This window comes from Bacillus sp. FSL K6-3154 (assembly GCF_040869395.1).
GTDB classification, from domain to species: Bacteria; Bacillota; Bacilli; order Bacillales; family Bacillaceae; genus Bacillus; species Bacillus safensis.
In genome coordinates this window covers 572,230-629,900 of the sequence record NZ_CP152033.1, presented here as the reverse complement: position 1 = coordinate 629,900, position 57,671 = coordinate 572,230, and the positions used below count along the sequence as shown (strand labels likewise).

At 41.7% G+C, this 57,671-nt stretch carries 53 protein-coding genes and 1 other annotated feature (2 of these 54 only partly in view); of the genes, 33 read left to right on the top strand and 20 right to left on the bottom strand.

What is annotated here, in order from left to right:
- The 7 genes from MHH61_RS03370 to ccpA all read left to right on the top strand — a co-directional run.
- Positions 1-2,540 carry the 3' portion of a DNA translocase FtsK gene (locus MHH61_RS03370; protein WP_125587168.1) on the top strand. It extends 181 nt beyond the left edge of the window, so only the last 2,540 of its 2,721 coding nucleotides appear in the window; its start codon lies beyond the left edge, outside the window; the stop codon is at positions 2,538-2,540.
- A gap of 303 nt (positions 2,541-2,843) precedes the next feature.
- A complete protein-coding gene (gene murC / locus MHH61_RS03365) occupies positions 2,844-4,142 on the top strand; it encodes a UDP-N-acetylmuramate--L-alanine ligase (protein ID WP_125587167.1) in 1,299 nt (432 codons plus the stop codon).
- A 422-nt stretch (positions 4,143-4,564) separates the two neighbouring features.
- Positions 4,565-4,984, top strand: a complete 420-nt coding sequence (locus MHH61_RS03360) for a DUF948 domain-containing protein (RefSeq protein WP_024424855.1) — start codon at positions 4,565-4,567, stop codon at positions 4,982-4,984.
- Positions 4,985-5,010: 26 nt separating this feature from the next.
- Positions 5,011-5,481, top strand: a complete 471-nt coding sequence (locus tag MHH61_RS03355; protein ID WP_024426178.1) for a YtxH domain-containing protein — start codon at positions 5,011-5,013, stop codon at positions 5,479-5,481.
- A gap of 34 nt (positions 5,482-5,515) precedes the next feature.
- Positions 5,516-5,839, top strand: coding sequence for a bacillithiol system redox-active protein YtxJ (gene ytxJ, locus MHH61_RS03350; RefSeq protein ID WP_024426177.1), 324 nt, complete (start codon positions 5,516-5,518; stop codon positions 5,837-5,839).
- Positions 5,840-6,060: 221 nt separating this feature from the next.
- Entirely contained in the window at positions 6,061-7,137 is a 1,077-nt protein-coding gene (locus tag MHH61_RS03345; protein ID WP_024426176.1) for a bifunctional 3-deoxy-7-phosphoheptulonate synthase/chorismate mutase, read from the top strand.
- Positions 7,138-7,589: 452 nt separating this feature from the next.
- Complete coding sequence (gene ccpA, locus MHH61_RS03340; RefSeq protein WP_024426175.1) at positions 7,590-8,591, top strand: catabolite control protein A; 1,002 nt, start codon at positions 7,590-7,592, stop codon at positions 8,589-8,591.
- A 43-nt stretch (positions 8,592-8,634) separates the two neighbouring features.
- On the opposite strand, the gene MHH61_RS03335 is transcribed toward ccpA, so the two are convergent.
- From MHH61_RS03335 to MHH61_RS03325, 3 genes are read right to left on the bottom strand one after another with little or no spacing between them, the layout of a single operon-like run.
- Entirely contained in the window at positions 8,635-9,795 is a 1,161-nt protein-coding gene (locus MHH61_RS03335; RefSeq protein WP_024424850.1) for an acetoin utilization protein AcuC, read from the bottom strand.
- Positions 9,792-10,433, bottom strand: a complete 642-nt coding sequence (locus tag MHH61_RS03330) for a CBS and ACT domain-containing protein (protein WP_125587166.1) — start codon at positions 10,431-10,433, stop codon at positions 9,792-9,794. Before MHH61_RS03330 ends, MHH61_RS03335 begins: the two co-directional genes overlap by 4 nt.
- A 39-nt stretch (positions 10,434-10,472) precedes the next feature.
- Complete coding sequence (locus MHH61_RS03325) at positions 10,473-11,105, bottom strand: GNAT family N-acetyltransferase (protein ID WP_024424848.1); 633 nt, start codon at positions 11,103-11,105, stop codon at positions 10,473-10,475.
- 155 nt (positions 11,106-11,260) lie between these two features.
- On the opposite strand from MHH61_RS03325, the gene acsA reads away from it, so the two are divergent.
- Positions 11,261-12,985, top strand: a complete 1,725-nt coding sequence (gene acsA / locus MHH61_RS03320; protein WP_368004462.1) for an acetate--CoA ligase — start codon at positions 11,261-11,263, stop codon at positions 12,983-12,985.
- 59 nt (positions 12,986-13,044) lie between these two features.
- Positions 13,045-13,276: a binding site (T-box leader), on the top strand.
- A 52-nt stretch (positions 13,277-13,328) separates the two neighbouring features.
- Positions 13,329-14,597, top strand: coding sequence for a tyrosine--tRNA ligase (gene tyrS, locus MHH61_RS03315; protein WP_025092286.1), 1,269 nt, complete (start codon positions 13,329-13,331; stop codon positions 14,595-14,597).
- A 75-nt stretch (positions 14,598-14,672) separates the two neighbouring features.
- Here tyrS and MHH61_RS03310 read toward each other — a convergent pair whose 3' ends face one another.
- Positions 14,673-15,029, bottom strand: a complete 357-nt coding sequence (locus tag MHH61_RS03310; protein WP_056768222.1) for an antibiotic biosynthesis monooxygenase — start codon at positions 15,027-15,029, stop codon at positions 14,673-14,675.
- A 207-nt stretch (positions 15,030-15,236) separates the two neighbouring features.
- Between MHH61_RS03310 and MHH61_RS03305 the strand changes: the two genes are divergently transcribed.
- Together MHH61_RS03305 and MHH61_RS03300 are read left to right on the top strand one after the other, a co-directional pair.
- Positions 15,237-15,878, top strand: a complete 642-nt coding sequence (locus tag MHH61_RS03305; RefSeq protein ID WP_024424844.1) for a triacylglycerol lipase — start codon at positions 15,237-15,239, stop codon at positions 15,876-15,878.
- Between the two features lie 196 nt (positions 15,879-16,074).
- Positions 16,075-16,641 (top strand): cysteine hydrolase family protein, encoded by a 567-nt coding sequence (locus tag MHH61_RS03300; RefSeq protein ID WP_087978640.1) that lies wholly within the window; start codon positions 16,075-16,077, stop codon positions 16,639-16,641.
- 26 nt (positions 16,642-16,667) lie between these two features.
- On the opposite strand, the gene MHH61_RS03295 is transcribed toward MHH61_RS03300, so the two are convergent.
- From MHH61_RS03295 to MHH61_RS03285, 3 genes are all read right to left on the bottom strand, one after another.
- Entirely contained in the window at positions 16,668-17,228 is a 561-nt protein-coding gene (locus tag MHH61_RS03295) for a hypothetical protein (protein ID WP_024426171.1), read from the bottom strand.
- Between the two features lie 375 nt (positions 17,229-17,603).
- Positions 17,604-18,206, bottom strand: a complete 603-nt coding sequence (gene rpsD, locus MHH61_RS03290; RefSeq protein ID WP_024424838.1) for a 30S ribosomal protein S4 — start codon at positions 18,204-18,206, stop codon at positions 17,604-17,606.
- Positions 18,207-18,509: 303 nt separating this feature from the next.
- Positions 18,510-19,007 (bottom strand): GAF domain-containing protein, encoded by a 498-nt coding sequence (locus MHH61_RS03285; RefSeq protein WP_024426170.1) that lies wholly within the window; start codon positions 19,005-19,007, stop codon positions 18,510-18,512.
- Between the two features lie 126 nt (positions 19,008-19,133).
- On the opposite strand from MHH61_RS03285, the gene refZ reads away from it, so the two are divergent.
- On the top strand, positions 19,134-19,799 hold the full coding sequence (refZ, locus tag MHH61_RS03280) for a forespore capture DNA-binding protein RefZ (protein WP_024426169.1): 666 nt from the start codon (positions 19,134-19,136) through the stop codon (positions 19,797-19,799).
- Here refZ and hisJ read toward each other — a convergent pair.
- Positions 19,769-20,584, bottom strand: coding sequence for a histidinol-phosphatase HisJ (gene hisJ / locus MHH61_RS03275; protein WP_125587164.1), 816 nt, complete (start codon positions 20,582-20,584; stop codon positions 19,769-19,771). The two genes, refZ and hisJ, sit on opposite strands and share 31 nt — an antisense overlap.
- Positions 20,585-20,925: 341 nt before the next feature.
- Between hisJ and ezrA the strand changes: the two genes are divergently transcribed.
- Positions 20,926-22,629, top strand: a complete 1,704-nt coding sequence (ezrA, locus tag MHH61_RS03270; protein WP_025092280.1) for a septation ring formation regulator EzrA — start codon at positions 20,926-20,928, stop codon at positions 22,627-22,629.
- A gap of 41 nt (positions 22,630-22,670) precedes the next feature.
- Here the strand turns inward: ezrA and brnQ (MHH61_RS03265) are convergent, their stop codons facing one another.
- Both brnQ (MHH61_RS03265) and brnQ (MHH61_RS03260) read right to left on the bottom strand, forming a co-directional pair.
- Entirely contained in the window at positions 22,671-24,014 is a 1,344-nt protein-coding gene (gene brnQ, locus MHH61_RS03265) for a branched-chain amino acid transport system II carrier protein (protein ID WP_125587163.1), read from the bottom strand.
- A 214-nt stretch (positions 24,015-24,228) separates the two neighbouring features.
- Positions 24,229-25,569 (bottom strand): branched-chain amino acid transport system II carrier protein, encoded by a 1,341-nt coding sequence (gene brnQ, locus MHH61_RS03260; RefSeq protein ID WP_101676762.1) that lies wholly within the window; start codon positions 25,567-25,569, stop codon positions 24,229-24,231.
- Positions 25,570-25,755: 186 nt separating this feature from the next.
- On the opposite strand from brnQ (MHH61_RS03260), the gene MHH61_RS03255 reads away from it, so the two are divergent.
- The 6 genes from MHH61_RS03255 (at position 25,756) to MHH61_RS03230 (ending at position 32,580) form a co-directional block, all read left to right on the top strand.
- Positions 25,756-26,898 (top strand): cysteine desulfurase family protein, encoded by a 1,143-nt coding sequence (locus MHH61_RS03255; protein ID WP_025092277.1) that lies wholly within the window; start codon positions 25,756-25,758, stop codon positions 26,896-26,898.
- Positions 26,899-26,902: 4 nt separating this feature from the next.
- Entirely contained in the window at positions 26,903-28,108 is a 1,206-nt protein-coding gene (thiI, locus tag MHH61_RS03250; RefSeq protein ID WP_024424830.1) for a tRNA uracil 4-sulfurtransferase ThiI, read from the top strand.
- Positions 28,109-28,197: 89 nt separating this feature from the next.
- Positions 28,198-28,410 (top strand): alpha/beta-type small acid-soluble spore protein, encoded by a 213-nt coding sequence (locus tag MHH61_RS03245; RefSeq protein WP_024424829.1) that lies wholly within the window; start codon positions 28,198-28,200, stop codon positions 28,408-28,410.
- A 226-nt stretch (positions 28,411-28,636) separates the two neighbouring features.
- Positions 28,637-30,217, top strand: a complete 1,581-nt coding sequence (locus MHH61_RS03240) for an acyl--CoA ligase (RefSeq protein ID WP_120208802.1) — start codon at positions 28,637-28,639, stop codon at positions 30,215-30,217.
- A gap of 132 nt (positions 30,218-30,349) precedes the next feature.
- Positions 30,350-30,964 (top strand): LysE/ArgO family amino acid transporter, encoded by a 615-nt coding sequence (locus MHH61_RS03235; RefSeq protein WP_125587162.1) that lies wholly within the window; start codon positions 30,350-30,352, stop codon positions 30,962-30,964.
- Positions 30,965-31,227: 263 nt separating this feature from the next.
- Positions 31,228-32,580: an amidohydrolase family protein gene (locus tag MHH61_RS03230; protein WP_125587161.1), complete on the top strand. Its 1,353-nt coding sequence runs from the start codon at positions 31,228-31,230 to the stop codon at positions 32,578-32,580.
- Positions 32,581-32,618: 38 nt separating this feature from the next.
- Here the strand turns inward: MHH61_RS03230 and MHH61_RS03225 are convergent, their stop codons facing one another.
- The 10 genes from MHH61_RS03225 to MHH61_RS03180 form a co-directional block, all read right to left on the bottom strand.
- The gene (locus MHH61_RS03225; protein ID WP_024424824.1) at positions 32,619-34,556 is read right to left on the bottom strand and encodes an ABC transporter permease; all 1,938 of its coding nucleotides are present in this window, start codon (positions 34,554-34,556) and stop codon (positions 32,619-32,621) included.
- Positions 34,546-35,307, bottom strand: coding sequence for an ABC transporter ATP-binding protein (locus MHH61_RS03220; protein WP_024426158.1), 762 nt, complete (start codon positions 35,305-35,307; stop codon positions 34,546-34,548). The genes MHH61_RS03225 and MHH61_RS03220 overlap by 11 nt, the downstream gene beginning before the upstream one ends.
- A 105-nt stretch (positions 35,308-35,412) precedes the next feature.
- Positions 35,413-36,417, bottom strand: coding sequence for a sensor histidine kinase (locus MHH61_RS03215; RefSeq protein WP_125587160.1), 1,005 nt, complete (start codon positions 36,415-36,417; stop codon positions 35,413-35,415).
- Entirely contained in the window at positions 36,417-37,106 is a 690-nt protein-coding gene (locus tag MHH61_RS03210) for a response regulator transcription factor (RefSeq protein WP_025092270.1), read from the bottom strand. The genes MHH61_RS03215 and MHH61_RS03210 overlap by 1 nt, the downstream gene beginning before the upstream one ends.
- Positions 37,107-37,215: 109 nt before the next feature.
- The gene (locus MHH61_RS03205; protein WP_024424819.1) at positions 37,216-38,136 is read right to left on the bottom strand and encodes an iron-hydroxamate ABC transporter substrate-binding protein; all 921 of its coding nucleotides are present in this window, start codon (positions 38,134-38,136) and stop codon (positions 37,216-37,218) included.
- A 197-nt stretch (positions 38,137-38,333) separates the two neighbouring features.
- Positions 38,334-38,933, bottom strand: a complete 600-nt coding sequence (locus MHH61_RS03200; protein WP_125587159.1) for a response regulator transcription factor — start codon at positions 38,931-38,933, stop codon at positions 38,334-38,336.
- A complete protein-coding gene (locus MHH61_RS03195; protein WP_024424817.1) occupies positions 38,930-40,066 on the bottom strand; it encodes a sensor histidine kinase in 1,137 nt (378 codons plus the stop codon). Before MHH61_RS03195 ends, MHH61_RS03200 begins: the two co-directional genes overlap by 4 nt.
- A 118-nt stretch (positions 40,067-40,184) precedes the next feature.
- Positions 40,185-41,240, bottom strand: a complete 1,056-nt coding sequence (locus MHH61_RS03190) for a fatty acid desaturase (RefSeq protein WP_024424816.1) — start codon at positions 41,238-41,240, stop codon at positions 40,185-40,187.
- Positions 41,241-41,429: 189 nt separating this feature from the next.
- Entirely contained in the window at positions 41,430-42,872 is a 1,443-nt protein-coding gene (locus tag MHH61_RS03185; RefSeq protein ID WP_125587158.1) for a DEAD/DEAH box helicase, read from the bottom strand.
- A 113-nt stretch (positions 42,873-42,985) separates the two neighbouring features.
- On the bottom strand, positions 42,986-43,789 hold the full coding sequence (locus MHH61_RS03180; protein ID WP_024424814.1) for an NAD kinase: 804 nt from the start codon (positions 43,787-43,789) through the stop codon (positions 42,986-42,988).
- A gap of 445 nt (positions 43,790-44,234) precedes the next feature.
- Here MHH61_RS03180 and sppA point away from each other — a divergent pair, with 445 nt between their 5' ends.
- The 14 genes from sppA to MHH61_RS03110 form a co-directional block, all read left to right on the top strand.
- Positions 44,235-45,236: a signal peptide peptidase SppA gene (gene sppA, locus MHH61_RS03175; protein WP_024424813.1), complete on the top strand. Its 1,002-nt coding sequence runs from the start codon at positions 44,235-44,237 to the stop codon at positions 45,234-45,236.
- Between the two features lie 14 nt (positions 45,237-45,250).
- Entirely contained in the window at positions 45,251-45,775 is a 525-nt protein-coding gene (locus tag MHH61_RS03170; protein ID WP_024424812.1) for an RDD family protein, read from the top strand.
- 98 nt (positions 45,776-45,873) lie between these two features.
- Positions 45,874-46,581: a DUF2953 domain-containing protein gene (locus MHH61_RS03165; RefSeq protein WP_073206972.1), complete on the top strand. Its 708-nt coding sequence runs from the start codon at positions 45,874-45,876 to the stop codon at positions 46,579-46,581.
- A 14-nt stretch (positions 46,582-46,595) separates the two neighbouring features.
- Entirely contained in the window at positions 46,596-47,048 is a 453-nt protein-coding gene (gene ytfJ, locus MHH61_RS03160; protein ID WP_007501733.1) for a GerW family sporulation protein, read from the top strand.
- Positions 47,049-47,160: 112 nt separating this feature from the next.
- Entirely contained in the window at positions 47,161-47,661 is a 501-nt protein-coding gene (tpx, locus tag MHH61_RS03155; RefSeq protein WP_024424810.1) for a thiol peroxidase, read from the top strand.
- An 88-nt stretch (positions 47,662-47,749) separates the two neighbouring features.
- A complete protein-coding gene (locus MHH61_RS03150; protein ID WP_025092266.1) occupies positions 47,750-48,724 on the top strand; it encodes a class I SAM-dependent methyltransferase in 975 nt (324 codons plus the stop codon).
- Between the two features lie 412 nt (positions 48,725-49,136).
- On the top strand, positions 49,137-50,321 hold the full coding sequence (locus MHH61_RS03145; protein ID WP_024424808.1) for an acetate kinase: 1,185 nt from the start codon (positions 49,137-49,139) through the stop codon (positions 50,319-50,321).
- Between the two features lie 105 nt (positions 50,322-50,426).
- Positions 50,427-50,942, top strand: a complete 516-nt coding sequence (locus MHH61_RS03140) for a molybdenum cofactor biosynthesis protein B (protein WP_024426150.1) — start codon at positions 50,427-50,429, stop codon at positions 50,940-50,942.
- A gap of 173 nt (positions 50,943-51,115) precedes the next feature.
- Positions 51,116-52,327, top strand: coding sequence for an argininosuccinate synthase (locus MHH61_RS03135; protein ID WP_024424806.1), 1,212 nt, complete (start codon positions 51,116-51,118; stop codon positions 52,325-52,327).
- The gene (gene argH / locus MHH61_RS03130) at positions 52,324-53,697 is read left to right on the top strand and encodes an argininosuccinate lyase (RefSeq protein WP_034624205.1); all 1,374 of its coding nucleotides are present in this window, start codon (positions 52,324-52,326) and stop codon (positions 53,695-53,697) included. Before MHH61_RS03135 ends, argH begins: the two co-directional genes overlap by 4 nt.
- A 118-nt stretch (positions 53,698-53,815) precedes the next feature.
- Entirely contained in the window at positions 53,816-54,721 is a 906-nt protein-coding gene (locus MHH61_RS03125) for an aminoglycoside phosphotransferase family protein (RefSeq protein WP_125587157.1), read from the top strand.
- 95 nt (positions 54,722-54,816) lie between these two features.
- Positions 54,817-55,572, top strand: coding sequence for an SDR family oxidoreductase (locus MHH61_RS03120; protein ID WP_034624202.1), 756 nt, complete (start codon positions 54,817-54,819; stop codon positions 55,570-55,572).
- Between the two features lie 65 nt (positions 55,573-55,637).
- The gene (locus MHH61_RS03115; RefSeq protein WP_025092262.1) at positions 55,638-56,321 is read left to right on the top strand and encodes a metal-dependent hydrolase; all 684 of its coding nucleotides are present in this window, start codon (positions 55,638-55,640) and stop codon (positions 56,319-56,321) included.
- A gap of 148 nt (positions 56,322-56,469) precedes the next feature.
- Positions 56,470-57,671 carry the 5' portion of a CBS domain-containing protein gene (locus MHH61_RS03110; RefSeq protein ID WP_024424801.1) on the top strand. It continues 121 nt past the right edge of the window, so 1,202 of the gene's 1,323 nt are visible here — the first part of the coding sequence; its start codon is at positions 56,470-56,472; the stop codon falls past the right edge of the window.

Below are 57,671 nucleotides of genomic sequence, written 5' to 3'. Positions count from 1 at the left end.
GCTTTCCGCTCGTTCCAGATGAACCTCAGCGCGATGGAGTGAAGCCGGAGAGAAGACGCGCCAAACCAAGCCAGTCAAAGACCAGACAGACAACCTATCAGCCCAAACAAACGCTTCAGCCTGATATGAATAAAAAGCCATTCAAGCCAGAGCAAATTCCATCACCGATCTATGGCTATCATCAGGATATGCGTCCAAAACGGGCAGATGCAAAAGAAGAAACAGCTTCAGTTCAAAGGAAAGCAGCAGAAGAAACGGCGCAGCGTGTCACACTGTTATCAGAAGAGGCAGAGCGTGAACGGAATGTCAGACAGCAAATGAACATCCCGTCAATACAGAAAGAAAAACGTATCGAGGAAATGGTTTCAGCGTCAGCAGAAGAGAGAGCAGATAAGGATCCAGCAGTAACCCCGCATACATTGCAAGAGGAACTCGCTTATCAAGATCATGTTCAATCGACGATGGAACGTTTAACTGACGAGCCTTTCATCGAGCCAGAAGGTCATCATGAAGCTGATTTACATAAGCAGCAAACCGAAGTCTATCAGAAGCAGCCGGCAGAGTCTGAGCCGGAACAGGCTGTTTTTTCCAGTGATGAAGAAGAAATAAAGGACGAGCCTGTCCATCAGTTTGAAGAGCATACTGAGGAAATAGAGATGTTGACCTTCGAAACACCGGAACCTTCGCAGCCAGCGATTGAAATGGAAGTAGACATTCCAGCAGAAGAAGCGGCGTTAACAGAAAACATTTCAGCAGAACCGGTGGAAGAAGTAGAAGCTGATCCAATAGAAAACAAACAAGAAGAAGCGCCAGCGGCAGCATTTGAAGAAGCTGAGCCAGTCAAACATGACCTGCAGGAAGTACAGCTGGGCCAAGAAGCTGAAATTGAAGAAGATCAAGCGATGCCATTAGAACAAGTAAGAGAAGAACAAACTGCATCTGAACCGGCAGAAACGGTTATAGAGCAGACAGAGCAACAAGAACAAACGCAGGAAGTCAAGAAAGAAGAACCAAAACAGACATCTCCGCAGCCACAACGCACAAGCGGGCAAACCTCTACGGTTCCGTTTAATGTCATGATGTTAAAAAGCGACCAGCGCGTGCAAGGGCAAAAGAAAGCAGCCGATACACAAGGGTATGTTTTTCCAAGTCTCGCCCTTTTAGACGTACCGCCAGCTCAAAAAGAAGAGGACGGGACATGGGTGAAAGAGCGGGCTGAGCTGCTTAATGCGACACTTAAAAATTTCAACGTAAGAGCAAGTGTGGTTCATGTCACACAGGGCCCTTCTGTGACAAGGTTTGAAGTACATCCAGAACCAGGTGTCAAAGTGAACAAAATCACGAACCTGTCAGATGATATTAAACTTAGTTTGTCCGCAAAGGATATTCGAATTGAAGCCCCGATTCCAGGAAAGAACACAATCGGGATCGAAGTGCCAAACCTGCACAGTAAAATGGTGTTCTTAAGAGAAATGATCAGAAGCAGTGCGTTTAGAGACAATCCATCTCCTTTAACAGCGGCACTCGGATTAGATATTTCAGGCCAGCCTGTCGTGGTTGATCTGCAAAAAATGCCCCATGGCTTAATTGCCGGAGCCACTGGTTCAGGAAAAAGCGTCTGCATTAATACGATTTTAGTGAGCTTAATGTTTAAAGCATCACCAGATGAAGTGAAAATGCTCTTAATTGACCCTAAAATGGTTGAATTAGCGCCGTATAATCACATTCCGCATCTTGTGAGTCCCGTCATTACCGATGCTAAGACAGCAACAGCTGCTCTGAAATGGGTAGTGGATGAAATGGAAAGACGCTATGAACTATTTGCACACTCTGGCGTGAGAGAAATTAAACGATTCAATGAGCTTGTGAAAGAAAAACAAATGGGTGAAAAACTGCCTTATCTCGTCGTGGTGATTGATGAGCTGGCTGATTTAATGATGGTCGCACCAAATGAAGTCGAAGAAAGCATCTGCCGAATTGCACAGAAAGCAAGAGCATGCGGCATTCACTTATTGATTGCGACACAAAGACCTTCTGTTGATGTCATTACAGGTCTCATTAAAGCCAATATCCCAACAAGAATTGCGTTTTCTGTTTCAAGTCAGGTGGATTCAAGAACGATCATTGACATGGCAGGTGCAGAAAAGCTTCTCGGAAAAGGAGACATGCTCTTCTTAGAAAATGGCTCCGGCAAGCCGACAAGGCTGCAAGGGAACTTTGTATCAGACCGTGAGATTGATCAAGTGGTGGCACATGTGAGAAAGCAGCGTAAGCCCGTGTTCCTTTTTGAACAGGAGGAACTAATGCTGCAAGGCTCTGCGATTACAGACGAAGATGAATTGTTTATGGATGCCTGCCGTTTTGCCATCGAGCAGAATAGCGCTAGTACATCAAGTTTGCAGCGAAGATTTAGAATTGGCTACAATCGTGCAGCCAGGTTGATTGACATGATGGAACGCGAGGGCATGATATCTGGTGCGAAAGGCAGTAAGCCAAGAGAAGTACTCATGACACTGAGTGACTTAGAACAGTTGATCTAAACAAACCACTTCATTTTTTTCGTAAACATGGTATGATAGCACATAGGTGCAATTTTGTAATTGGACACTTTTCGCATGTCTGCCAGAACGCTTTTTAATGTAAAATAAGCGGAAACAGGTGTTAGAAATGGGAAAGTTGTCGGATACTAATCATAGTTAATATTGATTAGAATAGGAAGATCGGAAAAAAATCTTTATTTGGAGCTGCGATCTGTGATCAGCTAGAGGCAAAAATCACAAGTTGCAAATTGAAATGAGCGTCATATACTGTAAGTCAGATAGACGTTTGTTGGAGGTACAATTATGACTGTTTATCATTTTGTTGGAATAAAAGGGACAGGTATGAGTCCACTGGCCCAAATTCTTCATGATACTGGGTATACTGTCCAAGGATCGGATATCGAAAAACATATCTTTACACAAAAAGCATTAGAAGAACGAAATATTAAAATTCTACCATTTGACCCAGACAATATTCAGCCAGGGATGACGGTCATCGCAGGAAATGCATTCCCTGATACACACCCTGAGATTGAACGTGCCCTTTCTGAAGGGATTCCTGTCATTCGCTACCATAAATTCCTTGGAGAATACATGGATTCATTCACAAACGTTGCGATTACTGGTGCTCATGGAAAAACATCGACAACAGGACTGCTTGCTCACGTCATGCAGGCAGCCAAACCTACTTCGTACTTAATCGGTGATGGATCTGGAATGGGGAAAGAAAACAGCGAGTATTTTGTATTTGAAGCATGCGAATACCGCAGACACTTCCTCAGCTATCATCCAGACTATGCGATCATGACCAATATTGATTTTGATCACCCTGATTATTTCTCGGATATTGATGACGTGTTTGATGCATTTCAAAACATGGCGCTTCAAGTGAAAAAAGCCATTATTGCCTGTGGTGATGATGAGCACTTGCCAAAAATTCAAGCGAAGGTACCTGTTGTGTACTACGGTTTCAACGAAGAAAATGATTTCCAAGCTCGCAATGTTGTGAAAAATACGGAAGGCACTACATTTGATGTATTTGTACGCAATACGTTTTATGATACCTTCTACATTCCTGCCTACGGAAATCATAATGTCCTCAACTCGTTAGCTGTCATCGCATTATGTCACTATGAGTCCATTGATGTAGAACTTATCAAAGGCGCATTAACGACATTTGGCGGTGTGAAACGACGCTTTAATGAAAAAGTGGTCGGTGAGCAGGTCTTAATTGACGATTATGCACATCATCCAACTGAAATTGAAGTCACGATTGAAGCAGCCCGCCAAAAATATCCGGACCGTGATATTGTGGCTGTCTTCCAGCCGCATACGTTCACACGTACACAGCAATTCTTAAGTGAATTTGCTGACAGTCTAAAGAAAGCCGACTATGTCTACCTTTGTGATATTTTCGGTTCAGCCCGCGAAAACATTGGGAAGCTGAGCATTGAAGATTTACGAGAAAAAATCCCGCAGGCCCAATTGATTGAAGAAGAAGACACATCTGTGCTGAAAGCGCATGAAGATGCGATTCTGATCTTTATGGGAGCAGGAGACATTCAAAAATATTTGCGTGCTTATGAAAAAGTCGCTGTATAAATGCTTAAACGAAAAGTGCCGTGTAGAACGGCACTTCAGCGTGTAGACATACCCTCGCATTCGTTGTCAGGCCTCTGCGCCGGTACTCACGAATGTCAAATTCGCTCCGTTCCGGTGCTCGTCCTTCCTAGACTGCAAAGGTTTTCTATCATGCTGAAAGAAGACAAAAGGCTAAAATAAAGATCATTTTAGCCTTTTGTCCATAAATCTAAAGTGCCGTGTTGAACGGCACTTTTTTATTTTGAATAAAATGTGACAAAAGAGCTAAATGTGACAACATGTGCCGCTTTTTTTCGTTCGCTGTGGACAGGAATTAGCGAATAAGTGTAGAATTATTATTCAATCGGTCATTCTAGGCGATGTTTGAATGATACAACGAGAGGGTAATGAATTGAATATGCCCGCAGCAAAGGAGGTATCAGATGATTATTATTCTATATCTAAGCGTTGCACTGATCGCAATTGCTTTCCTCATTCTTGTCATCTATTTGTCCAAAACATTAAAATCCTTACAGCTGACATTAAAGAATGTTGCATCAACTTTAGAAGGTCTTGAAGGTCAGATGCAAGGCATCACCACAGAGACAGCACAGTTGCTACATAAGACGAATCAGCTTGCTGAAGATATTCAAGACAAATCAGCAAAACTCAATACAGTTGTGGATGCGGTGCAGGGAATTGGCGGCTCGATCAACCAATTTAATACAAGCATAAAGCAGGCAGCTGGTGCGGTTTCTTCATCCGTTGAAAGAAATCAAGAAAAAGTGACGGATGTGGTTAGCTGGAGTAACGCAGCACTTGAAATTTATAAAAAATGGAAACAGCGTAAACACCAAAAATAAACCATATTCGCATAGGAGGAATAATCATGAGCAAAGACGGAATCAATAGCAAAGACTTTTTGATCGGAACACTTATTGGTGGAATTGTTGGTGCAACAACAGCATTATTTTTAGCACCGAAGTCAGGGAAAGAGCTTCGCGATGATTTGAACACCCAAGCGAATGCGTTAAAAGAAAAAACAGACCGGCTCACAACAGATGCAAAAGAAAGAGGCACTGAATATGTGACGATTGCGAAAGATAAAACGTCTGAATTGTCTCAGCTTGTAGCAGAGCAGTCAAACCAGATTTTAGACAAAGTGAAAGACATAAAAGAGCGAGCAGCTGGAAAAGCTAATAAAGTGAAAAGTGAAGCAGAAGATGCGGCAGCGGATTTGGCAAGCGAAGCATCTGATGTAGCAGATGAAGCAAAAGTACGAGCACAAGAAGCAAAGTCAGAAATTGAAGACGGCATCAAAGATGTCAAAGAAAAAGTAGAACAATCTACTAAAGGCTAACGCTCACTGCTAAGAAGTGAAGAAGGAGAACATCATGTCAAAACAACTCATTGAAACAGAAGAACAGTTTGATCAACTAACGAATCAAGATGGGACCTTTGTCTTTTTTAAGCACAGTTTGACATGTCCGATCAGCCAAGCGGCTTTTCAAGAGTTTGAAGCATTTGCGTCTGCACATGAAGATGTACCTGCGTATTTCTTACAAATTCAAAACACGAGAGAGCTTTCATCCTATGTGACGGAAAAGTCTGGAGTAAAGCATGAAAGTCCGCAGGCACTCATCTTTAGCGGTGGAAAAGTAAAATGGCATGCTTCTCACTCAAGCATTACAAAAGAAGCGCTTGAACATAATCTGTAAAAGAAAGAAACGTCAGCAGCGGCTGACGTTTTTTTTATAAAAAAGGTTTACTTGAACAAAAAGTATGCTATAATCTTACATACGATACTTTACCGCTTAAAAGCGTTTGGGTAATAAAGAAAATTTTCGTGACAATTCCGAAATCTTTGTTTATAATAAACCCTATCATGCAAGAATGAAAAAATAAAAAGCGAGAGCAGGCAGAGGAAAGGATGACAAAAATGAGCAACAATGAATTAGAAAAATTGAGGCAGCAAGCAGATGAACTAAATCTTCAAATCTTAAAACTGATCAATGACAGAGGAAACATTGTCAAAGAAATTGGAAAAGCGAAAGAAGCGCAAGGTGTCAACCGTTATGATCCTGTCAGAGAGCGCACAATGCTGAACCAAATTCTTGAAGAAAATGATGGGCCATTTGAAAATTCAACGATTCAACATATTTTCAAAGAGATTTTCAAAGCAGGTCTAGAGCTTCAAGAAGATGACCACAGCAAAGCACTTCTTGTTTCTCGTAAGAAAAAACCAGAAAACACAATCGTGAATATCAATGGGGAAGCGATCGGTGATGGAAAGCAGCGTTTCATCGTTGGACCATGTGCCGTTGAAAGCTACGAGCAAGTCGCAGAAGTAGCGGCAGCAGCGAAACAGCAGGGATTAAAACTACTTCGCGGTGGCGCATTTAAACCTCGCACAAGTCCATATGATTTCCAAGGACTTGGTGTAGATGGTCTAAAGATTCTAAAGCGTGTAGCGGATGAATACGGTCTTGCTGTCATTAGTGAAATTGTCAATCCTGCTCATATTGAAGAAGCGATTGAGCATATCGATGTCATCCAAATTGGGGCACGTAACATGCAAAACTTCGAGCTATTAAAAGAAGCCGGTTCCGTGAATAAACCAGTTCTTTTAAAACGCGGTCTTGCAGCGACCATCTCAGAATTCATCAATGCAGCTGAATACATCATCGCCCAAGGAAATGATCAAATCATCCTTTGCGAGCGCGGTATCCGCACATACGAAACAGCGACAAGAAATACACTAGATATCTCGGCAGTGCCAATCTTGAAACAAGAGACACATTTACCAGTCTTCGTTGATGTGACGCATTCAACTGGACGTAGAGATCTTCTCCTTCCAACAGCAAAAGCAGCTCTTGCGATTGGAGCAGACGGTGTCATGGCAGAAGTACATCCAGATCCATCTGTTGCTCTATCTGATTCAGCGCAGCAAATGGACATTCCACAATTCGAAAAATGGTTAGATGCGTTAAGACCACTTGTCAACATTCACGCGTAATCATAGATAGAAATAGCCGCCGGATGACTGCCCGGCGGTTTTTTTTTGGAAAAAATACCATGAGGTTTGGGAATGAAAGGAAGAAAGCACATTGCAAGCCCAAAAAGTGCTTGTTCACAATGTTTTCATTTTTAAAATTCGATAGAATCTGCTAAGATCATTGTCATAGCTGGCGTTCTCGATGATTTTTTATGAAATATGATTCAAATTACAGGTAACAAGCTGATTAAAGTTTGTTTAATTTAGTTATAAAAAGAAAGGGAACGTTTTCATATGACAAAAAAACGTGTATAATTTCATAAAAGAATGTCATTTTGATGTAGATTGAAAAATTATGTGTCTCTTTTCATCGTTTTAATGACAAATAGGATATTATTTTCCTCGTATCTGACATGTCTCTATCCAATTGGTGAATGCTATAGATATGAAGTGTATTTGAAGGAGTGATTTATGTGAATAATGTTACAATATATGATGTAGCAAGAGAAGCAAATGTAAGTATGGCAACGGTATCACGCGTAGTAAATGGTAATCCAAACGTAAAACCAACAACAAGAAAAAAGGTGCTTGAAGCGATTGATCGCCTTGGCTATCGTCCAAATGCAGTGGCACGAGGCCTTGCAAGTAAAAAAACAACGACAGTTGGGGTCATCATCCCTGATATTTCTAGTATCTTCTATTCAGAATTAGCACGCGGTATTGAAGATATCGCCACGATGTATAAATACAACATCATTTTAAGTAACTCAGATCAAAATACGGATAAAGAGCTTCATTTGTTAAATACGATGCTGGGCAAACAAGTAGACGGAATTGTCTTTATGGGCGGAAACATCACAGATGTGCATGTGGAAGAATTTAAGCGCTCTCCTGTACCGATTGTGCTTGCAGCATCTGTTGAAGAACAGGCTCAAACACCATCTGTTAACATCAACTATGAGCAGGCGATTTATGATTCCGTTCAGCTGTTAGTTGAAAAAGGACATAAACGAATTGCGTTTGTTTCTGGTCCAATGTCAGAGCCAATTAATTCCGTGAGAAAGCTTGCAGGTTATAAGCGTGCGCTTGAAGAAGCGGGTATCGCGTTTGACGATGCACTCGTCGCTGAAGGCGATTACTCTTATGATTCTGGAATTGAAGCACTTGCTCATCTGCTTGAGCAGTCTGACAAACCGACAGCTGTTATCGCAGCTACAGATGAAATGGCGCTAGGTGTCATTCACGGAGCACAAGACAGAGGGGTCTCCATTCCTGATGATTTAGAAGTGATTGGCTTTGATAATACAAGACTTTCTCTCATGGTGCGTCCTCAGCTGACAACAGTTGTTCAGCCGACATATGATATTGGTGCTGTTGCCATGAGACTGCTCACAAAACTGATGAACAAAGAACAAGTGGACGATCAAATTGTTGAGCTTCCGCACAGAATTGAAGAAAGACAATCAACAAAATAAAACTAAAAAAGCAGGCTTACCTTATGAGGGAAGCCTGCTTTTCTTATGCCTTTTTCTTTTCTCTTCTAACAGGCATGAGTGCTTTTTCTACTGTTTGAGCATTTTTTTCTGTGATTTCTGCTTTTCTTGGGATCGGTGGATATAAATCGTCAGGATCTTTCCATGTAGGTGGAAGGGTAACAGGCGATTGCTTATTCCATGCCTGAATCCAGTCCTGAGGCAGCTCATCTGGCGGTGTAATGCCTTTCATCTCAAGCCAAATGCGGCTCCACGCTCTTGGAACGACGCGCCAAATATCATATCCTCCTCCGCCAACAGCGATCCACTTGCCGTCACAATATTGATGCGCAAGCTCATGAGCAAGTCTAGGAATTTCTTCATATATTTTCATGGTGGCAGATAAATGAGTTAACGGATCATAGTAATGTGCATCTGCCCCGTTTTGCGTCAAAATCACATCTGGTTTAAAAAAAGCAGCAATTTCAGTCACTGCTGTTCGGTATGCTTCGAGGAACGATTCATCTTCCGTAAATGCATCTAGCGGAATATTATAGGCGTAGCCATAGCCTTTATCGTGGCCTCTTTCCTGTACTTGTCCGGTTCCAGGGAACAAGTAGCGTCCCGTTTCATGAATGGAGACTGTACATACCTCTGGGTCGTCATAGAAGCTGAACTGGACACCATCGCCGTGATGAGCATCCGTATCAATATATAAAATTCTAGCGCCATATGTCTTTTGAATATATTGAATCGCCACAGAGCTGTCATTATAAATACAAAAGCCAGATGCACGCCCTTTGAATCCGTGGTGAAGCCCGCCGCCAAGATTGAGGGCATGCTGCGAATGCCCGAGCATCACTTGGTCAACCGCTGTTAATGTTCCGCCAACAAGAAGAGATGCCGCCTCATGCATGCCTGCGAACATCGGTGTATCCTCAGTGCCAAGACCGTAGCGTTCACCCTCTGCTGTAGACAGCTTCCCTTCACTTGCCCGCTGCACAGCCTGGATATAATCTGCTGTATGGACGAGCTTTAATTCCTCCAGAGTAGCCATACGCGGTGCGACGATTTCATCCTCTGTTAACGCCTTCATTTTTTGAAGAAGATCATAAGTTAAGTAGACCCGAAGCTGATTGAAGGGATGATCTTGGTTAAATTGGTACGTTTGAAAAGATGGTGAAAAAACAAAGGTCGCTTCCTTCATTTGATCGTCTGCTCCATAGGCCAGAGCACTTTATAGCCTTTTGCGCGAATCAGCTTCGTCACATGATCTGCATGAATGGTTTGAAGGCGGAAGACGAGCACTTTAGATGCCTCATTGGCATGCGGGTACACAAGCACACTCAGCAATTGAATATGCTGCTCCTTTAAAATGGCCGTAATGTCTGCGAGGCCTTCTGTCATCTGCTCGACTTCAACCTCTAATTGCGACCCAGGCTGATCTGCACCTGTCAGTCTTACAAACGTACGAAGCAGATCTGTTTTTGTGATAATGCCTACAAGCTTGCCGCGTCTCACCACTGGAAGACAGCCAATTCCGTGCTCAAAAAAGACACTTGATATCTCTTCAACGAAATCAAGCGGGTGAGCCGTGATCGTCTCTAATACCATGATCTCTTCTACCGGCCGCTGAATAAAGAGCTTCCTTTTCTCTGTTTCAAAAATACTTGGACTGGCATTTTTAATATCCCGATCAGTCACCATCCCAATGACAGATCCTTGATCAGATACGATCGGAATATGCCGGATGTGGTGTGCACTCATTTTTTGAATGGCCTCTTCAATCGTATCGGTTTTTCGCAGCGTGATCACATCACGCTCCATAATTTGTTCAATCATCATTGTTTACCAATCCCCTTTGCCAAAAAAACGAATTGAACGTTAATACATAAAGCGCTGATGGAAGCGAAGACGATCGAAACGCTCGATCGAATCAGGACTCACATGTTTCCCAATTCTGGCCATTAAACAATTGGCTGGATGTGAGCTAATCTCTGGCTCGTCTGTTGCAAACCAGACAAGACCGCCTGCGTTCATCATTTTCTCCATCATTTTGCGGTACTCCCAAACGTTTTTCTTTGTCCCCTTTAAATCCCAATGCCAGTAATATTCAGTTGTAATGATGATGTAATTCTCCATTTGCTCATCCATCATGCTCACATCAAGCAAATGCTTGCCAAGTGAGCATCCTCTAAATGGAGGAGCGACCTCAATCGCGCCAAGCTCAATTAAATTATCCATTTTGCCCTCTGACCAGCGCTCAAGTGGATCAGGATACAAATACGTGACATAGCCTACGACGAGCTCATTCGCTCTTGCAATGATAATACGTCCTTCTGGAAGATCTGCTATTTCAACAAGTGCTTGTTTCTGTTCCTCAGGCGTGCGAAATGCCGTTAGTCCTTCATGAAACGTATAGTTCGCAAGCTCTGATGCAGGTACCGGTCCTTCAATCAGGATGGAACCTGTTTCTCGCTCAATGGTTTTTGAATAATAAGTTTTAGGATGCTCCACGTATCCACCGCCCCTAATTCTAGTGAGTCGTCTCTATTCTATCTTAAATCTTGCAATAATTAAAACGGTTTCATCAGAAGTTTTTTAAAAATTGAGAAAAAAAGTCATCTATACTATAATAGTCATTGTAAACGTATGCAAAGGGGGACTGTTTGATGAAATTGGAAACGCTACCATCAGTAAAAGGGGATTATCATTTAAATGATTATGAGCAGGCATACAAAGATTTTTCATGGGAGGAAGCAAGAAAAAACTTCTCCTGGTATGAAACAGGAAAAATAAATGCAGCCTATGAAGCGATTGACAGACATGCGGACTCGTCTCGTCAGAACAAGGTGGCGCTTCACTACAAAGATTCACAGCGGGATGAAAAGTATACGTTCAGGGATATGAAAATCAACACAAATAAAGCGGGAAATCTATTCAGAGAAAAGGCACATGTAGAAAAAGGGGATCGCGTGTTTATCTTTATGCCAAGATCACCTGAGCTCTATTTTCTTCTGCTTGGTGCGGTTAAAATTGGAGCAATCGTTGGCCCGTTATTTGAGGCATTTATGGAAGGTGCTGTCAAAGACCGTTTAGAGAATAGCGAGGCAAAGGTGATCGTGACAACACCTGATCTGCTTGAGCGAATTCCATTTGCAGAGCTTCCGAAGCTTGAATCTGTCATCATTGTCGGCGGTGAAAACGAAGACGTCGATGGTGTGCGGACAATTCACTATGAAAAGGCGTTTGAGGAGTCAGCAAAGGAGCTTGAGATTGAATGGATGGATGAAAAAGACGGCTTCCTGCTTCATTACACATCAGGATCTACTGGTACGCCAAAAGGTGTGCTTCATGTCCATGGTGCAATGGTCCAGCAAGGCCACACTGGTAAATGGGTGCTTGACTTGAAAGAGGATGACGTTTACTGGTGTACAGCTGATCCAGGCTGGGTTACAGGCACAGTGTACGGTATTTTTTCACCGTGGTTAAATGGGGCGACGAATGTGATTTTAGGCGGCCGGTTTAATCCTGATACGTGGTATGAAACCATTGAATCACTCGGTGTAACCGTTTGGTACAGTGCCCCGACCGCCTTTAGAATGCTCATGGGGGCAGGGGATGATCTCATTCAAAAATATGACCTCAGCTCGCTCCGCCATGTTTTAAGTGTGGGAGAGCCGCTTAATCCAGAAGTCATCCGCTGGGGAGATGCTGTTTTTGGCAAGAGAATTCACGACACTTGGTGGATGACAGAAACGGGTGCACAGCTGATTTGTAATTATCCATGCATGGACATCAAGCCAGGCTCGATGGGAAAACCGATTCCAGGCGTAGAAGCGGCGATTGTTGATAATGCAGGAAATGAACTTCCGCCATACCGGATGGGCAACCTTGCGATTAAAAAAGGCTGGCCTTCTATGATGCATACGATCTGGAACAATCCTGAAAAATATGAATCTTACTTTATGCCGGGAGATTGGTATGTTTCAGGAGATTCAGCTTATATGGACGAAGACGGATACTTTTGGTTCCAGGGACGTGTCGATGATGTCATCATGACGTCAGGAGAGCGGGTCGGTCCATTTGAGGTGGAAAGTAAACTGGTCGAACATCCAGCTATTGCGGAGGCTGGTGTCATTGGAAAGCCAGATCCGGTCCGCGGTGAAATTATTAAAGCATTTATAGCGCTTAGAAGCGGATATGAGCCGACAGATGAGCTGAAAGAAGAGATTCGTACATTTGTGAAAAAAGGACTCGCAGCACATGCGGCACCGCGAGAAATTGAGTTCAAAGACAAACTGCCGAAAACGAGAAGCGGAAAAATTATGAGACGTGTGCTAAAGGCGTGGGAGCTGAATTTACCTGCTGGCGACCTTTCGACAATGGAAGATTAAATTTTTTCATCAGTTGACTTGATATCAAAAGTGTGTTAAAAATGACATTAGTTGAATATGAAAAGGTTTTGACTGAGATTCAGTAGAATGATCTTTCCCTGTTGAAGAGAGCTGACGGCTGGTGCGAGTCAGTACAAAGAGATATTCGAATTACCCTCACGAACCGCTTTTACGAAAAGGAGCATGCCCTGATTAGTGAAAGAACGGATCTGTCCGTTATCAGTGTAAGTGAAAAGACGAGATTTTTTGTCTTTTAAGCAGGGTGGTACCGCGATATATATCGTCCCTTCGTTCATTCGAAGGGGCGTTTTTTTGTTGAATTGTAAAAAAAGGAGATTTGAAAATGAGTCAATTGATGGAAGAGCTATCGTTCAGAGGATTAATTCAGCAGCAAACAGATGAAGAAGGTTTAACAAAATTATTAGCAGAAGAAAAAATCAAACTATACTCCGGCTTTGATCCGACAGCTGACAGCTTACACATTGGTCATCTATTGCCAATTTTAACATTACGCAGATTCCAAGAAGCAGGTCATCATCCGATTGCTCTTGTTGGCGGCGCAACTGGACTAATCGGCGACCCTAGCTTCAAAAAAGCAGAACGTTCACTCAATCCAGCAGAAATCGTCGAACAATGGTCAGAAAAAATCAAAGGACAGCTGTCTCAATTTCTTGATTTTGAAGCAGGGGAGAATCCAGCCGTTATCGTGAATAACTACGACTGGATCAGCCAAATGAATGTCATCACGTTCCTTCGTGATGTTGGAAAGAACTTTGGTGTAAACTTCATGCTGGCAAAAGATATCGTGAGCTCACGTATCGAAACAGGGATTTCTTACACAGAATTCAGCTACGTTATCCTTCAGTCTTTAGACTTCTTAAATCTTTACAGAAATGAAAATTGTAAGCTGCAAATCGGCGGAAGTGACCAGTGGGGAAATATCACATCTGGACTTGAGCTGATCCGTAAGTCTGAAGCAGAAGGGGCAAAAGCATTTGGTCTGACGATGCCGCTTGTCACAAAAGCAGACGGCACAAAGTTTGGTAAAACAGAAGGCGGCGCCATCTGGTTAGATAAAGAAAAAACGTCTCCATACGAGTTCTACCAATTCTGGATCAACACAGATGACCGTGATGTCGTGAAATACTTAAAATACTTTACGTTCTTATCAAAAGAAGAGATCGCATCGTACGAAGAAAAAGTGCAAACAGCACCTGAAAAGCGTGAAGCGCAGCGCCGTCTAGCAGAGGAAGTGACAACACTTGTACATGGCCGTGAATCACTAGAACAGGCTGTTAACATCTCAAATGCACTATTCAAAGGTGAGATCAAATCTCTTACAGCTGAAGAAGTGAAAGTAGGCTTTAAGGATGTTCCATCAATGGAGAAAAGCAGCACAGAAGAATTAACACTAGTCGATATCCTTGTGGAATCAAAGCTGTCTCCATCAAAGCGTCAAGCACGTGAAGATATCACAAATGGTGCTGTCTCCATCAACGGAGAGAGACAAACAGATAAAGATTATGTTCTTTCCGCTGACGACCGAATTGAAAACCAATTTACTGTTTTAAGAAGAGGGAAAAAGAAATACTTCCTCGTGACGTATAAATAAATCTTTATGAAACAGTAAGCATCATGGAAAAGCATCTCAACATTGAGGTGCTTTTCTTTTTTATGTAGAAGTAGCTCATTCGTCTGCTTCTTGTTCAAGGAGTGAATCTTTGTTTGTATAAGCATGTTCTACCTTACAAATTCGGGTTGTATAGGATTCATACCAATCTTTTTTCCCCTTTTTTTGAACACGCTGATGTGCTGTATGTGCTTTCCATTCTTTGATGGCTTCTAATGAATCCCAGTAAGAGACAGTGATTCCAACACCATGTTCATCTCGTACACTTTCTATTCCAAGAAATCCGTCTAGATCTTTCGCTAATTCTTCCATTTTTTGAGCAGCTGCAGCGTATTCTTTCTGCTCGACATTTGTTCGTTTTGATGTGAAAATCGCGGCATAGTAGGGTGGTGCAGGTGTTTGAGTAAATAGCATCTAGTAGAACCTCCTTAGTCTATTGATATTATATATGAAAGAAAGAAGGTCTCGTAGTCTTTTTGTTTTAATTTAAAAAAGTCCAAGGTGCTTTTTGATTATTTATATTTTTGTAAAATCATCTCATAAACATTACCTTGTTCACTTTTCTGACATATTTTTCTTGTATAAAATAGAGTCGTATAAGATGAATAAGGGGGAATGAAAGTGATGTTTGTTAAGAAAAGGAGTTTGCAAATTCTCATTGCGCTTGCATTGGTGATTGGTTCAATGGCTTTTATCCAGCCGAAAGAGGTGAAGGCGGCTGAGCATAATCCGGTTGTGATGGTACACGGTATTGGCGGTGCCTCTTATAACTTTTTTTCTATTAAAAGTTATTTGGCCACACAAGGCTGGGATCGAAACCAATTATATGCTATCGATTTCATAGACAAAACAGGAAATAACCGCAACAATGGTCCGCGTCTATCCAGATTCGTCAAAGATGTGTTAGACAAAACGGGTGCCAAAAAAGTAGATATTGTGGCTCATAGTATGGGCGGAGCGAACACATTATACTATATTAAGAATCTAGATGGCGGCGATAAAATTGAAAACGTTGTCACAATTGGTGGAGCAAACGGACTCGTTTCAAGCAGAGCATTACCAGGCACAGATCCAAATCAAAAAATTCTTTACACATCTGTCTACAGCTCAGCTGATCTCATCGTCGTCAACAGCCTCTCTCGTTTAATTGGCGCAAGAAACGTTCTAATCCATGGCGTTGGCCATATAGGTCTATTAACCTCAAGCCAAGTGAAAGGCTACATTAAAGAAGGACTGAACGGCGGAGGACAGAATACGAATTAAAAAAACGAAAAGACAGCGGCATATGCTGTCTTTTTTGATGTCAACTGGCATATGGCAGCTAGAGATATTGAAAAGGGTGGCAAAACGATGATACAGAAACAGACCATCGTACATAGCCGAATAAAAAACATGTACAAAACGTCCACCATTCCTTACACTACATGTAGTGAATGAGAATTTTCGGAGGTGGACGTTTGTGAAAACGAATCAAAAGGCTTTCATCATTGTAGATGTACAAAAGGCATTCGATCATGAAAAATGGGGAGAACGCAATAATCTAGAGGCAGAGGAGAATATTAGCCGGCTATTGACGTTTTGGAGAGAGAAGGGCTGGAAAGTGATTCATATTCAGCATACATCCGACAATCCGGACTCTGTATTTCATCCAGCAAATGAAGGGCACCTTTTCAAAGATATGGCTAAACCGCTAGAGGAAGAAACAGTGATACAAAAGAAAGTCAACAGCAGCTTTATAGGGACAAGCTTGGAGGAACAACTAAGGTCAAATCAGATTGACACTGTCGTCATTGCAGGATTAACAACACCTCACTGCGTATCAACAACGACAAGAATGAGCGGAAATCTTGGCTTTGATACGTATCTGATCTCAGATGCAACAGCCGCCTTTGGACTAACAGATCAAAACGGTACATATTTTGACCCAGATACGATCCACCGGCTCTCACTTGCAACCCTGCATGATGAATTTGCGACTGTCATGACAACAGAGCAGCTCATCAAAAAATGGACAAGTCCAGAATAAAAGTTTGAAAGCTCCTAGAAAGATATCTAGGAGCTTTTTTGCGTATTAAGCGATTGTTTTCGTTGTTTCTTACGTGAGTAAACGAGATCAATCTCAATAAATAAAAAACTGACAAAGAATGATAAAATCAATACGCCGTCATCCCCTATCGATACATTCATAAAGTTTAAGTAAAGGACATACTTGATAGAGAGATGTAAAACGATCCAAGAACTCACCCATTCCAAAGCATAAGTGAGCCATACAGGAAGTTTAAGGAGATAAGCCAGTCCTTTTCCTATGAATAGAAGGACAGGTGACCAAAAAACGACGATAACACTCACGAACAAAGAGAAAGAGATCAAAGAAAGAAACGAATCATACGTGATGGTTTCTCCAAAAAGAAAATTCACGCCTAAAACGACGATGTATAGCAATACACATGGAATCGCGATCACAAAGCAGATAGAAAAAAAGAGCAGGAAGATAAACAGACTTGCAGCAAATCTATTGGGCGGCTCAGCTATAATCTGTTTTTTTCTTAGAAGAGAATAGGCAATCACTGATAAGGTTAAAAGTAAGAATAGAATGATCGTGATACTATACATGGAACTCCCCCATCTAAGGACTATAGAAGACCATACGACTGATATGTCATCTATCATGATTGTACCAATAGAAAAAAGGCACTTCAATGAAATATTTCCTATATTTGTATATAAAAAATGAGACAGGTTTAGTTGAAGTAAGAATACAGGGGACGGTCGAGGAAAAGAGGTGATTGGAAATGGGAGGTTTCTTCCAATGATCTTATGTACAAATGTACGGCTTACTCAAAGGTGGTCTTGGCTAAATCCCCTTGAAAAGGGGTGACGCCTATGTCAACTTTTCAAGCATTAAAACCTGAAACAAAAAACCCTAGAAATCCTTGAACAATCAAGGGATCTAGGGTTTGTTTGCTCTCTCTTAGAGAAGTAATGAAATTAACGAGAGTAGAACTCAACGATTAGTTGTTCGCTGATTTCAGGCGCTAATTCAGAACGCTCTGGAAGACGAGTGAAAGTTCCTTCAAGCTTTTCAGCATCGAAAGAAAGGTATTCAGGAACGAAGTTGTTTACTTCAACTGATTCTTTCACTACTGCAAGGTTTTGAGATTTCTCACGAAGAGCAATCGTTTGACCTGGTTTCACAGAGAAAGATGGGATGTCTACACGGCTTCCATCAACAAGGATGTGACCATGGTTTACTAGCTGACGAGCTTGGCGGCGAGTACGAGCAAGGCCAAGACGGTATACTAGGTTGTCAAGGCGAGTTTCAAGAAGGATCATGAAGTTTTCACCTTGTTTACCAGGAAGTTTAGCAGCTTTGTCATATAGTGTACGGAATTGACGTTCGTTGACACCGTACATGTGACGAAGCTTTTGCTTCTCTTGTAATTGTAAACCGTATTCAGATAGTTTTTTGCGTTGTCCTGGACCATGTGGGCCTGGAGCGTAAGGGCGTTTTTCAAGTTCCTTACCTGTTCCGCTTAATGAAATGCCTAAACGGCGGGAAATCTTCCAACTTGGACCTGTATAGCGAGCCATAATGTGACTCCTCCTTATTGTTTTTATTTGTGAAAAATAAAAACCGTCTGTTCTTCCTCTTTTTCGTCATTATGTTTTCATGCATCCTCGCTCCAGCAGCAGGGAGTTACAAGATACACCTTCATAATATAGAAGGAACAAAATGATACAAAAAAGCCGAACAAAAAGGCTGCCATATTTCACACAAACTCTATTATATGACGCTGGGTAGGAGAAGTCAACCTATTTAGAGGCAGAGGTGACGTTCTCCATTATATAAAGAAACATAAAAAAGCAGACAATGTGCCTGCTTTTTCTGCATGATTACGCATCCGTAGAGACGGATAACGCCTGTTGGAGAATTTCTGTAAATTGAATAAGGTAGGTCTCATCTACTTCACTGAAGCGGTCTTTCACAGGGCTGTCAATATCGAGTACCCCAATGATCTGTCCATTGACCTTGAGCGGAATGACTATTTCAGATTGCGATGCGGCATCACAGGCAATATGTCCAGGGAATGCATGGACATCAGCGATACGCTGCACTTCACCTGTCGCAAAAGCTGTACCGCAAACACCTTTTCCAGAAGGGATGCGCACACATGCAGGCAGTCCGTTAAATGGTCCAAGCACAAGCTCGCCGCCCTTTGCTAAATAAAACCCTGCCCAATTGACTTCAGGAAGTGAGTGATAGAGTAGCGCAGCTGCATTTGCCAAGTTGGCAATCAGATCAGGTTCACCATCTGTAATGGCTTCTACCTGTTTGACAAGCAATTGATAGTCTTTTGAAGGATCGCCAGACTGTTTTTCGACATGAAACATGAAAATCTCCTACTTTCTATCTTAAAAATACATAACTTGCGTCTCGCATGTGGGATTTGTCGAGCAATTGTAAAAGGAACTTCCGCCTTCATCTTGAAGTATGTACACATGAAGAGGGGTGAGCGGATGAAAACATCAACAACCGTGCAAACAAAAGACCGTATTATGGATGCTGCCATCAGACTTTTTAACCAAAAAGGATTTTCTGGAACCTCTGTCCGTGAGATTGCGAAGGAAGCAAACGTCAACGTTGCCCACATTTCTTATTACTTTCAAGGAAAAGGAGGGCTGCTTGAGCAGCTCGTATCCGATTTTTATGAAGGCTACATTCACATGATTGAATCACATCTCCATCACATGGAAACCCGTCATGCAAAAGAATGCTTACTACATGTGGTTTTTGATATTTTATCTTATCAGCACAAGCACCGTCAATTAACCCGTTTCGTTTATCGGGAGGTGACGATTGATTCGACACTCATCAGAGAAATCATGTCGACATATTTAACAAAAGAAAAGTATCTGTTTCAGCTTATCATTGAAAAAGGAAAAAGCACCCATGTTATTTGTGAGCAGCTTTCACTCGCATCCTTTATGATTCAGCTAAAATCACTTCTCATGATGCCATATTTACAGCCGCAATATTTAACAGAGGTGCTTTATTTGAACCCAAGTGAGCCGTATTTCTATCAAATGTACTTTAAGGAGCTGAGCCGCTCGCTTCATTATCTGTTAGAACCAAAAGAGCCGGCACTAGATTCTCATCTGAACCTCATGATGTCCTCGAATTGATCATACGCATATCCGAGATCTTCCGCTTGATGGGCATCAGAGCCGAATATGAGCGGAATTTTTTTCTTTTTTGCAAGCTCAATCATCCATTGATCTAAATAGATACTTCTGGCATATGTTTTACGAAGACCTGATGTATTAAAATCTAAGGACATGCCTTTTTTTGCCGTTTCTTCAAGGCAAAGGGTGACCTTTTGACAAAGTTCAGGTGACATTTCATATGGAAAAAGCTGTTTGAATTTCTGGACAAGGGTGATATGACCGATTCTCTTTGGCTTATATTGGCCTAAAGATGATAGAATAGAAGAATGAATTTGGTCATAGTAGCTTTGATAGACCTGTTCGATGCTGCCATAGATGCTTATTAGCTGCTGGAAGGCATGCTCGTCAAAATCAAGGCAAATATAATCATCGCCAGCAGGAAGAAAGTGAACAGATAAAATGGCGTCGTCTAGTTCTGGACCGTAGCAGTCTAAAAAGGTTCTTGTTTCCTTTTCATACTCTTTGATAAAGTCAACCTCAAGCCCAGTTTTTACTATTAATTGTCCTTTGTATTCTTGTTTCAGCTGAGCCAGTTTCGTTATATACGCTTCAAGGTCTTGGAGCTTCATGGCACTATCCTGCTCAGGTGTTGGATCTTGAAACGATGGAGGCAGCGGGGCATGCTCGGTAAAGGTTATGGAATCAAATCCCTTTTTAATGGCTTTTTCAATATAAGAATGAAAAGAATCAAGCGAACCGTGCGGGCAAAACGGTGTATGTAGATGTGCATCTTGTTTCAGCATGTCGTCACCTCTTGTCGATATTTTGAAAAACGTGATGTTTATCAGCGAAAATAATGAAAAATCATGACCAAAAATGCTGGTTACATGGTATCATAATAACAATGAAAACGACAGCTTCCGCATACATAAAAGCAGGTCACATTGATACGTGTGATCAAATGATAGAAAGCGCACAAATACTTTCTTGAAAAAACATACATAAAACCGTGAATGGATGGTATTGGAAAACATACGATCCTGCTTATAAAAAAACAAATGCAAAGCGGACACGAAAGGGTTCTCAGGTCTACTCGGGACACTTTTACCCTGACATCACTTAGATCACAACAAGGGGGCTCATTATGGAGTTAATCATCGGTTTAATTGTCATTTTGCTTGCTTTGTTTTCAGTCGGTTATTTCCTGCGAAAAAATATATATAAAGAGATTGACCGATTGGAAGCATGGAAAATTGAAATTTTAAACAGATCAATTGTAGAAGAAATTTCAAAGATCAAACATTTAAAAATGACCGGAGAAACAGAGCAATTTTTTGAAAGATGGCGTGCAGAGTGGGACGATATCGTCACAGCCCATCTTCCAAAGGTAGAGGAGCTATTATATGATGCAGAAGAGTATTCTGATAAATATCGATTCTCCAAAGCCAAGCAGGTTCTTACGCACATTGAGGACTTGCTGAGTGCTGCTGATTCGAACATTGAAGACATTTTAAAAGAGATTGCAGACCTTGTCACAAGCGAGGAGCAAAATCGCAAGGACATTGAAAAGGTCAAAGAACAATATCAAACAGTTCGAAAAAATCTGCTTGCGTACAGCCATTTATACGGCACCCTTTATGACAAAATGGAGCAGGACTTAGATGAAGCCTGGGAAGGGATCAAGCAGTACGAGGAAGAGACAGAAAACGGCAACTATATGAAAGCAAGAAAGATTTTGCTTGAGCAAGACCGCAGACTCGATCAGCTTCAGCTGTATATCAATGATGTACCGAAGCTCATTGCAGACTGCAAACAAACCGTACCAGGCCAGCTGACGAAGCTGAAAGACGGATATAAAGAAATGACAGACAAAGGCTACAAGCTCGAGCACATCCAGATCACTAAAGAGCTTGAGAATTTAAACAAACAGCTGACCCGTGCGGAAAAACTGCTTATTGATGAACTCAATCTGGATGAGGCATCAAGCATTCTCCAAATGATTGATGATGCCATTCAGACGCTGTATGATCAGCTGGAAGCGGAAGTAGAGGCAGGTCAGGAAATCAAAAGCAAAATGCCTGAGCTGACGGAAGCGTTTGAAAAGCTAGAGCAGGATCACACCCAAACAAAGGCAGAAACAGCTCTTGTAAAAGAAAGCTACAAACTGACAGCCGGAGAGCTTGATCAACAGAAGGCGTTCGAAAAACGCTTAGAAGAAATTGAAAAGCTCATGAAACAAATTCGCGAGAAGCTTGATCGTGATCATGTCGCATATTCACTTTTAATGAATGAAATCAATCAGCTTGAGACCTTTATCGATGATGCAAAAGCATTGCATGATACATTTAAGGATCATCTTCAATCATTAAGAAAAGAAGAGCTGCAAGCGAGAGAAACACTGGCTGAGCTCAAAACGATGCTGACAGATACAGTGCGTCAGCTGCAAAAAAGCAATATTCCAGGTGTACCTGCTGACATGAAAGAGCAGGCTGAAAAAGCGCAGGAGATGATTCAGCAAGTGCACGAGCAGCTGGAGAACTTGCCGCTCAACATGCCAGCTGTGAATGGGCAATTAAAAGAAGCCTCTGACACAGTGAGACATGTTGTGAATGAGACGGAAGAAATGCTCACAAAAGTGGATCAAATTGAACGAATCATTCAATATGGCAATCGTTTTAGAAGCCAAAATCATATTCTTTCAGAACAATTAAAAGAGGCAGAGCGAAGATTTTATGCGTATGATTATAACGGTTCATTTGATGTAGCAGCATCAGCTGTGGAAAAAGCATCACCTGGAGCCGTTCAGAAGCTATTAGCTCAGCACGAAAAAGAATATCAGCATCAATAAAAAAGCTGAAGTCCATTGATAGGACTTCAGCTTTTTTTGTATTATGATGCCTGCTTCTGACGTTCTTCTGAAGCAGAAGAAGTGAAAAGGGAGATCACGAACCCAATGGCGACTCCAAGTATCGCAGGGACAAGCCAGCCAATGCCAAGGTCATAAAAAGGCAGCACTGTTTGGAAGATGTCTTTTACTGGACCGATTGGAAGCTTTGCTGCTGCTAATCCGTCAAATAAGCTGACGCACCCTGTTAAAATTAACGAGAGAACATATACGGGTCTTCTATGTCCAAGCCATTTATCAGCAAGTGATAGAACGATGATCACAATCGCCAGCGGATAAATCGCTGTTAAGACTGGAACAGAGAAAGCAACAATATGAGCAAGTCCAAAGTTAGAAATAATGAAACTAAACAATGTAACAAGTGTCACGACCATTTTATAAGAAAGCTTGGGAAGTAACTTTGAGAAATACTCTCCGCATGATGTGACAAGACCGATACTTGTTGTTAAACAAGCGACTGTAATGGCAGCTCCTAACACAATATTTCCTAGACTGCCGAAAAGGAATTGAGAAGACTGAGCTAAAATTTTGCTTCCATCTCCAACGAATCCAATGGCATGTGTACTAGAAGCACCTAGATACGCAAGTGATAGGTAAACGAAGGTTAATCCAGCAGCTGCAATCAAACCCGCTTTGATACAAGCAGAAGCCAGTGCCTTTTTACTTGTCACACCGCGTCCTTTAATTGCGTTGATGACAACAATTCCAAATACAATAGAAGCAAGAGCATCCATCGTTTTATATCCCTCTAAAAATCCTTTGAAAAACGATCCGCTGCTATAAGATACATCTGGTGTACCAATGACGCCCATCGGTGTCAAAATGGCTTTGACAATGATAATAAAAATGATCGTAAATTTAATCGGTGTTAATATTTTTCCTACACGATCCACGATTTTCGTTGGATTTAAAGCAAGATAATACGTAATACCGAAAAAGACGAGTGTAAATAAAAGAAGAGACAGCCAAGCTGGCACACTTGATAAAAATGGTAATGCTCCAATCTCATACGAAACTGTTCCTGTACGCGGAATAGCGAAAAGCGGCCCAATGGATAAATATAAAATGACGGTGAATGCTGTTCCAAACACTGGGTGAGCCTTATCTGCAAGTCCTTTTGCATCACGCCCTGTTAAAGCAATCGCAATAATCCCGAGTAGAGGTAAACCGACACCTGTTAATAAAAATCCGCCCATTGCTTTCCATACATTTGTTCCGGCATATTGCCCAAGCTCTGGCGGATAAATCATATTTCCGGCGCCGAAGAATAAAGCAAATAACATAAAACCTATAATAATCGTATCTTTCGTCGACAATGTTGCCTTCATTGAATATAAAGCCTCCAATATTATGTTGAAATATTCTGTTAATTAGCTGCTAAAACGGTTCTTCATTAACATTCACTAATTATAAAGGATGTACGCCTGATGTCAACATGTGTTTTCATACAAAAGTCATGAATTTTTCTATTTTAGTATATGAAGAACAATAAAAAACATCCCCTTCTCCTATGAAGGGGATGTTTTTTGATTTGATGCTTGATTAAGCAGGCTGTTTAGGTGGGCTCGTAAACAAAGAAATAAGAAGACCAATAATGGCTCCAAGTACGGCAGGGATAGCCCAGCCGATCCCAAGTTTGTATAAAGGAACAGTAGCTTCTAAAATTTCATTTAAACCGCCAAGAGGAATCTTTGCTGCCACTAACCCGTCGATGACGGCAAAGATTCCTGTAAAAATGAGTGAAGCGATATAAATAATCCGTCTTCCGTTGATCCAGCGATCAAGAAAAGATAAGAGAATGATCACGATGGCTAACGGATAAATCGCAACAAGAACCGGAACAGAGAGCGAAATAATTTGCGCCAGTCCAAGGTTTGCCACAAATGTACTGAATAAAGATACAACTAAAACAACAGTGCGATAAGAAAAGCGTGGAAATAGTGAAGAAAAATATTCCCCGCAGGATGAAACCAGGCCAATACTTGTGGTCAAACAGGCAAATAAAATCGCAGCCCCTAGCACAATATTACCAGCAGAACCAAATAAAAAGTTCGCCGCAAGCGAAAGGAGTTTTCCACCTTCATTTGCCCCGACCATACCTGTTGCCTCAGGACTTGATGCTCCGACATAAGCGAGTGATATGTACACAAGAGCTAGTCCAGCAGCTGCGACAAGCCCTGCTTTAATACAGGCTGCGGCAATCGATTTACGTTCTGTCATACCGCGCTCTTTCACAGCCGTGACAACGACAATTCCGAAAACGATTGAAGCAAGAGCATCCATCGTTTTGTAGCCTTCTAAAAAGCCGGTAAACAGCGGGCTTCCTTCATAAGTTGGATGCGGACTCCCAATTCCACCCATTGGTGTCGCGATCGCTTTGATCACAATTAAAGCAATGACAGCGAGTAAAATTGGTGTTAAAATTTTACCGATTCGGTCAACAAGCTTCGATGGATTTAAAGCAAGAGCATAGGTAATGCCGAAAAAAGCAATCGAAAACAAGAATAATGGAATCCATGATTCAGACTGCGCTTCAGACAGAAACGGCGCCAGCCCAATTTCATAAGAAACCGTTCCAGTACGAGGGATCGCAAAGAAAGGCCCAATGGATAAATATAAAATGACAGTGAAAATGGTACCGAATGTAGGATGAGCTTTGTCAGCAAGCCCCTTTGCACCAGTTCCTGTCAGGGCAACGGCGATGACACCTAAGAGTGGAAGCCCAACTCCGGTCAGTAAAAATCCACCGATCGCAAGCCATACGTTTTCACCTGCGTACTGTCCAAGTACAGGAGGGAATATCATATTGCCTGCGCCGAAAAAGAGTGCAAACAACATTAAGCCGATGGCTAATGTGTCTGTTTGACTTAACTTATTTTTCATAAGGTTATCCCCCTATTATTTTATTTTTCCGCCATGTTTAAATATTCTGTTAATTTAGGAAAAAATATGACAATGGCACTATGCATGATATAGTGAATTGATGAGGTTGTCAATATACCGCTTTATATTGAAATAAAAGGAATTCGGATCATATTAGTTAAACGCAAGAGGATAAGGAGTTTCGCAATGATGTATCTTGATAATAGTGCAACCACAAAACCGTACCCTGAGGTTTTACAAGTATATCAGCAAGTGAGTGAACGTTATTTTGGAAATCCATCTTCGCTTCATCAGCTCGGGATAGATGCAAGCCGGCTGTTAAATGAAACGAGAAAACAAATGCTTCACTACACGGGCTTGAAACAATATGAGATTATTTTTACTTCTGGTGCAACAGAAGCGAATAACATCGCCATTAAAGGAGCAGCACTTGCCAAAATGAACCGGGGCAAGCATATTGTGACCACAGAAATAGAGCATCCTTCTGTTATTGAATCGTTTGAACAGCTGAAGGCGTTATTTGGCTTTGACATCTCCTATATTCAAGTAAATGAGCATGGCCATGCAGATATGACTCATTTAAAAGAAGTGCTTCGCCCTGATACAGTGCTTGTCAGCATGATGCACGTCAATAACGAAACCGGTGCTATCCAGCCGATTGAAGAAGCTGCTGGCATCATTCGTGAGCATGCCGAAAACGCACTTTTTCATGTCGACGGGGTGCAGGGAATGTGCAAGGTCGCACTCAATAAACAGCTGGATGTAGACCTTTTGACGATGTCAGGCCATAAAATTCATGGATTAAAAGGCACAGGAGCACTCTTTTTAAAGAAAGATGTCACTCTCGCCCCTTTCATTACTGGGGGAGAGCAGGAATTAGGACTTCGTTCAGGTACTGAAAACCCTGCTGGAGCTGTCAGCTTAGCAAAAGCCATGAAACAATCATTTGAACAGCTTGACAAGTATCATAATGAGATGCTGAACTTAAAAACGCAGCTGCAAAAACAGCTTGGAGAGATAGAAGGTATTGTGATGAATACACCGAGGGAGCAAAGTGCGCCGCACATTGTGAATTTTTCAGTACCGGGTATTCAAATTGAGGTCCTCCTCCATATGCTTGAAAAAGAAGGCATATATGTTTCTACAACCTCTGCCTGCTCAGCCAAGAAAAAAGAGCCAAGCCGTGTACTGCTGGCAATGGGAAAACCAGAGGAAGTAGCCAAAAGCAGTATGAGAATCAGCTTGACGTATGAACAAGGACCAGAGCTAACGCCGCAAATCATCACATCGATCGCACAAAGTGTGAAAAAATTAAAAGGAATGAGATAACAGCATGAAATATGATCATATTTTAGTCCGTTTTGGTGAGATCTCAACAAAAGGGAAGAATAGAAAGAAATTTATTGAAAAACTAAGAAAGCACATTCGGTTCGTCTTAAAGGATTTTGAAGCATTAAAGGTTGCATCTGATAGAGACCGCATCACGATTATGCTGAACGGAGAAGACCCTGAACCGATTTCAGAACAGCTCAAAAGTGTATTTGGTATTCAGAGCTTTAGTCTTGCGGTTAAATGCGAGACGAATCTAGATGCGATTAAAGAAGCGGCACTAACAGCAGTACAGGAAGTGTATGAACAAGGAAATACATTTAAAGTCTCAACGAAACGCTCTTATAAACAATTTGAACTTGATTCAAATGAAATGAACCGTGAAATTGGCGGACATGTTCTAAAGAATACGGAAAACTTAACGGTCAATGTGAAACAGCCGGATGTGCATTTACGCATTGAAATCAGAGAGCAAGCAACGTACATTACATTTAAAGATGTCAAAGGTGCAGGCGGCCTGCCGGTTGGTTCTAGCGGAAGAGCGATGCTCATGCTTTCAGGCGGCTTTGACAGCCCAGTTGCCGGCTATCAAGCAATGAAACGCGGAATTGAAATCGAAGCTGTGCATTTCTTTAGCCCGCCGTATACAAGTGAACGTGCCAAACAAAAGGTCATTGATCTTGCAGAATGCCTGGCAGCATATGGAGGCGAAGTGAAGCTTCACATCGTACCTTTTACAAAAATTCAAGAGCTGATCCATAAACAAGTACCTGAAAACTATACAATGACATCAACAAGAAGAATGATGCTGAAAATAGCTGACAAAATAAGAGAAAAGCGTGATGCCCTTGCGATTATTACCGGAGAAAGCCTTGGTCAAGTGGCAAGCCAGACACTTGAAAGCATGTATGCTATTAACCATGTGACCAATACACCAATCATCCGCCCGCTCATTGCTGTCGATAAAAATGACATTATTGATGAAGCGAGACGAATTGGCACATACGATACAAGCATTCAGCCTTTCGAGGATTGCTGTACGATTTTTACGCCGCCGTCTCCTAAAACAAAACCAAAGCTTGAGAAGGTAGAACGCTACGAAAGCTTTGCTGATTTCGAGCCGATGCTGGACGAGGCAGTAGAGCAAATTGAAACAATTATTGTGACAAATGAAAAGAAAGCAGCAGACGAATTCGCTGATCTATTCTAAAACGAAAATTTCATAATAATTACCATAAAATCAATCGCATGAAGTCATGTGTTTCTACACATTCTATATTCACAAGGAGGTGAGAACACATGGCTCAACAAAACAGACAAAGCAGTTCTAACCAATTACTAGTACCAGGCGCTGCACAAGCTATCGACCAAATGAAGTACGAAATCGCTTCTGAATTTGGTGTAAACCTTGGTGCAGAAACTACATCTCGCGCTAACGGATCAGTTGGTGGAGAAATCACTAAGCGTCTTGTATCTTACGCTCAACAACATATGGGTGGCGGATCTTTCTAAGACACACAATTTAAAAGCTATGGCTTATGAGCGGGATCCTTCCCGCTCTTTTCTTTTTGTACATATAAATAGTTAGAATATTTTTAAAAAAGAAGACGGATTTAAAAAATTATGGCATAATACTAGGAGTAGGTCCTAATTCAAGCATTTTTCAGTTATGAGTGTTAGAATAGGTAAATTGAAACATGTTTCGTTTCATAAGAAAGAGGCTAAAAGGAGCTGTACCATGAAAAGAGAAGACTTAATTGCACCAGAACAATATAACTTAGTCAGTGAGATTGAAGCGTTCAGTCATGACAAGGAGAAAATGGCCCTGCACTGGCAGGACGGCAATGGCCACGAAGCACATGTGACGTATGCAGCATTAGTGGAAGAGGCAAATAAAATTGGACATGTTTTATTAAAAGCAGGCTTCAAAAAAGGCGATAAAATCATTGTGATGGTGCCGCGCATGCTCGAGGCATACAGCATTTATTTAGCAATTTTGAAAACAGGAATGGTTGTGATTCCTTGTTCTGAAATGCTGCGTGCGAAAGATTTAGATTACCGAATTGAACACGCAGAAGCAAAAGGAGCGATCGTCTACTCTTCATTTATTCAATCGTTCGACGGAACCAAACAGCCAAACGATTTTAAAACATTTTCAATCGGTGAAAACGATCATGGCTGGACAAACATTCTAGCGCAAAAGGAAGAGCAATCAAACGAGCTTGAGTTGGCAGATACAAAACGCACAGACATGGCGTTTTTATCCTATACATCAGGTACAACAGGGAACCCTAAAGGGGTTGTTCATACACACGGATGGGCGTATGCACATTTACGCACAGCTGCCAAAGCATGGCTCTCCATTAATGAAGGAGATAAAGTATGGGCGACAGCAGGACCAGGCTGGCAAAAATGGGTGTGGAGCCCCCTCTTATCTGTGTTAGGAAGTGGAGCAGAAGGCTTTGTATATGGAGGGAAATTCAATCCAAATACATACTTAGAGCTGCTTCAAAATAATGAAATCAATGTCCTATGCTGTACACCGACAGAATACCGCTTTATGGCAAAAGTAGATGATTTAAGTCAGTACGAGCTGCCGAAGCTGCATAGTGCTGTTTCTGCGGGAGAGCCGCTGAACCGTGAAGTCATTGATACATTCAAAAAGCATTTCGATATAGAAGTACGAGACGGCTATGGCCAAACTGAAAGCACACTGCTCGTAGGGGTGTTAAAAGGAATGGACATCAAGCCAGGCAGTATGGGAAAACCAACCCCTGGCAACGAAGTAGATATCATTGATGAGGATGGAAACGTCTGCGCACCTGGAGAAATTGGTGACATTGCAGTGCATCTAGAAACACCGGCTTTATTTAAGGAATACTATAAAGACGAAGACCGTACAAAAGCGCAGCGACGCGGCAATTACTTTATTACCGGTGACCGCGCGAAAAAAGACGAAGATGGGTACTTCTGGTTTGAAAGCCGCAGAGATGACATCATTGTCAGCTCAGGCTATACAATTGGACCGTTTGAAGTAGAAGATGCGCTGATTAAGCATCCAGCAGTGAAGGAATGTGCAGTTGTGGCGAGCCCAGATGAAATCAGAGGATCAATCGTCAAAGCTTACGTCGTCCTTCGTGATGGAACTGCGCAAAGTGATGAACTGATCAAAGAGCTGCAAACACATGTGAAAAACACAACAGCACCGTACAAATACCCAAGAGAAATCGAATTCATTGACGAACTGCCCAAAACTCCGTCAGCGAAAATCCGCCGTGTAGAGCTGAGAGAAAGAGAGCTTGCACGAAAAGGTCAATAATAAAGAAGAGAGAAGCGTTTGGATGGAAGCATCCAGCGCTTTTTTTGTATGGAAAATGAAATTCATTGAAAGCAGGCAGGGTGCTTTATGTTAAAATATGTAGGAATTTCTGAAAAAGGAGAATGTTAGTAGATGTCCATTGCGATCATTCATGGAATTGTACTTGCCTTTGGTCTCATTTTACCTTTGGGCGCACAAAATGTATTTGTATTTCAACAAGGAGCGCTGCAGCCTCGATTATATCGAGCAATGCCTGTAGTCATCACAGCTGCTCTTTGTGACACACTTTTAATTGCTTTAGCTGTCATAGGTGTTTCTGTTGTGGTGTTTACCATTCCTGTGCTGCAAATCGGCCTTTATATCATTGGTTTCTGTTTTTTAGTGTATATGGGATGGTCTGTATGGAACACAAGCTCATCATCAGGTGATGAAGAGAAGCAGAAATTAATGCCTGCAAGAAAACAAATTGTATTTGCCTGTTCAGTTTCTCTTTTAAATCCCCACGCGATTCTCGATACGATAGGTGTCATTGGTACGAATTCGCTGCAATATAGCGGGGCAGAAAAGCTGGCGTTTACACTTGCCTGTATCATCGTGTCCTGGTTATGGTTTATGGGGCTCGCCCTTTTAGGGAAGATGTTAGGAAAGTTAGATACAAACGGCAAATGGATGAACCGTATCAATAAGGCTTCGGCGGTCATGATCTGGCTGGTTGCGTTATACATTGCGTATCAATTGATTGTGTAAGGTACATAGAGAATCAAACAAAGAAGCGTTTGGACGTAATGATCCTGCGCTTTTTTTATGTTGGAAGTGTAGCAGCCTTACAATATATCGGAATCAAACCTATGAAATTCTTTGAGTTTGGGATGATCGAAAGAACTATTTCAGAAACGCCTGCTCTTCATATATTGAGATAAGTCACTTTTCTTCTAATTCGATCCTGTTCTGTTTTAAAATGTCATTGAGGCGGGGGCATTTATCCTCGTCATTTGAAAAGGGGGATATGGATGAAGAAAACATTGTTTAAAGATGCAGCTCTCTTAACACTGGATCCATCTTTAGGTTTTCTTGAAAAGGGAGATTTGTTAATTGAAGGGAAACATATTTTAGAAGTTAGGCCTTCAATTGAAGTAAGTGATGCAGACATCGTTGATGCATCTGATATGGTCATCATGCCAGGTCTTGTAGATACACATCGGCATGTGTGGCAGTCTGTCATCCGGGGCATAGGGACGGATTGGTCTTTGCAGACATATTTGAGCAAAATCTATTATGGCAACTATGGAGCGATGAGACGCCCATCCGACGATCGAATCGCCAATTATTTAGGGGCATTAGAGGCTTTAGATGCAGGTGTGACCACGTTTTTAGACTGGACGATGATCAATTCAATGGATCATACAGAAGAGCTCATTGAAGGATTAAAAGATGCGGGCATACGAGCTGTTTTTGCTTTTGGGTCCTCTGGAGATGCTGAATATTGGGATAGAGAGAGTACGCTCACTAATATGGAGGACGCAGCACGTGTGAAAAAAGCACATTTTCAATCATCAGATCAGCTTTTAACAATGGGACTTGCGATTCGTGGTCCAGAGTTTTCATCATGGGAGACGTCGGTATTTGAAATTGAAACAGCCCGTTCTCTAGATGCTCTATGCAGTATGCACATCGGCTTTGGGAATTGGGGAGCGGAGGATCGATCGATTGAGCGGCTTCATAAAGCAGGGTTACTCGGACCAGATTTGAACATGGTGCATATTAATGCAATTGATGCGGATCAAATGAAGATGCTGGCAGACAGCGGAAGCTCCATATCCATTACCCCTGAAATTGAAATGATGATGGGTCACGGTTATCCTGTCACAGGACTTGCGATTGAACAAGGTGTTCTTCCAACACTCGGTGTAGACGTAGTGACAGCGACAGGAGGAGATTTGTTTGCCCAAATGAAATTCGGACTTCAAGCAGAGCGCGCGATCCAAAATCAATCGTTGTTAATGGATGGGGTCATGCCGGGGCCTGAACTTGGGCTGTCTGCTCATCAAATGCTTGAGGCTGCGACGATCAATGGGGCTCGTGCATTACAGCTCGATCATAAAATTGGGTCGCTTACACCTGGGAAAGAAGCTGATTTCATCCTAATCGACCGGACAAGCATGAATCTTCTGCCGATGACAGATCCGGCTGGCGCGGTTGTCCAAACGGCACATCCTTCAAATGTTGATTCTGTTTATGTGGCTGGAAAAGCAGTGAAACGAAACGGAAAGCTTGTTGATGTGAACCTAGAAGAGGTCAAACGAAGAGCTTATACAGCAAGAGACCATATTTTATCACACAAGTTTGAATCGACACCTTCGTAAATAAAATAACCCCATAGGCGTTGCCTATGGGGAATTGTTTACAAGGATTCTTTGATGACCTTTTTATAATATTGGACAGACAGGAATCCGAAGACAGAATAGAGGGCAGTGTAAATCGACATGACGATAAGCATTGGAGTCCACAATTCTCCGCCGAACAAAAACCAGCCTGATTGTACAGCAAAGTAGCTGTGCAGCAATCCGATGATGAGCGGAATCCCAAAGTTAAACAGCTGTTTCAGCCGGATGCCTTTTAATAGATCCTTCTCAGTAAAACCAAGCTTACGCAAGATCGTGTAGGAGCTTTGTTCCTCTTCACTTTCATTCATTTGTTTAAAGTATAAAATACAGCCTGATGTGACAAGGAAGCTGAGACCTAAAAATCCGACCACAAACATCATTAGTCCTATTGTTTGTTTTTGCTGCTGAGCTGAAGCTAATTGAGACATGCTTTTGTCACTTAGTTTTAAAGATGTAAACACGCGATTTGCTTGTTCAAGATTTTTATTATCTTTTATATTGACTGCGTTATATTGGCTATTCTCAAACTGCAGCTTTGGATCTTTCTGTTTGTCGAGCTGCTCAAAAACATGTTGACTCACGACGGCAACAGGCAGACCGCCAAAAGTGAAGTTGTATGAAATGAGATAATCTTTCTTCATATCCATGACTTTCAAATCAACAGGCTCCTTGATGAGAAGCTTCACATCGCCTGAGCTTTGAATCGGCATGAATTTCTTTAATAGATCACTGTAGCCGCTTAAAATAACTTCGTTGTTCTCTACATGAATATTTGGTGCGTTTTTCTCACTGATCACAGGCAGTGTCAATACGCCTGGATCATTTTTCATATTTTTCAATTCTGAATCCATGATTTTTTTCGCATCAAATTTCGCTTGAATCACTTTGACCTGCTTTTGATCATAAGCAATATGTTTGTCAGAAAGTGCACGAGTGAAGGTTGCTGCTTCTTTTTCTGAGCCCATGACGAAATGAGCTGGAATTTGCTGCTCAGCGGTTTTTTCCGCTGAGTAATAAGAAATGTAGCTAAGAGCCAGCAAACCGATGGCAAGTGCAGATACGGTTGTAATAATCGTTAAAAGCAGTGCATTTGATTTTAGCCGGAACATAATGGATGACAATGATAACACTTCATGAATGGCGAGATAGCCATTTTTTCTTTTACGTACGATATTGGCAATGAAAGAAACAGAGCCTTTGTAAAAAAGAAAGGTACCGATGATGACAGAGGCTAGAATATAAATCATGGCTAAAAGTAACTCAAGCATCGACGTATATGAGCCGGTAAAAAGCTTAGAAGAAATATAATAGCCTGAGCTGATCAAGACAATACCGAAAACCCCAATGATGATTTCAAACACAGAGATCTTTTTCACACGCTGTTCTGTCGAAGATGTTGTTCTAAACAAAGATAAAATCGTCTGTTTTTTAATAAAACGCCTATTTCTCAGCATAATCAATCCATAGATAATGAAAAAGACAATAAGTGTTTGCAGAAGGGCCATGCCTGAAAAATGCAGATTGGCGATGGCGTTCACGCCGGTTACTTTAAATAACACCATCAGCATCAGCTTTGAACCGATAAAGCCGGCAATGATGCCGATAACCATAGCTGTCACGTATAGGATAAAGTTTTCTGCATTGAGCAGCCTGGCAATTTTTTGTTTCGTCATACCGATGAGCTGCAGGAGACCTATTTCTTTTCCTCTGCGTTTAATAAAAATGCTATTCGCATATAGCAGGAAAATACCGACGATCGCAATGAGCAGCACCGAAGCGGCTTTAATTGAAGCGCCGCCTTTAATGGAGCCTTTTACACCATCAAGTGCTGGCGAGTACTGCAAGGTGACAAAGGAAAAATAGAGCGCGACACTAAACACGAGAGCAAACACATATAAATAGTAATTCTTCAAATTTTTCTTCAAGTTACGGAAGATGAGCTGATTAATGTTCATGCTTCACACCGCCTAAGACACCTTGCGTTTTCATAATATCCTCGAAAAACATTTTTCTTTCTAAAGCGCCTTTATTCAACTGTGTATAAATCTGTCCATCCTTGATAAAAATGACGCGGCTTGAATAGCTGGCTGCGACAGGATCATGTGTCACCATCACAATGGTCGCTTTTCGTTTGCGATTGAAATCTTGCAGCTTGTTGAGCAGGTCAGATGCCGATTTGGAATCAAGTGCCCCTGTAGGTTCATCAGCGAAAATAAGACTTGGCTCATGAATGAAGGCACGAACCGCCGATGTCCGCTGCTTTTGTCCGCCAGAGAGTTCATTCGGGTATTTGTCTCTTAGTTCATAAATGCCCATGTCTTCTGCAAGCTGCTGAAAACGTTCAAAAGCTTCTTTTTTTGGCGTTTTGGATATGGATAAAGGCAAAAGAATATTTTCTTTGACTGTGAGTGTATCAAGTAAATTATAATCTTGAAAAACAAAGCCAAGCTGCTTTTTTCTAAATTCCGCAAGCTGCTGATCCTTCATTTGTGTCATCTCAGCATCTGCAATACGAATGGATCCGCTGGACACATGATCGATAGAGGACAATACGTTCAGAAGGGTTGTTTTCCCCGAGCCTGATGGCCCCATGATACTAACAAATTCCCCGGCTTCAATGGTCAAATCAATGCCGCTGAGCACCTCTTGTTTGTTGAATTTATTTCCATAGCTTTTATAAATTTTGCGAGCTTCTAAAATGTTCATTTGCTGAACCCCTTTTTCTTTTAATTGATAACTCTAGTATAAAAAGAAGCCTGCCAAACGTCCTTCGATTTGGCGAACAAAACAGACGAGCATGTGACATTGTTGTCACATGCTCGCAATATGAACAAAATCATTCTTTTTCGGAAAGATGAAGGTGAAAATTGTACCTTGATCTATCGTGGAGTTGACCTCGATCGTCATATGAAGAGCGTCTGCTCCTTTTTTCGTTAAATAGAGCCCCATTCCTGTTGAGGCGGTGTCATTGTGATGTCTAGTTGAGGTAAAGCCTTTTTCAAAAATACGAGAGATGTCTCTTGGATCAATTCCTCTCCCTTGATCTGTGATCTTCAGCATGACTTGGTCATTTATTTGCTTGCTTTCAATGACAATATCGGAAGAATGGCTGTATTTGACTGCATTTGTGAGTACCTGCCTGATCATAAAGGATAACCATTTTATATCACTTAATACGGTGCGTTCCTCCAGCGCCAGCTCAAAGCCGATTCCTTTTTGCATACACCAGGATTGGAGCGCTTTGATTTCTTTCGCTATGATGCTTTGCAGGTCCAGCTTTTCAATGAATAAATCATTTTCGATATGACGTACTCTGCTTTGGTGCAGCTGGGCATCAAGTAATAAATGTATTCTGAGCCACTCATACGTCATATTTGATTTCAGCTGCTGATCTGTTAAGCGGTCAATCATTAAGCGCATCGCTGTAAGGGGGGTTTTGACCTCATGTATCCAAGAGAGCAATTCATCTTTTTCTTCTTCGAGAGCGATTTTCTGCTCTGCTGCCATCTGCCGGTAGCGTGCAATTTGCTCTGACGTTGCATCATGGATGAGCTGCTCAAATGGGGAAGAGGGGGTTAGCCGTATTTGATGTTCAATGTCATCATCCCATTCTTTCAACCTCTCATAATAAGCCGTTTCTTTTCGGTATCGGAAAAAGAGGAAGACAATCATAAGAAACGTAGACAATAGCACAATATAAAAAAGAGAAGCGATTGGAATGGTCGTATCCAAATAAGCAACAAACAGAATGAGGAGCTGCAAACTAAGAAAGAAAAGAATCCAGCTTCTTCGTTCTTTTAAAAATGCTTGCAGCATCATTGATCATCCTTTTCCTTTGCAAGATAGCCTTGACCCACTTTTGTCTCAATGAAGGCGCCAAGGGAGATCTCGTCTAGTTTTTTTCTGAGGCGGTTGACGTTTACAGTCAGTGTATTGTCACTGACAAAACGTTCATCCTCCCACAATGCTTGAATGAGTGATTCACGGCTGACGATATGATTTTTATGCTGAATCAATTCCTTGAGAATAAATAACTCATTTTTTGTTAATTCAACCTCACCATGATCATTTGTTACGGTATTTTTTTCTAGGTCAATCGCAGCGCCGCACCATACCTTTAGGCTGGCCGGTTCTGCATTATAATCATGCACGCGGCGAAGAACAGCACTTATTTTGGCAATGAGTACGTCAAAATGGAAGGGCTTTTGCACAAAATCATCGGCACCGAGCTGCATTGACATGACCATATCAGCTGGATGGTCTCTTGAGGAGAGGAAGATGATTGGAACATTTGAATGATGCCGAATCATCCGGCACCAGTGAAAGCCATCGTATTTTGGCAGCTGTATATCTATAATGACGAGATCAGGCTGGACAGACGTGAATTCCTGCAGCACCTGATGGAAATCTTGAATCCCATAGACATCATAGGACCAGTTGACTAGACGTTCTTTGATTTCCTGGAAGAGGGTTGTATCATCTTCAATTAGTAAAATCTTAAACAAAATCAGCACCACACTTTTTGTATTCGCTTGTTGTCATTGTAGCGGAAAAAAGGACCTGCCGCTAGAACCAGACAAGAAAAAAGCAAGGGAAGAGATCCCTTGCTTCAGCTTATTTACCTAAAAAGTGCTTTTTAAAGAATGATAGTTGGAATTCAAGTGTAAGTGGGTCATTAAAATAGAATTCCTCTGCATTGGCTTCATACACACGATGTTTTTTGACAGCTGGGATGGACTTGTAAATTTCACTGTTTTGATAGGAATTGTCCATTTCGCTGTTTTTACTAATGATCATATAGTCTCCAGCAAATTCAGGAATGACTTCCTGTGAAACCGCGTAGTAGCCGGCTTTTAATGCTTTTTCTTTCACTTTCTCAGGCATTTTCAGTTTCATTGCTTGATAGAGAATTTCTGTTCCGCGGCCCCATGCATCTCCAAAAACGTAAAGATCTTTTGTGCCGCTTTCAAAGACAGAAACTGTTGCATCTTTTCCGATTTTTGCTTTGATTTCTTTTCCAGCTTCAGCTGCGCGTTTTTTGAAATCTTTTACCCAAGCTTTTGCTTCTTTTTCTTTGTTTAAAACTTTTCCAATTTCAATGTGCTGCTGAAGGTAATCCACTTTGTTATACGTAAACAAAACGGTTGGTGCGATTTTTTTGAGTTTTTCTACATTTTTAGTATTGCTTAAGCCAATGATGACATCAGGCTTTAGCTTCATGATTTTCTCTACATTTGCATCAGATACTTCTTCCACATTTTTTAATTTCTTTTGGAAACGCGGATTCTTTTTGGACCAAGAGTCAACGCCGACAAGGTTCACACCAAGTGACATGACATTCCCTGTGTAAGAACCGAGCACAACAACACGTTTTGGATGCGCTGGCAGCTTCACAGGCCCATTTTCAGATTGATATGTAATTTTGTCTGATGATGCTGATTGATTTCCTTTATTTGAGGAAGAGCTGCTGCTATTGCCACATGCGCTCAATGCAAGTACAAAGATGAGCATCAGAGGGAACAATATTTTCTTCATGAATGTAGACTCCTTTGAAATCGGCGCATAAGCCGGATATTGGTTGTATTAGTGATAATGATAATTATTATCACTTGGATATCATATCATAGGACTGTAGGTTGTTGTCAATGACATTTTGATAGCTGGTAATAAAAAATAAAGGGGGGATTTTCAATAAAAAAAGATCAAGGCAGCATGTGTCCTGATCTTTTTTCTTATTTAAACCAGCCTTTTTCTTTTGAGCGTGTAATGGCTTCGATGCGGTTTTTCACTTCCAGCTTATCTAAAATAATGGAAATGTAGTTCCGGACAGTGCCGCTTTTGATGCTGAGTTCTTTTGCAATTTCTTTTGTGTTTTTACCGTCTGCGACGAGTTCAAGGACCGATTTCTCTCGCTCCGTTAAAGGATTTTCATCACTATATAAGTCTTCCATCAATTCAGGGGCATACACCTTTTTCCCTTTCATCACACTGCGGATCGCACTTGCCAGCTCCTCGCTTGGACTGTCTTTCAGCATGTAGCCGCTGACGCCCGCTTTTAGCGCCCTTTGGAAATAACCGGAGCGGGCAAAGGTCGTTAAAATAATGATTTTCACATCTGATCCTTTGAGCTCTTCCGCTGCATCGAGTCCGGTTTTTCCCGGCATTTCAATATCCATTAAGCAAATATCAACAGGGTGTGTTTTGGCAAAATCGATGGCATCTTGGCCGTTCGTACCTTTCCCAACAACCTTCATATCGTCTTCTAAATCGAGAAGTGAACCGAGTGCACCAAGCAGCATTTGCTGATCTTCTGCGATAAAGATGTTGATCATTTCATCCCCTCCTTTTCTTTTGCTGCTGAATCATTTGGAATGCTCATAATGAGCTTTGTCCCGTCCTTTGTTTCAATCCGCAGGCGGCCATTTGCAAATTCCAATCTTTCTCTTATTCCTAAAAGACCGTGACCCTTCGTTTGAGAGGATGGATAGTCGCCTTTAAATGTTCCGTCATCCTCAACGGTGATGATGGCTTCCTTTGACTTTTGGTGAATGGTGATTTTACAAACCGTTGCATCACTATGTTTGACGACATTCGTCACCGCCTCTTTGATACACATGCTCACAATGTTTTCGTTCAGAAGTGAGATGTGTTTCGGTGCTTCCTTTTCATCATAAATCAATTCAATTCCAGCTGCTTCGAGAATTTGCTCGATGTTCGACATTTCATCTTTGATTCGGATGCCTTTCATGGAGGAAACAATCTTCCGCACTTCATTGAGAGACGTTCTGGCGGTCTGCTGGACGCTTTTGAGTTCGGCACGAGCCTGTTCAGGGTCTTTATACACGAGTTTACGGGCAAGATCACTTTTTAAACCGATCAAAGAAAGCTTTTGTCCAAGGGTGTCATGCAGGTCGCGTGCAATGCGCTGCCTTTCTTCAAGCTTCACAAGATCTGCAATCCGTTCATTGGCATATTCTAATTTCTCCTCAAGCCGTTCACGTTCCTTCCTGCTCCGAATGCTGAGAGGAAGAAGAATGGCACTAATCAGAGTGATGACGACAAAAGGAATTTGTGTGAGAAACCAGCCCTTTTTTAAGATCAAACTAAAGTTCACTGCCACGGCGGCGCTCGCCAGATGGATATAGTACAAGATATAAAAGGGAACTTTTCGTTTAATATGTCCGTTAAAATAGGCGATGCAAAAAGCGAAATAAATATAGCTGTAGAGCATCACATAACCAGTTGAAATGCCGATTAATAATAGGCCAAAGACATATAATGACCAGCCTTTTGCAACAAAGGCAAAACGATACACAGCGAAAAAGACGACGTTCAAAATAATGCCGATCACAATACCTAAAGTCGAAGGTGTCTTAAGGATAAAATAGAAGGGCAGGATGAAAAAAATGGCCCATATATAGGGGGAAATCCCATGCAATTTTTGAAGTTTAAACTGTTTTTTCATCCGTGTGCCACCTTTTTTCGTTTTTCATTGTTTTTCCTTACTTTATCAAATTCAGCCTATTGGTGCATCCTGTAAATGACAACAAGCCCCTTCTCGTGTAAGAAAGAGCCTGCGCCGATTATGCATTTTTCTTGAGAATGTCTCCTTTGATAACAGGAACGTTCATCTTCTTAGATTGCCGTGCTTCTCTAAACGTCACAAATGCTTTCGTTTCCTCATCCCACAGTCTAAATTTCATCGACTCAAGGCTTGTTTTCAACGTGATGGTCGGGACATTTTGCAGCGGCTCACTTTGGTCATGGGCATGCTCTAAAAGATAATTCGGTACTCTTGGGCTTAAATGATGGACATGATGGTAGCCGATATTACCTGTTAACCATTGAAGAAGCTTTGGCAATTTGTAAAAGGAGCTTCCTTCAACAGCTGCCTGCACATAGTTCCAATGTTCATCTGCTTCAAAATAAGAGTCCTCAAACGTATGCTGTACATAAAACAACCATACACCGATAGATCCTGAGATCAGGAAGATCGGACCTTGAACAAGCAGAAATTCCTGCCAGCCAAAAAGAAGACATGTTGCGGCTGCTAACGCAATGATGCTCACGTTTGTGAAATACGTGTTCCAACGCTCCTTTTTACGAGCATTTTTGACGTTGAAACGGTTTTTTAAGAGAAAGACAAAGATCGGTCCTAAAATAAACATCACAAAAGGGTTACGATAAAATCTGTAGCGAAATTTCGTCCATGCTGATGCTTCTTGATATTCTTTGACTGTTAGGAGCCAAATGTCGCCAGTACCTCGTTTGTCTAAATTACTGCTTGTGGCATGGTGAATTGAATGATCTCGTTGCCATTGAAGATAAGGGAAAAGGGTGAGTACGCCCGTTAAAAAACCGAACAGGTGATTTAGCGGCTTCTGTTTAAAAAAGGATTGATGGCAGCAGTCGTGAAAAATAATAAAGACACGCACTAAAAAACCAGCTGCAATAACCGCGAAAAAGAGGGTTAAAAGGTAGGAGATATTCAGGCTATAATAGGCAAGAAACCAAAGCCCTAAAAATGGAATGAATGTATTAAAGAGTTGAATGATACTTTTTTTCGAATCAGCACCAGAGAATTGACCCACTTGTTTTCTTAAAGTAGCTTGCTGCTGTGTGTTTGTTGAAGTCGTCATGAACGTTCAAGTCCTTTCCGTTTCTTTCTACTTCAAAGTATAGAAGGAAAGGTGTCATGCTCATAGTAGCACCCATCATGTATTCAATATGACATTTGTCATGTTTGTCATCAAAAAGGCTGATGGGATACGGTTTTGAGCTTATTTCAATATAAATAAAAAAAAGTAAAGGCGCTGGGCCCTCACTTTTTATGAACGTGCTTCATGTACTTTTAACTGCTTGCCTTTAATGGTTGTGTGGCGCATGGCATTCAGCACAAGAGGGCCTTTGCCGTTTAAAATATCTACATATGTTTTTGTGTCTTGGATCGTAATAATCCCAATGTCATCGAATGCAACGCCTTCTATTTTGGCAATGGTCCCAACAAAATCAACAGCCCGCAGCTTCTTTTTCTTTCCGCCGTTAAAATAAAGCTTCATAATATCCTTCTCAACGCCTGCCTGTTTATTTTCCTTTTGAATAGGCGTTTCAATCTTTTCTTCAAAGCTTTCTACATGCTTTTCTGCTTCTTCCTTTGTCGGATAAGGCTGAGTTTGAAAGTCTATGCCGGCATCCTGCTTTAATTCATCAATGAGCGGTTTTGCATTCTTTGTCATAAACGCAATCGTTTTCCCGCTTTTTCCCGCTCTGCCTGTTCTGCCAGTCCGGTGAATATAGCGCTCTTTTTCATAAGGAAGATCATAATGAATGACATGTGTCATATCACTGACATCAATTCCCCGGGCTGCTATATCTGTTGCGATCAGATAACGGAATTCACCTTTTTTAAATTCATCCATCACATCAAAGCGGTCTTCCTGTCTCATACCGCCATGAATTTTGTCACAGGGCACATCCCATTCGTCCAGCTTCAGCGTGAGTTCATTCACCCTGTCTTGTGTATTACAGAAAATAATGCAGCTATCTGGATTTTCAATGACGATCGTACGCTGAAGAAGGGAGAATTTCGATTCTTCTTCCGTTTCAATGACGGTGTGGGTGATTTGCTGTACAGACGTTTCTTCACGTGCAATCTCAATGATTTTGGGTGATTGTAAAAACTGTTCGCTCAATTTTTTCATATCATCAGACATTGTCGCTGAAAACAGCATCGACATGCGCTTTGCCGGCAGATACTGAATAATAGAAGAGACTTGATCGATAAATCCCATGTTCAGCATCTCATCCGCTTCATCTAACACGAAAAATTTGAGATTTTCTAAAGAAAGGGTGCCTTTCTCAAGGTGATCCAAAATGCGGCCTGGTGTTCCGCACACAATATGGTTTTTCTGTGAAAGCTCTACTTTCTGCGCTTGAAAAGAGGCTTTTCCATAAATGGCTGCGGCTTTGATTCGTTTGAATCGCCCAAGGCTTGTGAGGTCTTGTTTGACCTGCATGGCGAGTTCTCGTGTCGGAACGAGGATGAGGGCTTGAGGTTTATTTTCAGCCCAATCAACCATTTCACAAATCGGCAGACCATAGGCTGCAGTCTTGCCGCTGCCAGTCTGAGATTTGACGATTAAATCCTGCTTTGAAAAAGCAACGGATAATGTCTCGTGCTGAACGGGTGTAGGTGTATGGAAGTGAAGCGCTTCTAACGCTTGTTTCAATTCATCACTTAATGGATATTGATCAAAATGTTGTAATGTCATCGTGTTCTCCTTTTCGTACATACATACTTGTGACATCATACCATAACCAGGACTGTGAATGAAAAGACATAAAAAAAGCCCCGTAAAGGAGCTTTCAGCGTGCGGACAAATTCTCAAAGGAATCTGCGTTTTACTTTTTCCCAGTAAGAGTTGTCTTTTAATTTCACCGTTTTAATGACTTTTCCTGAAAGGCCAATGTCAATTTGTTTGACGTGTTTTGTGCCGAGCGCTTCGTTATCAAGCCCGATAATTGGATGATCGTTTCCATCCTGCACTACCTTGAGCGTCAGTTTGCGGTCACTGCTCAAGATGAAAGGAGCGCCTAATGTACGGTACGAGTTGTTATTCAGCGATGCAAGCTCTGTGACTTGCATACAAGGAAGCATCGGATCAACCACGGCGCCGCTCACGGATTTATTGTAAGCCGTTGAACCAGTCGGAGTGGAAATAATCATGCCGTCGCCTCTAAAAGTTTCAAAGTGGAAATCATCTATATACACATCGATCACAAATGTTTTAATAATGCTGGAGCGGATCGACAGTTCATTTAAGCAATGGAACTGGTTTGTGCTGTCAACGCTTACATCGATGATCGGATATTTTCTCACTTCAAGCTGTTCAGTGTTCATGGCATCAATCATTTTATCAAAATGCTCTAACGAGAAATCGCAGTATAGGTGCGTATTTTCTGATTTTGATACCCCTACATACAAGCAGTCATCCCGGAAGTTTGTTTTACGTACTGCTTGAAGAAATGTGCCATCCCCGCCAATTGAAGCAATAATATGGGCATCCTCTGCACGCTTGACGACGTGAAAGCCCTGATCGGTAGCGAGCTTCTCGAGAGAAGAAATGTGTCCATCCAATTCATGATCTTTTTTGTAAAAGAAAAATACATTGCGACGATTGTCTGTCATTGACGTTCTCCCCTTTGCTGTCAAAAATAATTTTCAATGATAAAGGGCTTACATGAAAACCCTTGCTCACATTTTACACTTTTTTCATATGAAAGTAAAAACTTTAGAAAGAACCGTCTGATGACCGGAATGCTTTATGAGAAATGAGTCGATGTGAGTGATTTGAAATGACTGAATACTGAGCATAATTGAATAGTCGTTTTCTCATGAAAGAATGGTTTAGGTGTTTCGTTGCGGTGAAGATATAGCCTATTAGGTGCAGGGAGAGGATAAAAAAGCCAATTTTTCGTCATGCGCATGTCTAAGTAGACGATGTAAAGTTGATCGTTATTTAAGAGAGGTGCTATCATATGCCTACATGAAATGTAAAAAAACCACAATTCCTGTGAAACATTTCTTGTGGGCATTCGTATGAATGAAGTGAGATAAAAAGGAGGAGAAAAAGATGAATGCGAAAAGATGGGTAGCATTAATTATTGCACTTGGTGTTTTCGGATTTTCAATTGTGATTAGTGTCACGATGGCCTTGTTCGATAGCTTCAATGACAATAAAATGAGCTATCAATTCGGGGATGAAATAGAAGAGAAGGTACTAGAGAATGGCAGCGGTGCAGGCAAGATTGCTGTTCTTGAGATTAATGGAACCATTCAAGATAATGGCGGCGCATCGAGCCTATTAGGCGGAGAAGGTTATGATCATCGTGCATTCCTCAAGGAACTAGATAAAGCGAAAGAGGATGCTTCTGTAAAAGGTGTACTTCTGCGCGTAAACTCTCCTGGCGGCGGTGTCTATGAAAGTGCTGAAATACATAAAAAATTAGAAGAAGTGAAAAAAGCGAAGAAGCCGATTTACGTATCTATGGGTTCAATGGCAGCTTCTGGCGGCTACTACGTGTCAACTCCAGCGAAGAAAATCTTTGCTTCACCTGAAACATTAACAGGGTCGTTAGGGGTCATCATGCAAAGCTTAAATTATTCTAAGCTCGCAGATAATCTAGGTATTAAATATGAAACGATTAAGAGCGGGAAATTCAAAGATATCATGTCTCCAAACCGTGATATGACAAAAGATGAGCGCAACATCATGCAAAGCATGGTCGATAACTCTTATGAAGGATTTGTCAAAGTAATCTCGGAAGGACGTGGCATGTCAAAACAGGAAGTCAAGAAAATTGCCGACGGCCGAGTATATGACGGGACACAGGCAAAATCGAACGGATTAGTCGATGAGCTTGGGTATTATGAAGATGCATTAAAAGCGATGAAGAAAAATGAAAAAGGCTTAAAAGGAGCAACAGTGGTCAGCTATTCTCAAAGCTTTGGCTGGAACTCTCTCTTCAACATGAGTGCAAGCAAGCTCTTTAAAAGCGAAATTGATTTTCTGAATTTAAAAGAAACACTGGCTGGCTCAAATGGGTCTAAACCGATGTATCTCTATTCAAAATAAAGGAGGGATCATAGATGGATTCTACATTCGATGAAGTAAGCGAAAGCCGCAGCCAAGAGGAAGAATCGAAGCCGGCCTTTGTGAAGCGCGCTTCAATTGAAGCACAGGCGTTTGCAGGTTTTTGGATTAGATTTTGGGCATTTATTCTTGATTGGCTCGTCGTCTGGGGTGTAAACCATTTGACGGTTTCTCCAATCTTTAGTCTGTTTGGCTGGTCCAAAGGAGGGGGATGGTTTTCTCCATTTTCCGTCACAACGACGATTGTATTCCTCCTTTATTTCGCCATCATGACGAAAATCTTTCAACAAACACTTGGCAAGATGGTGTTTGGAATTAAAGTGGTCTCACTTCAGCCTGAGAAGAAGCTGGCATGGGATGTTATTTTCTTTAGAGAGATTGTGGGGCGCTACATTAATACGATCTTTATTCTCTATGCTATCGTTGGGTTCTCACCGAAAAAGCAAGGGGTTCATGATTACTTTGCCGATACGGTGGTCGTCCATGAACATTTATATGAAAAAACAGAATCAAACGTATAATCAGAGGAGTTTGGCCGGGTACCGGTCAAACTCTTTTTTGTTGATTGGGTATAAAATCCAGAATGAGAGCCATAATCGTAGGGGAAGCATCATTTGTTATGGAGGAAGTGAGCACAGTGCTTTACGTTTGGATCGCAGCGTTTTTGCTTCTTGTGATCTTGTTGATTTTCATGAAAGTAACCATTTCGCTGGACTATTCGCATACAAACGACAATGACCACATTGCACTGAAGGTCATCACCTTATATGGATTGGTCAGACTCAAAAAAGATATTCCGATGGTGAGGGTCAATCCAGAAGACCAAACGATTGATATTCGTGAAAAGAAAATGGAAAGCGCTAAAAACCCTGATCACGAAAAAGAATCGATGCATAAAAAAGTAGGAAAGCGTGATATGAAGCAAATCCTTCATCAAATGGAGCGCATCACAAAAGAGATTGTCGATTTAAACCGGATCATGCGCAAATTCTTCATTCACATAAGGGTTGTCTCATTTCATTGGTCGACATGGATCGGCTTTCATGACGCCGCTTTAACAGGTGTAGCAGCTGGCGGTGTGTGGTCAGTGAAAGGAGCACTGCTTGCCTTTATGCAGGAGCATCTCACCTTTAAGCATAAACCGGTGTATGAAGTCATTCCGGCCTTTCAGCACAATGTGTCACAGACTCAGTTTACATGTATAGCATATTTTCGTATTGGACATGCTATGCTTGCAGCCATTCGTTTACTTGTCCATTGGTTAAAAGGAAGAAAGGCGAGAAAAAGTGCCTCTCTTCAAGCAACGAAGAATGAATCATCTGTTTAAGGAGGAACCCGAAAATGGCAGATCATCCAATCCAAGGTCTCATGAAGACAGCGATGGAAAACTTAAAAGAAATGATAGATGTGAATACAATCATCGGCGATCCAGTCGAAACCCCTGACGGCAGTGTCATTCTCACTGTGTCAAAGGTTGGTTTTGGATTTGCAGCCGGCGGCAGTGAATTTAACGGGAACCAAAAGAAAGAAAAACGTTCTGATGAACAGGAACGAAAAGAGCCGAGACTCCCATTTGGCGGCGGAAGCGGCGGCGGGGTGTCGATTACACCAATCGCCTTCTTAATTGTTGGAACAAACGGAGTTCGAATGCTTCATTTGGATGAACACACACATCTGCTCGATAAAATATTGGATTCTGCTCCTCAAGCAATTGAACGTCTTCAGCACATGTTTAAGAAGGATGAGCGGGAGCACCGTCACAAAGAACGAAAACTAGATGACATAGACCTTTAAAAAGTTAGCTGCGCTGCAGTTAACTTTTTTTGTAAAAGGGACAATTAGGCTTTGCAGTTTTTTGCTTTCTCTACTATGATAGAACCATACATTTGAAAAGGGAGGAATTGTTTTGGCATCGATCACATTTAAAGGAAGTCCTGTCACGCTTGTAGGAAATGAAGTAAAAGTAGGCGAGCAGGCTCCTGATTTTACGGTATTAACGAACTCACTTGGAGAAGTTTCACTTTCTGATTTAGCAGGAAAAGTGACGATCATCTCAGTGATTCCTTCTATTGATACAGGTGTGTGTGACGCACAAACAAGACGTTTCAATGAAGAGGCAGCGGGTTTAGGTCCGGTCAATATTTATACGATTAGTGCAGACCTTCCATTTGCACAAGCACGCTGGTGCGGAGCAAACGGAATTGAAAATGTCGAAACATTATCTGATCACAGAGATATGTCATTTGGTGAAGCATTCGGAGTGTATATGAAAGAATTGCGTTTATTGGCACGCGCAGTCTTTGTATTAGACCCTAACGGAAAAGTGGTTTACACTGAATACGTAAGTGAAGCAACGAATCACCCAAATTATGAAAAAGCCATTGAAGCTGCAAAATCACTGTTATAAAAGCAGCATCGACAAGAGCTCCGGCTTCATCCTGGGGCTCTTTTCAATGAGAACATATAGCTTTTAACAAAGCGAGGAGAGAAAAGCATTGCAGAAAGATCAAGTAAGTACTATTTTTGAACTGCTCGATACAGCTTCTATTCGATTAAAAAAGGAACAGGGCATTTCCTATATTGAAGCATTGGCAGAAGCAGGAGAAGCCTTTTTCCAAGCAAATGATCGAAACGGTTTATTAAAGGATTTAATAGAAAAGGCAGATTTTGCTTCTTATGATCATGAGCAGATTCGTAAAGCGTTTCAGCTCGCCGTATTGAAAGGTCAAAAGGATATTTCTCATCCAAATCGCCAGATGACACCAGATACGATTGGACTGTTTGTCAGCTATTTGGTGAATAAATTTTTAGACGGTCAAAAAGAGCTTGTAGTCTTTGATCCAGCAGCGGGAACAGGAAACTTACTTCTTGCTGTTTTAAATAATCTCACTGCAGAAACAAAACGCGGCTTTGCATCTGAAATTGATGATGTGCTCATTAAAATTGCTTGGGCCCAAGCGAATTTAGAGGAGAAAGAAGTTGAGCTTTTCCACCAGGACAGTCTTGAGCCGCTTCTGATCTCACCGGCAGATGTCACTGTATGCAGTCTCCCAGTGGGCTATTATCCAAATGATGAGCGTGCAGCAGACTTTGAATTAAAGGCAAAAGAAGGACATGCCTTTGCCCATTATTTATTCATTGAACAAAGCCTTCGCTACACAAAAGAAGGCGGCTTCTTATTCTTCATCATTCCAAATGATTTGTTTGAAGGAAAAGAGAGCGTACAATTAAAGGATTTCATCAAAGATCATGCGTATATGAATGCGTTAATTCAGCTGCCAGTGTCCATGTTTAAGGATAAAAAACACGCCAAAAGCTTATTTGTGATGCAAAAGAAAAAAGAAGGGCTGAAAGCACCAAAACGAATGCTGTTTGCCAATCTTCCATCTTTCTCACAGAAGGAAGCAATGGTCGGTGTGATGAGAAAATTAGACCAGTGGTTTATAGAAGAAAAAGAAACGAAAGAATAGCCAGAGTGATTTCTGGCTATTTCAGCGTGTAGACAAACCCTCGCATTCGCCCGCAGTTCTGCGCTCCGGTGCTCACGAATCCCAAATTCGCTCTGCTCCGGTGCTCGCCCTTCCTAGATCTGCAAAGGTTTTCTATCATGCTGAAAAGAAAACAAAGAGCTAAAATAAAAATCATTTTAGCTCTTTGTCAATAATCTGGATATTTTACTATTCAGAAAATAACGACTTATTGATGTAAGCGATAACAGTTTGAAGGTGCACTTGAAATGCAAAGTTTTCAATGTTTAAATGAAAAAGTCAGATATTTTTCGGACTTATCGTTAAACTATAAAAGACCCGTCAAACAGGTTGAATATAGCACCGGAAAAAACGTGAAACCTTATATAACAACTGAGTAAAAGGAGCGACAGTAATGTCCAAAATTATTGCAATCAACGCAGGAAGCTCATCTCTTAAATTCCAATTGTTCGACATGCCAGAAGAAACCGTTTTAACAAAAGGGCTTGTTGAAAGAATCGGAATGGACAACAGTATCTTCACGATTTCTGTAGATGGAGAAAAGAAAACAGAAGTGACAGATATTCCAGATCACGCAGTAGCGGTCAAAATGCTGCTTGAAAAACTAACTGAATTTCACATCATCAAAGACTTTAATGAAATTGATGGCGTAGGACACCGCGTTGTTCACGGCGGAGAGAAATTCAGCGATTCTGTTCTTTTAACTGATGAAGTGATCAATGACATTGATCAGCTTTCAGAGCTTGCACCACTTCACAATCCTGCAAACGTTGTAGGAATCAAAGCATTCAAACAAATTCTGCCTGACGTACCAGCGGTTGCTGTGTTCGATACAGCATTCCACCAAACTATGCCAGAGCAGTCTTACCTATACAGCCTTCCGTACGACTACTACAAAAACTTTGGTATTCGTAAATACGGATTCCACGGGACAAGCCACAAGTTCGTTACAGAGCGTGCAGCAGAGCTATTAGGCCGTCCGCTTGAAGAGCTTCGTCTAATTTCTTGCCACCTTGGAAATGGTGCGAGTATTGCAGCAGTTGAAGGCGGAAAATCAATCGATACATCTATGGGCTTTACACCACTTGCAGGTGTTGCAATGGGTACACGTTCTGGTAACATTGACCCTGCCCTTATTCCATTTATTATGGAAAAAACAGGACATACTGCTGAAGAAGTGCTTTCTACTTTGAATAAGAAGAGTGGTCTTTTAGGTGTGTCTGGTCTGTCAAGTGACCTTCGTGATATCGAAGAAGCAACAGAAGAAGGAAACGACCGTGCAGAAGTTGCTCTTGATATTTTTGCGAGCCGTATTCATAAATATATCGGTTCTTATGCAGCAAGAATGAATGGCGTAGATGCGATCATCTTCACAGCTGGAATCGGTGAAAACAGTTCAGAAGTAAGAGCACGTGTACTTCGTGGTCTAGAATTCATGGGCGTTTACTGGGATCCTTCCCTAAACAACATGAGAGGCGAAGAAGCATTCATCAGCTATCCGCACTCTCCTGTAAAAGTGATCGTCATCCCTACAAACGAAGAAGTAATGATTGCAAGAGACGTTATGCGTTTAGCGTAATCAAGTTTGAAAAGCTCTTTTCCAATAAGGAAAAGAGCTTTTTTCTGTTGAAAGCAGCATGCTATAATGTTGTCCAATATGAAGCAAAAGGGAGCGGTGCGAAAGATGAGCGTGACAGAACATAAACGTGAGGCGAAAGAAAGGCTTTATGTGAAAGTCATTACGGTCAGTGATACAAGAACGAAAGATACAGATAAAAGCGGCCGTCTGATGATTGATTTGCTCAAAGAACAGGGACATCTTGTTCTTGCATACGATATTGTAAAAGATGATATAGGATCGATTCAAGACGCTGTGCTCGAAGGAACAAGCGAACCGAAAATAGATGCCGTCTTGTTAAATGGCGGAACAGGTATTGCCGCAAGGGATGTGACCATTGAAGCGATCACTCCTCTTTTTTCCAAGGAACTGCCTGGCTTTGGTGAAATCTTCCGCATGCTCAGTTATACAGAAGACATAGGTTCAGCTGCTATTTTATCCAGGGCAACGGCAGGGGTCGTCAATCAAAAGGCTGTCTTTGCCACGCCGGGATCTACCGGAGCCGTTCGTTTAGCCATGACCAAACTCGTGATTCCAGAGCTTCCTCATGTCTTACGAGAGCTTGAAAAGGATCAAAAATAGCCCAAAATGACTCTGCCAAGAAAATTTGGCAGAGTTTTTTTCATAAAGGGGTTGAAAAAACAATTTTTCCTTGTTACAGTGTATACATACTAAATGCATGTTTATAAATTAAAACTTATTTTTATGCAAAAAACATTCACAGAATCAAAACAAGCGAGAGGAGCTTTTCAATCATGTCACAAAATAAAAAAGTCGTATTAGCATATTCCGGAGGTCTTGATACCTCTGTTGCAGTTAAATGGTTACAAGAGCAAGGATACGAAGTCGTTGCTTGCTGCCTGGACGTAGGTGAAGGAAAAGATTTAGCATTCGTTCAACAAAAAGCACTTCAAGTCGGAGCTGTTCAATCATACATGATTGACGCAAAAGAAGAATTTGCTGAAGAGTTTGCACTCACTGCATTACAAGCACACACAATGTATGAAGGAAAATATCCACTAGTATCTGCACTATCCCGTCCGCTTATTGCAAAAAAATTAGTGGAAGTAGCAGAAAAAGAAAATGCAGTAGCAGTTGCTCATGGATGTACTGGAAAAGGGAACGACCAAGTTCGTTTTGAAGTATCCATTAAAGCATTGAATCCAGACCTAGAAGTTCTTGCACCAGTGCGTGAATGGAAATGGTCTCGTGATGAAGAAATCGATTATGCACAAAAACACGGTATTCCAATTCCGATTAACTTAGACAGCCCATATTCAATCGACCAAAACCTTTGGGGCAGAAGTAACGAATGTGGCATTTTAGAAGATCCTTGGGCTGCGCCGCCAGAAGGTGCATACGATCTGACAAATCCACTTGAAAAAACGCCTGACACACCTGAAATCATTGAAATCACGTTTGAAAAAGGAAAACCGACAGCCATTGACGGTATCCAGTATTCATTATCTGATCTCATCCTTCATTTAAATGAAGTCGCTGGTCAGCATGGTGTTGGCAGAATCGATCACGTTGAAAACCGTCTTGTCGGCATCAAATCTCGCGAAGTGTACGAATGCCCAGGTGCAGTCACACTTCTAAAAGCGCATAAAGAGCTTGAAGACTTAACACTAGTCAAAGAAGTCGCACACTTTAAACCAATCGTAGAACAAAAAATGGCTGAATTAATATACAACGGCTTATGGTTCTCACCGCTTAAAGAAGCACTAGATGCATTCTTACAAGAAACACAGCAGAACGTAACGGGTGTTGTACGTGTGAAACTATTTAAAGGTCATGCCATTGTAGAAGGACGTAAATCACCATATTCACTTTATGATGAAAATCTAGCAACATATACAAAAGCAGATGAATTCGATCATGATGCAGCTGTAGGATTTATTAATCTTTGGGGCTTACCGACAAAAGTAAACAGCATCGTGAATAAAAAGGAGCAGGTTAAAGCATGAAAAAGCTTTGGGGAGGCCGATTTCAAAAAACACCAGAAAAATGGGTCGATGAGTTTGGCGCGTCCATTCATTTCGACAAACAATTAGTCAAAGAAGATCTGACCGGCTCCCTTGCTCATGCAAGTATGCTGAATAAATGCGGTATCCTCGGCGATGAGGAGGCCGCTGCCATCAAAGACGGACTAAATACGCTCATGAAAAAGGCAGAGGCGGATGAACTGGAATTCTCAGTGGATTATGAGGACATTCATTTAAACCTTGAGAAAATGCTCATTGATGAGATTGGTCCGCTTGGCGGCAAATTGCACACAGCGAGAAGCCGGAATGATCAAGTTGCAACCGATATGCACTTGTATTTGAATAACCAAGTCGAGCATATCATTGAACTGATCTCTTCCTTTCAAACGGTGCTTGTAGAAAAGGCAGAACAGCACGTTGAAACGATTTTTCCAGGATATACACACCTGCAGCGTGCACAGCCTATTTCGTTTGCCCATCATATGCTCGCCTATTTCTGGATGCTTGAGCGTGACAAAGCGCGTTTCCAAGATTCATTAAAGCGAATTAACGTGTCGCCGCTTGGATGCGGTGCGTTAGCAGGAACGACATTCCCGATCGATCGTGAATATACAGCAGAGCAGCTTGGCTTTGACCACATTTACGAAAACAGCCTCGATGGTGTGAGTGACCGGGACTTCATTTTAGAGTTTTTGTCTAATAGCAGTCTTGTGATGATGCACCTCTCACGTTTTTGTGAGGAAATCATTTTATGGTGCTCGCAAGAATTCAAATTCATTGAACTTGATGACACGTATGCAACAGGCAGCAGCATGATGCCGCAGAAGAAAAACCCGGATATGGCTGAATTAATCCGCGGGAAAACAGGCCGTGTGTATGGCAACCTGATGGGGCTTCTCACGATTATGAAAGGCTTGCCGCTTACGTATAACAAAGACCTTCAAGAAGATAAAGAAGGCATGTTTGATACAGTGAAAACCATCGCTGGCAGCCTGCAAATCTTCACAGGCATGATCCAAACGATGACAGTGAACGAAGATGTCATGAAAAAGGCAACAAAAGAAGATTTCTCAAATGCGACAGAAGTGGCAGACTACCTTGCGAAAAAAGGCATGCCATTCCGTGAAGCACACGAAATCGTTGGCAAGCTTGTGTATACATGTATTCAAAAAGGCATCTATCTAAGTGATCTTTCTTTTGAAACATTCACAGAAGCAAGCGATCTTTTTGAACAAGACATTTACACTGTTCTTGATCCATATGTTGCGGTTGAAAAAAGAACAAGTGCAGGCGGAACTGGATTCAAACAAATTCAGCTCGCTTTAGAAAAAGCAAAAGCCTGCCTGGCATAACTTATCAAAACCATTCGTTTATACGGATGGTTTTTTTGTCATGGAAAAAGGAGATTGATGATCATTGGAGAAATGAAAGCATACCTGCGTCAAGCAGAAGAGGGAGTGACAGCAGATCATGAAGAAAACGCTTGAGGCTTTGTTTCATCAACCACTCGTATCAGTGAAAACGTTAGGAGAACAATATGACGGACGGGCTAATGATGTGTGGCTGATCTCCTTACAAGATAAAACGGAATATGTAGTCAAATCTCCTAAAACTGCAAGAGAAGAAAGTGAATTTGTTTCTGGGATCAAAATGATCTATGGAGTAGATGACCGTACTGTAGAAGAGCATATCGATCAAATCAATCAAAAGCTGTCTCATACGAATTCCTTTCATATTCCAAAAGTTGTTCGTAAAGTGAAGAAGGCAGGGAGACATTTTTATGTAATGGAAAAAGTAGAAGGAACACCTTGTACATCTTTTGAGGGACGTTCATCAGACTTTTATAAGGATTATGGGAGGAAACTAGCACATCTTCATTCATATCGTACTGACATTTTTGGTGCAGTCTACGGAGCTGAAAAGAAGCATTTGAGAGAATTCCATGCTGTGTTAAAAAAGGCTGTATCCAAACTCATAGGCCGCTATTACGCTGATCAGCAAGAATTTCACTGTTATGCAGAAATTGTGCTGCAAAAGATTGAAAAGCTAAAGCCCCCTGATTCAGCAAGTCTCATTTTAATTGATTTAGATCCGTCTCAATATATTGAAAAAGATGATCAAGTGACGAGTTTAGTTGATACAGAATATGTCGTATATGGACCAGCTGCGTTTGATTTTATTGCATTGGAATACCTTTTGACGAAAGAATCTGCCCGCAATGTTCAGTTGGGCTATGAAGAGATTTGCCCGCTTCCTCATGATCTTTATGAGGTGAGAGAGTGCTATCGTTTTGTTTCTCTGCTGCTCGATATCCATGGCTCATGGGATTTGAAAAAGTGGATGAATCACCCTATATTGTTTGACTCATATCAATAAAGGGTTCATAAGTGCGCCAGATGCCGGTTTATAGTAAAGTAAAGATAACAAAAGAAACACGTGAACTTGCAACCTTTGCTTTAGGAGGAGATTGTGTGCGACACGCATTAATAACAGCGGGTTCTAAAGGACTTGGCCGGAAAGTTACCGAGTCTTTACTGAATATGGGGTATTCTGTGACAGTGAATTATCGAAGTGATGATGAAGCTGTCCGGCAGATGAAAGAAGAATTACACCAGTACGAAGATAAGCTTCAATTTGTCCAAGGTGATGTGACAAAAAAAGAAGATTTGAAAAACATGGTAGAGCTGGCAGCAGAGCGATTTGGACGGATTGATGCCTTGATTAACAATGCCGGTCCTTATATTTTTGAACGAAAAAAATTGGCGGATTACTCTGAAGATGAATGGTATCAAATGATAGAAGGCAACCTATCAGCAGTATTCCATTTGTTCCGAATGGTCATCCCAACGATGAGAAAACAAGGCTTTGGCCGCATTATCACTTATGGCTTCCAAGGTGCAGACCATGCGCCAGGCTGGATGCACAGATCAGCCTTTGGAGCGGCAAAAGTGGGCCTTGCGTCATTGACGAAAACGATTGCGATTGAAGAAGCCGAAAATGGCATCACTGCTAATATGGTTTGTCCAGGCAAAATCGTTGGAGACATGAAAGAATCGACAATAGAGAAAGCCCGTCAAATCAAAGACGATGAAACGCCGATAGGCAGGTCTGGCACTGGAGAGGATATAGGGCGTATCATTTCATTTCTATGCGATGACCGTTCAGATCTCATTACAGGGACCGTCATTGAAGCAACAGGTGGTCTTAACGTCATTCACAGGCATTAAGTTTTTCAGCTTTTTATAGAGGGAATAAATGATATGAGATCAAAATTGAAAGGTGGATATACTACATGAAAGCTACATATCATGGACATTCAGTTGTACACATTGAAACAAACGGATATCATATTTGGATTGACCCATTTTTAAATGGAAATAAGCATACAGAGATCAAACCGCAAGATGTGAAAGCGGATGTCATTTTACTGACACATGGACATGGAGATCACCTTGGTGACACCATTGAAATTGCTAAAAATAATGACGCTCTCGTCGTTGCGCCAAATGAGCTTGCCGTTTATTTAAGCTGGCAAGGGGTGAAAACGCACCCGCTTCATATCGGCGGCGGACGTGAGTTTGAATTTGGTAAAGTGAAGCTCACGCAAGCGTTCCACGGTTCAGCTGTCATTGATGAAGAAACGAAAACAATTACGTATACAGGGATGCCATCAGGTATTTTATTTACCGCAGAGGGTAAAACAATTTATCATGCAGGAGACACTGCACTCTTTTCAGATATGAAACTGATCGGTGAACTGAATCATATTGAGCTCGCATTCCTTCCAATTGGTGATAACTTCACAATGGGACCGGAAGATGCAAGAATCGCAGCAGAATGGCTGCGGGCAAAACAGGTCGTTCCGATTCACTACAGCACATTCCCGCCAATTGAACAGGACCCGCATGCATTTGCAGACAGCCTGCATGGCGGCGTCGGTCATGTGTTAAACAGCGGGGAATCAATCGACATTTAATCCTCATATGAAAAAAGCTGGCACACAAATGCCGGCTTTTTTTATTTGCCTTCATCTGCCGAAAGAAAAGACAAATTGCTATTAAAAGCCTCCTGCCCTTATAATGAAACATAGATGAAAACGCTGAAAACAAAAAGGGTGAACGGGATTGGCGACAAAGCATGAGCAAATTTTATCGTATATTGATTCATTAGATGTCGGAGAGAAAATTTCTGTCCGGCGCATAGCGAAAGAAATGAAAGTGAGTGAAGGTACCGCTTACCGGGCCATCAAAGATGCTGAAAATAAAGGATTCGTCAGTACCATTGAACGAGTCGGCACCATTCGAATTGAACAAAAGAAAAAAGAAAATATTGAAAAACTCACATATGCAGAAGTGGTCAATGTTATTGATGGTCAGGTCCTTGGAGGACGCGCCGGCTTACATAAAACGTTAAATAAATTTGTTATCGGAGCGATGGAGCTGGACGCAATGATGCGCTATACGGCTGCTGGCAACCTGCTCATCGTCGGAAACCGGATCAATGCCCATAGGCAGGCATTAGAGGCAGGGGCGGCTGTGCTGGTCACAGGCGGATTCTCAACAGATGATGAAATCATTCAGCTCGCAGATGAGCTGGAGCTGCCGATTTTATCAACAAGCTACGATACATTTACCGTCGCGGCTCTCATTAACAGAGCCATTTATGACCAATTAATTAAAAAAGAAATTGTGCTTGTAGAAGATATTTTAACGCCGATTGAACGCACCGTGTATTTATCACCAGAGGATAAGCTTGAAAAATGGTATGAAAAGAATTATGAAACTGGCCACGGCCGTTTCCCGGTCGCAGATGATCAAATGAAGATTCACGGAATCCTCACCTCAAAGGATATTGCGGGGCATGACCGCTCCACACCGATTGAAAAAGTGATGACGAAAAATCCGCTGACGGTCATTGGCAAAACATCTGTCGCCTCAGCTGCACAAATGATGGTGTGGGAAGGCATTGAGGTACTGCCAGTTGTGGATGATCATGCGAAGCTGATCGGTATGATCAGCCGTCAGGATGTGCTCAAGGCGCTCCAAATGATTCAAAAGCAGCCGCAGGTCGGAGAAAAGCTGGATGATGTTGTCTCAAGAGGATTTAAAGAAGCCGATACAGAGAAACCAAAAGCGGATGCGGTTTATCAGTACGAGGTTACCCCGCAAATGACGAACCAGCTTGGAAATATTTCATATGGGGTGTTCACACAAATTTTAATCGAATCTGCCAACCGCTTCTTAAAATCTCATAAAAAGGGCGAACTGATCGTCGAGAGTCTCTCTGTCTATTTCTTAAAGCCGGTCCAAATGGAATCCACCATCCA

What these genes read in the sequence shown, in the direction of transcription:
- murC (WP_125587167.1), top strand. Translation starts at nt 2,844, where the DNA reads ATGACTGTTTATCATTTTGTTGGAATAAAAGGGACAGGTATGAGTCCA.
- MHH61_RS03360 (WP_024424855.1), top strand. Translation starts at nt 4,565, where the DNA reads ATGATTATTATTCTATATCTAAGCGTTGCACTGATCGCAATTGCTTTC.
- MHH61_RS03355 (WP_024426178.1), top strand. Translation starts at nt 5,011, where the DNA reads ATGAGCAAAGACGGAATCAATAGCAAAGACTTTTTGATCGGAACACTT.
- ytxJ (WP_024426177.1), top strand. Translation starts at nt 5,516, where the DNA reads ATGTCAAAACAACTCATTGAAACAGAAGAACAGTTTGATCAACTAACG.
- MHH61_RS03345 (WP_024426176.1), top strand. Translation starts at nt 6,061, where the DNA reads ATGAGCAACAATGAATTAGAAAAATTGAGGCAGCAAGCAGATGAACTA.
- MHH61_RS03335 (WP_024424850.1), bottom strand. Translation starts at nt 9,795, where the DNA reads ATGAAGGAAGCGACCTTTGTTTTTTCACCATCTTTTCAAACGTACCAA.
- MHH61_RS03330 (WP_125587166.1), bottom strand. Translation starts at nt 10,433, where the DNA reads ATGATGATTGAACAAATTATGGAGCGTGATGTGATCACGCTGCGAAAA.
- acsA (WP_368004462.1), top strand. Translation starts at nt 11,261, where the DNA reads ATGAAATTGGAAACGCTACCATCAGTAAAAGGGGATTATCATTTAAAT.
- tyrS (WP_025092286.1), top strand. Translation starts at nt 13,329, where the DNA reads ATGAGTCAATTGATGGAAGAGCTATCGTTCAGAGGATTAATTCAGCAG.
- MHH61_RS03310 (WP_056768222.1), bottom strand. Translation starts at nt 15,029, where the DNA reads ATGCTATTTACTCAAACACCTGCACCACCCTACTATGCCGCGATTTTC.
- MHH61_RS03295 (WP_024426171.1), bottom strand. Translation starts at nt 17,228, where the DNA reads ATGTATAGTATCACGATCATTCTATTCTTACTTTTAACCTTATCAGTG.
- rpsD (WP_024424838.1), bottom strand. Translation starts at nt 18,206, where the DNA reads ATGGCTCGCTATACAGGTCCAAGTTGGAAGATTTCCCGCCGTTTAGGC.
- MHH61_RS03285 (WP_024426170.1), bottom strand. Translation starts at nt 19,007, where the DNA reads ATGTTTCATGTCGAAAAACAGTCTGGCGATCCTTCAAAAGACTATCAA.
- refZ (WP_024426169.1), top strand. Translation starts at nt 19,134, where the DNA reads ATGAAAACATCAACAACCGTGCAAACAAAAGACCGTATTATGGATGCT.
- hisJ (WP_125587164.1), bottom strand. Translation starts at nt 20,584, where the DNA reads ATGCTGAAACAAGATGCACATCTACATACACCGTTTTGCCCGCACGGT.
- ezrA (WP_025092280.1), top strand. Translation starts at nt 20,926, where the DNA reads ATGGAGTTAATCATCGGTTTAATTGTCATTTTGCTTGCTTTGTTTTCA.
- brnQ (WP_125587163.1), bottom strand. Translation starts at nt 24,014, where the DNA reads ATGAAGGCAACATTGTCGACGAAAGATACGATTATTATAGGTTTTATG.
- brnQ (WP_101676762.1), bottom strand. Translation starts at nt 25,569, where the DNA reads ATGAAAAATAAGTTAAGTCAAACAGACACATTAGCCATCGGCTTAATG.
- MHH61_RS03255 (WP_025092277.1), top strand. Translation starts at nt 25,756, where the DNA reads ATGATGTATCTTGATAATAGTGCAACCACAAAACCGTACCCTGAGGTT.
- thiI (WP_024424830.1), top strand. Translation starts at nt 26,903, where the DNA reads ATGAAATATGATCATATTTTAGTCCGTTTTGGTGAGATCTCAACAAAA.
- MHH61_RS03245 (WP_024424829.1), top strand. Translation starts at nt 28,198, where the DNA reads ATGGCTCAACAAAACAGACAAAGCAGTTCTAACCAATTACTAGTACCA.
- MHH61_RS03240 (WP_120208802.1), top strand. Translation starts at nt 28,637, where the DNA reads ATGAAAAGAGAAGACTTAATTGCACCAGAACAATATAACTTAGTCAGT.
- MHH61_RS03235 (WP_125587162.1), top strand. Translation starts at nt 30,350, where the DNA reads ATGTCCATTGCGATCATTCATGGAATTGTACTTGCCTTTGGTCTCATT.
- MHH61_RS03230 (WP_125587161.1), top strand. Translation starts at nt 31,228, where the DNA reads ATGAAGAAAACATTGTTTAAAGATGCAGCTCTCTTAACACTGGATCCA.
- MHH61_RS03225 (WP_024424824.1), bottom strand. Translation starts at nt 34,556, where the DNA reads ATGAACATTAATCAGCTCATCTTCCGTAACTTGAAGAAAAATTTGAAG.
- MHH61_RS03220 (WP_024426158.1), bottom strand. Translation starts at nt 35,307, where the DNA reads ATGAACATTTTAGAAGCTCGCAAAATTTATAAAAGCTATGGAAATAAA.
- MHH61_RS03215 (WP_125587160.1), bottom strand. Translation starts at nt 36,417, where the DNA reads ATGCTGCAAGCATTTTTAAAAGAACGAAGAAGCTGGATTCTTTTCTTT.
- MHH61_RS03205 (WP_024424819.1), bottom strand. Translation starts at nt 38,136, where the DNA reads ATGAAGAAAATATTGTTCCCTCTGATGCTCATCTTTGTACTTGCATTG.
- MHH61_RS03200 (WP_125587159.1), bottom strand. Translation starts at nt 38,933, where the DNA reads ATGATCAACATCTTTATCGCAGAAGATCAGCAAATGCTGCTTGGTGCA.
- MHH61_RS03195 (WP_024424817.1), bottom strand. Translation starts at nt 40,066, where the DNA reads ATGAAAAAACAGTTTAAACTTCAAAAATTGCATGGGATTTCCCCCTAT.
- MHH61_RS03190 (WP_024424816.1), bottom strand. Translation starts at nt 41,240, where the DNA reads ATGACGACTTCAACAAACACACAGCAGCAAGCTACTTTAAGAAAACAA.
- MHH61_RS03185 (WP_125587158.1), bottom strand. Translation starts at nt 42,872, where the DNA reads ATGACATTACAACATTTTGATCAATATCCATTAAGTGATGAATTGAAA.
- MHH61_RS03180 (WP_024424814.1), bottom strand. Translation starts at nt 43,789, where the DNA reads ATGACAGACAATCGTCGCAATGTATTTTTCTTTTACAAAAAAGATCAT.
- sppA (WP_024424813.1), top strand. Translation starts at nt 44,235, where the DNA reads ATGAATGCGAAAAGATGGGTAGCATTAATTATTGCACTTGGTGTTTTC.
- MHH61_RS03170 (WP_024424812.1), top strand. Translation starts at nt 45,251, where the DNA reads ATGGATTCTACATTCGATGAAGTAAGCGAAAGCCGCAGCCAAGAGGAA.
- MHH61_RS03165 (WP_073206972.1), top strand. Translation starts at nt 45,874, where the DNA reads ATGGAGGAAGTGAGCACAGTGCTTTACGTTTGGATCGCAGCGTTTTTG.
- ytfJ (WP_007501733.1), top strand. Translation starts at nt 46,596, where the DNA reads ATGGCAGATCATCCAATCCAAGGTCTCATGAAGACAGCGATGGAAAAC.
- MHH61_RS03145 (WP_024424808.1), top strand. Translation starts at nt 49,137, where the DNA reads ATGTCCAAAATTATTGCAATCAACGCAGGAAGCTCATCTCTTAAATTC.
- MHH61_RS03140 (WP_024426150.1), top strand. Translation starts at nt 50,427, where the DNA reads ATGAGCGTGACAGAACATAAACGTGAGGCGAAAGAAAGGCTTTATGTG.
- MHH61_RS03135 (WP_024424806.1), top strand. Translation starts at nt 51,116, where the DNA reads ATGTCACAAAATAAAAAAGTCGTATTAGCATATTCCGGAGGTCTTGAT.
- argH (WP_034624205.1), top strand. Translation starts at nt 52,324, where the DNA reads ATGAAAAAGCTTTGGGGAGGCCGATTTCAAAAAACACCAGAAAAATGG.
- MHH61_RS03125 (WP_125587157.1), top strand. Translation starts at nt 53,816, where the DNA reads ATGAAGAAAACGCTTGAGGCTTTGTTTCATCAACCACTCGTATCAGTG.
- MHH61_RS03115 (WP_025092262.1), top strand. Translation starts at nt 55,638, where the DNA reads ATGAAAGCTACATATCATGGACATTCAGTTGTACACATTGAAACAAAC.